The 57671-nt window shown below is 61.4% G+C and carries 49 protein-coding genes (1 of these 49 running past the window's edge); 26 read left to right on the forward strand and 23 right to left on the reverse strand.

The window, feature by feature from the left end; translation table 11 throughout:
- Positions 1 to 27: 27 nt before the first annotated feature.
- Entirely contained in the window at positions 28 to 669 is a 642-nt protein-coding gene (gene trhA, locus QQK16_RS12575) for a PAQR family membrane homeostasis protein TrhA (protein ID WP_284196815.1), read from the reverse strand.
- A 490-nt stretch (positions 670 to 1159) separates the two neighbouring features.
- Entirely contained in the window at positions 1160 to 2980 is a 1821-nt protein-coding gene (locus QQK16_RS12580) for a M61 family metallopeptidase (RefSeq protein WP_284196816.1), read from the reverse strand.
- A gap of 167 nt (positions 2981 to 3147) precedes the next feature.
- Here QQK16_RS12580 and QQK16_RS12585 point away from each other — a divergent pair, with 167 nt between their 5' ends.
- The 5 genes from QQK16_RS12585 (at position 3148) to QQK16_RS12605 (ending at position 9191) form a co-directional block, all read left to right on the forward strand.
- Positions 3148 to 4404: an MFS transporter gene (locus QQK16_RS12585; RefSeq protein WP_308447017.1), complete on the forward strand. Its 1257-nt coding sequence runs from the start codon at positions 3148 to 3150 to the stop codon at positions 4402 to 4404.
- On the forward strand, positions 4401 to 5021 hold the full coding sequence (locus QQK16_RS12590) for a helix-turn-helix transcriptional regulator (protein ID WP_284196817.1): 621 nt from the start codon (positions 4401 to 4403) through the stop codon (positions 5019 to 5021). Before QQK16_RS12585 ends, QQK16_RS12590 begins: the two co-directional genes overlap by 4 nt.
- Positions 5022 to 5031: 10 nt before the next feature.
- Positions 5032 to 5424, forward strand: a complete 393-nt coding sequence (locus tag QQK16_RS12595; RefSeq protein WP_284196818.1) for a hypothetical protein — start codon at positions 5032 to 5034, stop codon at positions 5422 to 5424.
- A gap of 141 nt (positions 5425 to 5565) precedes the next feature.
- The gene (locus QQK16_RS12600; protein WP_284196819.1) at positions 5566 to 7848 is read left to right on the forward strand and encodes a TonB-dependent receptor; all 2283 of its coding nucleotides are present in this window, start codon (positions 5566 to 5568) and stop codon (positions 7846 to 7848) included.
- Positions 7849 to 7859: 11 nt separating this feature from the next.
- The gene (locus tag QQK16_RS12605; protein ID WP_284196820.1) at positions 7860 to 9191 is read left to right on the forward strand and encodes a PepSY-associated TM helix domain-containing protein; all 1332 of its coding nucleotides are present in this window, start codon (positions 7860 to 7862) and stop codon (positions 9189 to 9191) included.
- Between the two features lie 49 nt (positions 9192 to 9240).
- Here the strand turns inward: QQK16_RS12605 and QQK16_RS12610 are convergent, their stop codons facing one another.
- Together QQK16_RS12610 and QQK16_RS12615 are read right to left on the reverse strand one after the other, a co-directional pair.
- The gene (locus QQK16_RS12610; RefSeq protein WP_284196821.1) at positions 9241 to 9717 is read right to left on the reverse strand and encodes an Lrp/AsnC family transcriptional regulator; all 477 of its coding nucleotides are present in this window, start codon (positions 9715 to 9717) and stop codon (positions 9241 to 9243) included.
- Positions 9718 to 10202: 485 nt separating this feature from the next.
- The gene (locus QQK16_RS12615) at positions 10203 to 11027 is read right to left on the reverse strand and encodes an outer envelope protein (RefSeq protein ID WP_284196822.1); all 825 of its coding nucleotides are present in this window, start codon (positions 11025 to 11027) and stop codon (positions 10203 to 10205) included.
- 201 nt (positions 11028 to 11228) lie between these two features.
- On the opposite strand from QQK16_RS12615, the gene aroA reads away from it, so the two are divergent.
- Positions 11229 to 12539, forward strand: a complete 1311-nt coding sequence (aroA, locus tag QQK16_RS12620; RefSeq protein WP_284196823.1) for a 3-phosphoshikimate 1-carboxyvinyltransferase — start codon at positions 11229 to 11231, stop codon at positions 12537 to 12539.
- 184 nt (positions 12540 to 12723) lie between these two features.
- Complete coding sequence (argS, locus tag QQK16_RS12625) at positions 12724 to 14439, forward strand: arginine--tRNA ligase (RefSeq protein ID WP_284196824.1); 1716 nt, start codon at positions 12724 to 12726, stop codon at positions 14437 to 14439.
- Positions 14440 to 14606: 167 nt separating this feature from the next.
- Here argS and motD read toward each other — a convergent pair whose 3' ends face one another.
- The 5 genes from motD to QQK16_RS12650 all read right to left on the reverse strand — a co-directional run bounded on the left by motD (position 14607) and on the right by QQK16_RS12650 (position 18480).
- On the reverse strand, positions 14607 to 15395 hold the full coding sequence (gene motD, locus QQK16_RS12630; RefSeq protein ID WP_284196825.1) for a flagellar motor protein MotD: 789 nt from the start codon (positions 15393 to 15395) through the stop codon (positions 14607 to 14609).
- Positions 15396 to 15484: 89 nt separating this feature from the next.
- Positions 15485 to 16432 (reverse strand): S49 family peptidase, encoded by a 948-nt coding sequence (locus QQK16_RS12635; RefSeq protein ID WP_284196826.1) that lies wholly within the window; start codon positions 16430 to 16432, stop codon positions 15485 to 15487.
- A 71-nt stretch (positions 16433 to 16503) separates the two neighbouring features.
- Positions 16504 to 16887, reverse strand: a complete 384-nt coding sequence (locus tag QQK16_RS12640) for a Rieske (2Fe-2S) protein (protein ID WP_284196827.1) — start codon at positions 16885 to 16887, stop codon at positions 16504 to 16506.
- The gene (locus QQK16_RS12645; protein WP_308447018.1) at positions 16880 to 17536 is read right to left on the reverse strand and encodes an HAD-IA family hydrolase; all 657 of its coding nucleotides are present in this window, start codon (positions 17534 to 17536) and stop codon (positions 16880 to 16882) included. The genes QQK16_RS12640 and QQK16_RS12645 overlap by 8 nt, the downstream gene beginning before the upstream one ends.
- On the reverse strand, positions 17536 to 18480 hold the full coding sequence (locus QQK16_RS12650) for an RluA family pseudouridine synthase (RefSeq protein WP_284196829.1): 945 nt from the start codon (positions 18478 to 18480) through the stop codon (positions 17536 to 17538). Before QQK16_RS12650 ends, QQK16_RS12645 begins: the two co-directional genes overlap by 1 nt.
- Positions 18481 to 19045: 565 nt before the next feature.
- Between QQK16_RS12650 and QQK16_RS12655 the strand changes: the two genes are divergently transcribed.
- Complete coding sequence (locus QQK16_RS12655) at positions 19046 to 22210, forward strand: ribonuclease E/G (protein WP_284196830.1); 3165 nt, start codon at positions 19046 to 19048, stop codon at positions 22208 to 22210.
- Positions 22211 to 22411: 201 nt separating this feature from the next.
- Here the strand turns inward: QQK16_RS12655 and QQK16_RS12660 are convergent, their stop codons facing one another.
- Positions 22412 to 23008, reverse strand: a complete 597-nt coding sequence (locus QQK16_RS12660; protein WP_284196831.1) for a YegJ family protein — start codon at positions 23006 to 23008, stop codon at positions 22412 to 22414.
- Positions 23009 to 23021: 13 nt separating this feature from the next.
- On the reverse strand, positions 23022 to 23858 hold the full coding sequence (locus tag QQK16_RS12665; RefSeq protein WP_284196832.1) for a transporter substrate-binding domain-containing protein: 837 nt from the start codon (positions 23856 to 23858) through the stop codon (positions 23022 to 23024).
- 729 nt (positions 23859 to 24587) lie between these two features.
- Between QQK16_RS12665 and QQK16_RS12670 the strand changes: the two genes are divergently transcribed.
- On the forward strand, positions 24588 to 25520 hold the full coding sequence (locus QQK16_RS12670) for a dienelactone hydrolase family protein (RefSeq protein ID WP_284196833.1): 933 nt from the start codon (positions 24588 to 24590) through the stop codon (positions 25518 to 25520).
- A gap of 357 nt (positions 25521 to 25877) precedes the next feature.
- On the opposite strand, the gene QQK16_RS12675 is transcribed toward QQK16_RS12670, so the two are convergent.
- Together QQK16_RS12675 and QQK16_RS12680 are read right to left on the reverse strand one after the other, a co-directional pair.
- Positions 25878 to 26432, reverse strand: a complete 555-nt coding sequence (locus QQK16_RS12675; RefSeq protein ID WP_284196834.1) for a C40 family peptidase — start codon at positions 26430 to 26432, stop codon at positions 25878 to 25880.
- On the reverse strand, positions 26429 to 27172 hold the full coding sequence (locus tag QQK16_RS12680) for an alpha/beta hydrolase (RefSeq protein ID WP_284196835.1): 744 nt from the start codon (positions 27170 to 27172) through the stop codon (positions 26429 to 26431). The genes QQK16_RS12675 and QQK16_RS12680 overlap by 4 nt, the downstream gene beginning before the upstream one ends.
- A 251-nt stretch (positions 27173 to 27423) precedes the next feature.
- Between QQK16_RS12680 and QQK16_RS12685 the strand changes: the two genes are divergently transcribed.
- From QQK16_RS12685 to QQK16_RS12710, 6 genes are all read left to right on the forward strand, one after another.
- Positions 27424 to 28050, forward strand: coding sequence for a TetR/AcrR family transcriptional regulator (locus QQK16_RS12685; RefSeq protein ID WP_284196836.1), 627 nt, complete (start codon positions 27424 to 27426; stop codon positions 28048 to 28050).
- Positions 28051 to 28125: 75 nt separating this feature from the next.
- A complete protein-coding gene (locus QQK16_RS12690; protein ID WP_284196837.1) occupies positions 28126 to 29187 on the forward strand; it encodes an HlyD family secretion protein in 1062 nt (353 codons plus the stop codon).
- 17 nt (positions 29188 to 29204) lie between these two features.
- Positions 29205 to 29951 carry a metallophosphoesterase family protein gene (locus QQK16_RS12695; RefSeq protein ID WP_284196838.1) on the forward strand — a complete coding sequence of 249 codons (747 nt, stop codon included), beginning with the start codon at positions 29205 to 29207 and terminating at the stop codon, positions 29949 to 29951.
- 9 nt (positions 29952 to 29960) lie between these two features.
- A complete protein-coding gene (locus tag QQK16_RS12700; protein ID WP_284196839.1) occupies positions 29961 to 30593 on the forward strand; it encodes a LysE family translocator in 633 nt (210 codons plus the stop codon).
- A 38-nt stretch (positions 30594 to 30631) separates the two neighbouring features.
- Positions 30632 to 32221 (forward strand): DHA2 family efflux MFS transporter permease subunit, encoded by a 1590-nt coding sequence (locus QQK16_RS12705; protein ID WP_284196840.1) that lies wholly within the window; start codon positions 30632 to 30634, stop codon positions 32219 to 32221.
- A gap of 49 nt (positions 32222 to 32270) precedes the next feature.
- A complete protein-coding gene (locus tag QQK16_RS12710) occupies positions 32271 to 33251 on the forward strand; it encodes an L-threonylcarbamoyladenylate synthase (RefSeq protein WP_284196841.1) in 981 nt (326 codons plus the stop codon).
- Between the two features lie 43 nt (positions 33252 to 33294).
- Here QQK16_RS12710 and QQK16_RS12715 read toward each other — a convergent pair whose 3' ends face one another.
- A complete protein-coding gene (locus QQK16_RS12715; RefSeq protein WP_284196842.1) occupies positions 33295 to 34197 on the reverse strand; it encodes a LysR family transcriptional regulator in 903 nt (300 codons plus the stop codon).
- 87 nt (positions 34198 to 34284) lie between these two features.
- Between QQK16_RS12715 and QQK16_RS12720 the strand changes: the two genes are divergently transcribed.
- The 6 genes from QQK16_RS12720 to QQK16_RS12745 all read left to right on the forward strand — a co-directional run bounded on the left by QQK16_RS12720 (position 34285) and on the right by QQK16_RS12745 (position 39567).
- Positions 34285 to 35217 carry a DMT family transporter gene (locus QQK16_RS12720; RefSeq protein WP_284196843.1) on the forward strand — a complete coding sequence of 311 codons (933 nt, stop codon included), beginning with the start codon at positions 34285 to 34287 and terminating at the stop codon, positions 35215 to 35217.
- Between the two features lie 51 nt (positions 35218 to 35268).
- Complete coding sequence (gene hpnD / locus QQK16_RS12725) at positions 35269 to 36105, forward strand: presqualene diphosphate synthase HpnD (protein WP_284196844.1); 837 nt, start codon at positions 35269 to 35271, stop codon at positions 36103 to 36105.
- Positions 36106 to 36213: 108 nt separating this feature from the next.
- Positions 36214 to 37011, forward strand: a complete 798-nt coding sequence (locus QQK16_RS12730) for a GNAT family N-acetyltransferase (RefSeq protein WP_284196845.1) — start codon at positions 36214 to 36216, stop codon at positions 37009 to 37011.
- On the forward strand, positions 37011 to 37460 hold the full coding sequence (locus QQK16_RS12735; RefSeq protein ID WP_284196846.1) for a hypothetical protein: 450 nt from the start codon (positions 37011 to 37013) through the stop codon (positions 37458 to 37460). Before QQK16_RS12730 ends, QQK16_RS12735 begins: the two co-directional genes overlap by 1 nt.
- Positions 37447 to 38763, forward strand: coding sequence for a hydroxysqualene dehydroxylase HpnE (gene hpnE, locus QQK16_RS12740; RefSeq protein WP_284196847.1), 1317 nt, complete (start codon positions 37447 to 37449; stop codon positions 38761 to 38763). The genes QQK16_RS12735 and hpnE overlap by 14 nt, the downstream gene beginning before the upstream one ends.
- A gap of 81 nt (positions 38764 to 38844) precedes the next feature.
- A complete protein-coding gene (locus QQK16_RS12745) occupies positions 38845 to 39567 on the forward strand; it encodes a substrate-binding periplasmic protein (RefSeq protein ID WP_284196848.1) in 723 nt (240 codons plus the stop codon).
- A 77-nt stretch (positions 39568 to 39644) separates the two neighbouring features.
- On the opposite strand, the gene QQK16_RS12750 is transcribed toward QQK16_RS12745, so the two are convergent.
- From QQK16_RS12750 to cmk, 9 genes are all read right to left on the reverse strand, one after another.
- Positions 39645 to 40259, reverse strand: a complete 615-nt coding sequence (locus tag QQK16_RS12750) for a PH domain-containing protein (RefSeq protein WP_284196849.1) — start codon at positions 40257 to 40259, stop codon at positions 39645 to 39647.
- Between the two features lie 72 nt (positions 40260 to 40331).
- Positions 40332 to 41270, reverse strand: a complete 939-nt coding sequence (rfaE1, locus tag QQK16_RS12755) for a D-glycero-beta-D-manno-heptose-7-phosphate kinase (protein WP_284196850.1) — start codon at positions 41268 to 41270, stop codon at positions 40332 to 40334.
- A gap of 10 nt (positions 41271 to 41280) precedes the next feature.
- A complete protein-coding gene (locus QQK16_RS12760; protein ID WP_284196851.1) occupies positions 41281 to 42594 on the reverse strand; it encodes a UDP-glucose dehydrogenase family protein in 1314 nt (437 codons plus the stop codon).
- A gap of 35 nt (positions 42595 to 42629) precedes the next feature.
- Positions 42630 to 43331, reverse strand: coding sequence for an orotidine-5'-phosphate decarboxylase (gene pyrF, locus QQK16_RS12765; protein ID WP_284196852.1), 702 nt, complete (start codon positions 43329 to 43331; stop codon positions 42630 to 42632).
- A 32-nt stretch (positions 43332 to 43363) separates the two neighbouring features.
- Positions 43364 to 44527 carry a lipopolysaccharide assembly protein LapB gene (lapB, locus tag QQK16_RS12770; RefSeq protein WP_284196853.1) on the reverse strand — a complete coding sequence of 388 codons (1164 nt, stop codon included), beginning with the start codon at positions 44525 to 44527 and terminating at the stop codon, positions 43364 to 43366.
- Between the two features lie 26 nt (positions 44528 to 44553).
- Positions 44554 to 44919: a LapA family protein gene (locus tag QQK16_RS12775; protein ID WP_284196854.1), complete on the reverse strand. Its 366-nt coding sequence runs from the start codon at positions 44917 to 44919 to the stop codon at positions 44554 to 44556.
- 289 nt (positions 44920 to 45208) lie between these two features.
- Positions 45209 to 45496, reverse strand: a complete 288-nt coding sequence (locus tag QQK16_RS12780) for an integration host factor subunit beta (protein ID WP_284196855.1) — start codon at positions 45494 to 45496, stop codon at positions 45209 to 45211.
- Positions 45497 to 45520: 24 nt separating this feature from the next.
- Positions 45521 to 47221: a 30S ribosomal protein S1 gene (gene rpsA / locus QQK16_RS12785; protein WP_284196856.1), complete on the reverse strand. Its 1701-nt coding sequence runs from the start codon at positions 47219 to 47221 to the stop codon at positions 45521 to 45523.
- Positions 47222 to 47333: 112 nt separating this feature from the next.
- The gene (gene cmk / locus QQK16_RS12790) at positions 47334 to 48017 is read right to left on the reverse strand and encodes a (d)CMP kinase (protein WP_284196857.1); all 684 of its coding nucleotides are present in this window, start codon (positions 48015 to 48017) and stop codon (positions 47334 to 47336) included.
- A gap of 431 nt (positions 48018 to 48448) precedes the next feature.
- Here cmk and QQK16_RS12795 point away from each other — a divergent pair, with 431 nt between their 5' ends.
- The 5 genes in view from QQK16_RS12795 to QQK16_RS12815 are tightly spaced (at most 49 nt apart) and all read left to right on the forward strand, a layout consistent with a single transcriptional unit that may run on beyond the window.
- On the forward strand, positions 48449 to 49360 hold the full coding sequence (locus QQK16_RS12795; RefSeq protein WP_284196858.1) for an NAD-dependent epimerase/dehydratase family protein: 912 nt from the start codon (positions 48449 to 48451) through the stop codon (positions 49358 to 49360).
- 7 nt (positions 49361 to 49367) lie between these two features.
- A complete protein-coding gene (locus QQK16_RS12800; RefSeq protein WP_284196859.1) occupies positions 49368 to 52124 on the forward strand; it encodes a bifunctional glycoside hydrolase 114/ polysaccharide deacetylase family protein in 2757 nt (918 codons plus the stop codon).
- Positions 52125 to 52160: 36 nt separating this feature from the next.
- Complete coding sequence (locus tag QQK16_RS12805) at positions 52161 to 56009, forward strand: tetratricopeptide repeat protein (RefSeq protein WP_284196860.1); 3849 nt, start codon at positions 52161 to 52163, stop codon at positions 56007 to 56009.
- A 49-nt stretch (positions 56010 to 56058) separates the two neighbouring features.
- Positions 56059 to 56592 (forward strand): penicillin-binding protein activator LpoB, encoded by a 534-nt coding sequence (locus QQK16_RS12810; RefSeq protein ID WP_284196861.1) that lies wholly within the window; start codon positions 56059 to 56061, stop codon positions 56590 to 56592.
- Between the two features lie 3 nt (positions 56593 to 56595).
- Positions 56596 to 57671, forward strand: the 5' portion of a protein-coding gene (locus QQK16_RS12815) for a PelD GGDEF domain-containing protein (protein WP_284196862.1). It continues 334 nt past the right edge of the window; only the first 1076 of its 1410 coding nucleotides appear in the window; the start codon lies at positions 56596 to 56598; the stop codon falls past the right edge of the window.

The raw sequence follows: 57671 nt of genomic DNA on the forward strand, positions 1-57671 counted from the left end.
CTGGGGTGAAAAGATCGAGAAGAAGCTCTAACGGGTGGCAACGGACATGACCGCCAGCACATGGCATGTGCTACCGGTCATGACAAACAGATGCCAGATGAAATGCCCGAAACGCACATGGGCATCCAGGGCGAAAAACAACACGCCCACCGTATAGGCCACCCCACCCGCTACCAGCCAGGCAAGGCTATCGGGCGTCAAATGCGCCGCTAGCGACCAGGCTGCGACCAACACCAGCCAGCCCATCAGCAGGTACAGGCCGGTGGAATACAGTGGTCGCCTCAGCAAGCCCATGGCCCGCAGTACCAAGCCGCCTACCGCCAACAACCAGACTCCGCCAAATAGCAGCCAGCCCCAAAGCCCTACTCCAGCCCCAAGGGCAAACGGGGTATAGCTGCCTGCCATGAACAAGGGGATGGCACCGTGATCAAGCTGCAGCAAGCGCTCGCGCCAACGGCACTCCGACACAGCGTGGTAGAGCATGGAGGTGAGATAGACCAGCACCATGGTGACCGAAAAAATGACGGTGCCAACAACCAGTGCGCCATTGCCCTGGCGCAGGCTGGCCACGATCAGCATGGGTGCAGCAACCATCGCAGCGATCAGGCCGATACCATGGCTCAGGCTGTTGGCAATCTCTTCTGGCTGGGTCTGCGTACGATGCGACATGTTCCTGGCGTGCTCGCTTGCCTTTGGCAAAACAATGTCTGCCTGGGCAGCAGCTATGGGTAAGTAAGCGAAACCGGGCGTTGACGCTCATCCTGCGGTTTCATCACGCATCCTAGCTGGCGTATATGACCGTTTTTGTGATGGTCACGCGCAATATGCTGCCCTGCAGAGCCCGGAGGGAGAAAGGCAACCTGTGCCGACGCAGCACCGCAACCGGGTGTGCAACGACGCTATGAAAAGACCTTGGACAGCCTCTCAGCGCCTGAGATGAACTCAAGCATCTGAAAAGATGCAGCTAATTCAAAGTGATGACCCACGCACCCTACAACGTGGACTGCCGTCGCCGAGCGAGGGCGGAGGATGTGGTGTAAACAGCTAAAAGTGCTGTACCGGCTGCCTAGACGCATAGCGCCAGGGTTACCCTGGCGCCTGCACAGCCCGACATCAACTATCAATGACTTAGCTTCATGCTTGAGGCAGACAGCTGACCTCAGGCACCCAGCCAAGCGCGCCGCTCAGCCTGCTTAGCCTTGTCCTCGCCGCTCGCCTTCAAGCCCACGGTCGTAGCTGGTGCACTATCAAGCTTGAGCTTGAACTTGAGCAGCTCGTCGCGGCGGAATGCCAGTACCTCCAGCTTGTCGCCCGGCTTGGCCGTAGCCAGCACAGCGTCCAGATTGGCCTGGTTGGCCTTGAGCCCGTCTATCGCCACCAGCACATCATTGGCCGACAAACCGGCATTCATGGCCGGGCCATCGGTAAACAGATGGGTCAACTTCACTAGGCCGGCATCGGTGCCGGTACGCGCACCCAGCCACACGCCGGTTGGCTTGGCCTTGTCCAGCCAGCCCCCCTTGTCGCCGGCACCCACCTGGGCACGCGCCTGCCATAGCACCCCCACCTGGGCCAGCGCCGTCTCCAGCGGCAACTCCTCGGTGCTGCGCAGCAACAGGTCGAACAGCGGCTTGAGCTTGAGGCCCGTCACTTCCTCCGCCACGGCCTCCCAGCCCTCTTCTGGCACACCAACCGGCTTGCCCTGATAGAAATCGCGGCCATAGCGTTGCCACAGGGCCAGCATCACATCGTCCAGCGATTGCTTGCCTGCAGTTTCCTTGCGGATATGAAGATCGAGGCACATGCCTGCCAGCGCGCCCTTGGTGTAGTAGCTCACCATGCTGTTGGGGGCGTTCTCATCGGGGCGATAGTATTTGATCCAGGTATCGAAGCTGGAATCCTCCAGCGTCTGCACCTGCCGGCCAGGTGAGCGCAACACGCCTGTGATGGTGTGGGAAAGCAGCTCGAGATAGCTATCCACCTCGATCAGGCCAGTACGCACCAGTGTCAGGTCGTCGTAATAGCTGGTCAGCCCCTCGAACGCCCACAGCAGGCGGGAATATGCCTCACCATCAGCCGGGTAAGGTGCGTAGGCCGCAGGCTTGATGCGCTTGACGTTCCAGGTATGGAAATACTCATGGCTAATCAAGCCCAGATACTGACGGTAGCTGCTCTTCATGCCGGTTTCACCCGGTTGCGGCAGGCTGTCGCGGCTGCACATCAGCGCCGTAGAGGCACGGTGCTCCAGGCCACCATAGCCGTCCCCCGAGACAAAGCTCATGAACACATAGCGATCAAAGGGCGCCGGCTCGCCAAACAGCTTGATCTGGTACTCGCAGATGGCCTTGACGTCGCGCGCCAAGCGCTTGGAATCGATCTTGGGCAAACGGCCCGACAGCACGAAATCATGCGGCACTCCACAGGCTTTGAACTGGATAAGGGTGAAGTCACCCAGCTCAACCGGGTGATCGATCAGCTCGTCGTAATTGGCCGCCGTATAGCTGCCAAAGGCAAAGGGCTTGGCCTTGAGGGGCTTGAGCGAGGTGGCCACCCGCCATTCACGGTAGTCCTTGCCTGCTGGCGCCACCAGGTCCACGACCACGGGTGCATCAAGCTGGCCCTCCACCCCGAGGCACAGGCTGGTGCCATTGAAAAAGGCACGGGTCTGGTCCAGGTAGGCGGTACGCACCGACAGGTCAAAGCCGTACACCGTGTAACGCACCGTCAACGGTGCACGGGTAGGGGCTACCTGCCAGCTGCGCTTGTCCAGCTTGGCCATGGGCAGGGAGCCGTGTTCATCAAACGCCTCGATACTGACAATATTCTTGGCAAATTCGCGCACCAGATAGGAGCCCGGTATCCAGACCGGTAATCCCAGCCGCTGACCAGCAGGCTCTGGTTTGTCTATGGTGAGCGTGATTTCAAACAGATGGGCTTCGGGCGAGACGGGTACGATACGGTAGTGAATAGCGGGCTTCATGGCGGCCTGTTTTTGACTGCGGGGGAAAGGCCGGAAGTTTACGCCCTTGTTCGGCAAAGCAAAATCGGCAGATGACAGCATGATGACGATACAACGCCGGTACGCGCTGCAAGTCCAGCCACCCCGGTTAATTTGTAAATATTTTTATTTACTTAATAGCATGTACGTTGCACACTGAAGCCCTGCCCCATCCCACCATCGCCATGAAACACACCCTGCTGATCACCGCGGCCTGCCTGCTGGCCCTGCTTTCCACCATAGGCGCCGCCCTGCCCTACCCCATCCTGCCACCCTTGTTCGCGGCAGGCAGTGTCAATGAGTTCAATCACTTCATGGGGCTGCCGCCCAAGCTGCTGTTCAGCCTGGCGCTGGCCATCAACCCGCTGGGGCTGCTGATCGGTTCCACCTTGCTGGGCCCCCTGTCCGACCGCTATGGACGCCGCCCCGTACTGATCACCACCGCCCTGGGCGCCGCCTTGGGCCACGCCCTCACGGCAGTGGCATTGGTGCTGGAGTCTTATCCACTGTTCATGCTGGCACGCTTTGCCACCGGCCTGCTGGAAGGCAATGGCTCCGTCGCCCGGGCCCTGCTGGCCGACAAGCTGGAGGGTGACCTGCGGGTGCGCGCCTTCTCCTGGTTGAACGGCGCCTTCTACCTGGGCTGGCTGGCCGGGCCATTGCTGGCTGCCGCGACCCTGGGCTGGGGCGTGACAGCTCCCTTCTGGGTGGCCGCCATCGCACTGCTGCTCACCGCGCTGCTGGTAGCGCTGGCCCTGCCGCATGAATCCGCCAGCAAGGCCACCACCTCGTGGTGGCAGGTGGCTCGCCATCAGCATGCACTCAATCTGTTGCGCCACGCCGAGCTACGCACCCTGTTTGCCATACAGCTGGCCTATACCTGCGGCGTCACTGCTTTCTACGAGTTCTATCCGCTCTGGCTGGTGGAGTTCGCCGGCTACGACGCCCGCGGCATAGCCTGGGCCACTGCGGCGCTATGCGGGCTGATGACGGCTACTTCCCTGCTGGCCGGCCGCCCCAGCAGCGCACCGCCGCTGCAACGTGCCAGCCTCTATGCCTATGGCACTGCCGCCACAGTCGCCTTTGTCGCCCTGGCCGATGTCCGTTTCGGCCTGGCTGCCATCGTGCTGTTTGCCATCCCCAACGCCTATTACAACGCCATCGTGCCCGCCTGGTGTGCCGACCGCTTTGGCCACCATGGCCAGGGAGCCGTCATGGGTCTGCTGGCCACCACCTTCTGCCTGGCCAATATACTCATGGCCATGGCCGGTGCTGTGCTGACGCTGATCGATACCCGATTGATCCTGTTGCTGGGTGCCGCCTCCACCACCTGGGCAGCTTGGCGTATCACCCACTGGCGTTTAGCATCCTCGCCAGATGCCGCAGTCCAGACCGTGCAGCCATGAATACCGCCGATCAAATCCTCTTCCTGCTCAAGACCCGGGGTCCGCAAACTGCTCAGCAACTGGCGGCCATGCTCGATCTCACCTCCATGGGTGCCCGCCGCCACCTGGAAGGCTGGCAGGAGAAAGGCCTGCTCAGCAGCGAGGACCGCGCCGACAAGGTAGGCCGGCCAGCCCGCTACTGGCTGCTGACCGAGACCGGCCACGCCCGCTTCCCGGACCGCCACGCCGACCTGACCTTACAACTGCTGGAGCAGGTGCGCAGCCTGTTCGGCGAGGCCGGGCTGGACAAGCTGATCAGCGCCCGCGAAACCAGTAGCGAAGCCCTTTACCGTGAGCGACTGGCCAATAGCCCAACGCTGGACGACAAGGTAGCCCACCTGGCCCAGGCCCGTGACGAGGAAGGCTATATGGCCGAAGTCCAGCCTGCGGCCGATGGCAGCCTGCTGCTGATAGAGAACCATTGCCCCATCTGCGCTGCGGCACGCGTATGCCAGGGCTTCTGCCGCTCCGAGCTGGAGGTATTCCAGCGGGTGCTGGGGCCAGATTGCACGGTGGAGCGCGCCGAACACGCCCTGGCGGGTGCCCGCCGCTGTGTCTACCTGATCAAACCTGTGTGAGTATCTGCCCATGCCCATTGCGCGCTTTATTTCATCCGATGGGCCTTACCTTGAGGCCTTGATCGAAGTGGATGGGCAGGTGCTGTGCGTCATGGACGACTTCAGCCCTGAGACAGGGGATCTGCCCCCAGTTGGCACACCTGTCGCACTCTGTTTCGATAGCTACGTCAGCGATGACGAGGACTGGGACGACGTCTTTACTGGCAATCCAGATCAGCGCCAAGGCTTGGTGCGCTTGGATGGGTGGCGATATCGTGCCTACGGCAGGATCGTTGCCATTCAACCTGTATTGGTGGATTGCGGCCTTCTTGTAGTCGACGAAGTCATCCACACCCACGATCCCCAAGTCATCGGCGCCTACGTCGCCTTCACCATACAGCGCCTGACAGCACGCCCAGGCTAAGAGCCTGTTCAAAGTCTTTTCGCCGCGTCGTTCGCACGGTGAAAAGACTTTGAACAGGCTCTATGCCGCCGCGACAACATGTCGCAGGCCATGCCACCCCAAGTTCCCTAGAATCCGGCCGATTCGAACAGGGAGCGCAGCATGCAGTACACACCACTGGCCGCAGCCTTGCTGGCAGCCGTATCTGCCCAGGCCTTTGCAGATCATCGCGACAAGGAAGCGCCGGTCAAAGAGCTGGGCACCATCACGGTATCTGGCCAGCGGGTCAGCTCCCTGCCACGCCATATCCCCACCACCGTGGAGGGCATCAGCGGCAAGCAGGTGGAGGAAACCATCAACGCCACCGACAGCGAAGACGCGCTCAAATACCTGCCCAGCCTGAATGTGCGCAAGCGCTTTATCGGTGACTACGATCATGCCGTGCTCGCCAGCCGTGCCTCCGGCACCGGCAACAGCGCCCGCTCGCTGGTCTACGCCGACGGCATCCTGCTCTCCAACCTGTTGGGCAACGGCGCCAGCTTTACCCCACGCTGGGGCCTGGTAACGCCCGAAGAGATCGCACGGGTAGATGTGCTTTACGGCCCATTCTCTGCCGCTTATTCCGGCAACGCCGTCGGCGCGGTGGTCGATTACGCTACCCGCATGCCCAGGCAGTTCGAAGCCCATGTCAAACTAAGTGGATTTCGCCAGGGCTACCAGCAGTACGGCACCGATGATCACTACAGTGGCAATCAGGCCAGCGCCTCGCTGGGCAACCGCAACGGCAACTGGTCCTGGTGGTTCAACGTCAACCAGCTCGATAGCGATGGCCAGCCCATTGCCTTCGTCAATAAACTGGCCAGCAGTGGCACGGCCATCAGCAACGGCGTTGCCGTGACCGGCGCCATAGCCGACAAGAATCCGAAGAACCAGGACTGGTGGATACTGGGTGCAAGCAATCAGGTACACACCGTGCAGCGCCACGCCAAGGCCAAGCTGGCCTACGATTTCACGCCCGGCCTGCGGGCCAGCTACACCCTGGGCTGGTGGCAGAACCATGCCGAGCGCCACTCGGACAGCTATCTGCGCGATACGCAGGGCAGGCCCGTCTATAGCGGTAATATCGTCCTCGGCGGTCGGCAGTACAGCCTGCAGGCCACCGACTTTGGCACCAGCCGTGGCGCGCTTACCCATCTGATGCATGGCCTGTCGCTCAAGCAGCATGGTCAAGGACAGTTCGACTGGGAAATCGCCGGCAGCCTCTACGACTACCATCGCGATCAGGTACGCAGCCCCACCACGCCTTTGCCCCTTGCGCTGACGGGGGGCAATGGCCAGCTTACCGACATGGCCGGTACAGGCTGGCGTACGCTGTCGCTCAAAGGCATATGGCACCCCGGTGGCCCACAGGGCGAGCATCAGATCGATCTAGGCGTGCAAGCCGACACCTATCAATTGCGTACACGGGTGGGTGGCACCCGCCATTGGCAACACGGCGGTGCTGAAACAACCCTTTCCGCCTTCAGCGGCAATACCCGCCTGCAAAGCCTGTACCTGCAGGATACCTGGCGCTTTGCTCCAGACTGGCGCACCACCCTGGGTGGCCGCTTCGAACGCTGGCAGGCCTGGGGTGGCGAAATTGCCAATGCCACCAGCCGGCTCCGCTTTGCCGAGCGCAGCGAACAGCACTTCTCGCCCAAGGCCGCGCTCGCCTACCGGGCCAATGCGGATTGGCAGCTCAAGGCCTCGCTGGGCCGTTCGGTGCGCATGCCCACGGTGGCCGAGCTCTACCAGGGCACCATCTCAGCCGGTGTCATTGTCAACAACGACCCCAAGCTCAAACCCGAACGCGCCTGGACCAGCGAATTGACGGCAGAGCGGCGGCTGGATGGGGGTAGCCTGCGCAGCACCCTGTTCCTTGAAGACAGCCGCGACGCGCTGTACTCGCAGACCGATGTCACCGTCACACCCAACGTCACCAATATCCAGAATGTGGATGCCATACGTACCACGGGCCTGGAAATGGCCTTGCAATTGCAGGATGTGGGCTTGCATGGCCTGGATCTCAGCAGCAGCCTGACCTACGCCCATTCCATCATCACCCGCAATGCACGCTTCCCCGCCAGCGTGGGCCGCTGGCAGCCCCGGGTGCCACAATGGCGGGCCAACCTGCTGGCCAGCTATCATCTGAGTGCCGCACTCAGCACCAGCGTGGGCCTGCGCTACAGCGGCAAGCAATACGGTACGCTGGATAATTCCGACCCAAATGGCGACACCTATACCGGCGTCAGCCGCTTTCTGGTGGCCGACATCCGGGCTCGTTACCGCTTCAGCAAGCAATGGTCCGCTGCCGTAGGCGTAGACAACCTCAACAACACCCGCTACTGGGCCTTCCACCCCTATACCCAGCGCACGGTTTTTGCCGAACTGCGTTTCGATAACTGAGCGAACCCCACTTGCCCTCCCACGCCTTGCCCACTCTGCCGTCGTTGCAAGCCCGCCGCCGCAGCCTGCTCTGGCGCATCCATTTCTGGGCTGCGCTGATCGCCTCGCCATTTGCCTTGCTGGCTGCGCTGACAGGCTTGCTATACGTATTCACGCCACAAATCGAATCACAGCTTTACAGCCCACTGCGGGAGGTACAGGCCAGCGGCAGCCGGCAAAGCCTGGACAGCTTGATAGACCGTGCCACCCGGCACGCCCCCTCCGGCATGGTGCTCCATAGCGTACGCCCGCCCTTCTTGCCGACCGACAGCGCACAAATGGTGTTCAGCGCAGATCCGGGCCTGGCTGGCGAGCACGCACGGCATGGGCATGCGGCAACGGCGGATCGGGGTCGACTCATCATTTTTGTAGACCCCTACACTGCTCAGATACTGGGCAGTCTGTGGGAGGACGAGCAGTTCAGCTCATGGGCGCAAAGCCTGCACGCCAGCCTGCTGCAAGGTGATGGCTGGCGCTGGTTGATCGAACTGGCTGCCAGCTGGCTCATGATCATGCTGCTGACAGGCATTTACCTAGCATGGCCCGATAGCTTGCCATCGCTACTGCCGCGCAAGGGATTGCAGGGACGGCGCTGGTGGCGCCAATGGCATGCCTTGCTGGGTCTTGTGCTCAGCCTGATCAGTCTGGTGATACTCACCACCGGGCTCACCTGGAGCAAGTATGCAGGCGAGCAGATACGCAGCCTACGCGATATGACGGGCCAAGCGCCGCCCAGAGCGCCCAAGCAGTTGCAATCGCAGGCGCCCGATGGTGCGACACCCCTAGGCTGGCAAGCCATCTGGGATCACAGCCGGCAACAGGCACCACAGATCGCCATGCAGCTCACACCACCCAAGCAGGCTCTAGGTGTCTGGCGCGCCAACAGCATCAACACGGCAGAGCCGCTCAAGCGCTTTGAGCTGCTGTTGGATCGATATACCGGCCAAGGTCTGTATTACGCAGGCTGGGAACAGCAAACCGCATTCAGCAAGGCAGCGGCTATCGGCATACCATTTCACCGGGGCGATTTCGGTTGGTGGAACCAGGGCTTGCTGCTGTTGTTTGGCCTGGGCGTCGTGTTTTCCCTTGTCTCCGGCTGGGTGATGTACTTCCAGCGTCGCCGTCACGGCGCCAGCGTGCTGCCCAGGCTGCTGCCCGGCAGTTGGCGAGCCTTGCCCATAGCTGCCTGGCCCTTGCTACCCATCCTGATGCTGGGCATGCCCGTACTGGCAGCGTCATCATGTGTCATTGCGCTAATGGAAGGCTGGCTGCATTACCGTGAGCGCGCTGCTATCCGTCAATAAGAGCCTGTTCACGATCTTTTCGCCGGGGTGAAAAATCGTGAACAGGCTCTTAAACCTGCACGGACGACACTTGCTTCATGCAGCGCAACACAAACATCGAGCGGCTATGGCGTATGCCTGAGATGCGGTAAAGCTTCTCGCGCAGAAAGCGCTCATAGCCAGCCGTGCCGTCGACCGCCACCTTGACCAGGTAGTCGTATTCGCCCGAGACCAGGTAGGCCTCCAGCACTTCGGGCAGCAGCGCCAGCTCCTCGCCGAAGCGGGCCAGTGCATCATCCTCGTGCCTGTCCAGCGTCACTTCCAGTAGTACCGTATCGGCCAAACCCATCTTCTGCTGATCTATCAAGGCCACATAGCCCTGAATATAACCCTCGTTTTCCAGTTGCCGGGTACGGTTCCAGCACGCCGTGGTAGACAGGCCTACCTGTTCCGCCAGCTCGGCATTGCTGAGCCTGGCATTGCGCTGTAGCGCACGCAGTATCTTGCGGTCCTGGGCGTCCAGAGGCCGATGTTTGGCAGCCGTCATCTTGATTAAGAATCCTGTTCTATATTTGTGAAAATTTCAGGAATATTCATCAGAATAATACTGGCAATCACACAAAGATAGAAAGCCTATTCACCACCGGCCTAGGTATATTTTCCCTCACGCTTTCGTGTCTGGGCGGTGATGTTGGCCACAAGCCAGGCAGAATAACCGCGCCACCACAATACGGCGGCCGGTACGCAATGCCGCGCTCCACAGGGTGCGGACAGGGGGCAAGCGGGGTGCGACTGGCACCTTCAATGCGTCCACCTGGCACGAGGCGAACCCTGTAAAAACCTGCTGTCGTTGAAAAACCGAACGGCAGCGGATTGCCGAGGGTGATTCAAACAGGAGAGAGCCTGCTGGTTCAGGCTACGCTGACGTCCAGCGCCAGGTTTGCCCTGGCGCCTGCTCATTCCGCCACCATCCATGACATGAGTTCATTGCAGGCACTACCAGCCTGCTTAGGTGACGGCAACCACACCGTCCTAGAAATGAAACTCCAGCAGCAGTTGCGGCACCTTGGCCTCCGTACCATTCCCAGGCCGGTTGCCGAACTTGTTGCGCCAGTACTGGTAGCCCACACCTGTCCAGAGCTGGTTCTTTTTGCCATATAGTTTGCTGACATCCGCCAGCAGCGCAGACTCCAGCAATGTTTCCGGCTCGGTCTGCACGTCAAAGCCATCCTTGCCCTTCTCGCCTATATAGTTGGCAAAGCCCTTGAACTTGAGCGGCACGCTGGTATTGATGGGGAAACTCCAGGCTGTGCTGACGCCCCAGGTCGAATCGAAATTCACTCGGCGTCCTACTATGCCGTTGTTATTGCGCTCCTTCATGAAGAGCAGCGACACATCCCAAAAGCCCGGCACATCGAAACGCAGCTTGGGGCCGGTCACAAACAGCTTTTTGCGTGGCGCAAACCGGGTGTCCTTGGTATTGAGGTCTATCCCAGTCATCCAGCCGACATCGCGTACCGGGCCAAACTTCACCGGCTGCCCACGTATGGCCGAGAAACTCAAGGTATTGCGATAGGCCAGATACGCCTCACGTGCGCCGCCGCCATTGCGGGCGGGATCGTCGGCGTCGGAGAACAGCAGGTCCAGGTTCACGAAATTATCGCCATAGGCAAAGCCACCCACATACTGAAGCTGCACGATGCGCTTGCTTATATCCTTGGGGTTGCCGGGCTCGGCATAATCGGTACCGTAGCGCATGCCGACAAAGGGATCGGACCAGCTGGCCGCCGCCACCGTCCCACAAACCAGGGCCAGCCAGCTCACCCTTGCCGCGCTGCTCAGATAGATGTGTCGCATGGCCTGCTCCTGTGTCTAGGCTTGAATACCCACTATAGGTGACGCTGGAAAAGCTACCGCACGGCAGCACCGCCCTCCTCTCCACGCCCATCCCTTATGGCCAAGGCAACTCACTGCCGCGAACGTCAGCTTTCCAGCACAGCCCACCCCGGCTACACTCGGCAGTCCCTTCTGCACCGCAACATTTTTATTCGGCCGCCCATGGAACATCTCGATCTCGCCCCCAGCACTGCCACCGCCGGTACGGTACGCCTGCCAGGCTCCAAGAGCATTTCCAACCGCACCCTCTTGCTGGCTGCGCTCAGCGAGGGCAGCACCGAGGTGCGCGGCCTGCTCGACTCGGACGATACCCGCCGCATGCTGGAGGCACTGACCAGCCTGGGCGTGCACTGGACGCAAACCGGCGAGCGTGCCTATCGGGTGGAAGGCGTGGGGGGCAAGTTTCCCAACCACCAAGCCGATCTGTTCCTGGGCAATGCCGGCACGGCCTTCCGTCCGCTGACTGCTGCGCTGGCGCTGATGCAGGGCCACTACCAGCTGAGCGGCGTGCCGCGCATGCACGAGCGCCCCATAGGCGATCTGGTAGACGCGCTGCGCGAGCTGGGCGCGCAAATCGACTACCTGGGTACGGAAGGCTACCCGCCGCTGGCCATCAAGCCCTGGCAGAATCAGCACAATGAGCGCCCTGGCCTGCGTACCCGCGTGCGCGGGGATGTGTCCAGCCAGTTCCTCACAGCCCTGCTGATGGCCCTGCCATTGAGCGGCGAAGATGCCTTGATCGAAGTCACCGGCGAACTGATTTCCAAGCCTTATATCGAGATCACCCTCAACCTGATGCGCCGCTTTGGCCTGCATGTGGAACGCCGTGGCTGGAGCGAATTCCACCTGCCTGCCGGACAGTCCTACCACTCGCCCGGCTTGATCCATGTCGAGGGTGACGCCAGCTCTGCCTCCTACTTTCTGGCAGCTGGCGCCCTCGGTGGTGGCCCGGTGCGGGTGGAAGGCGTAGGGGCGGACTCTATCCAGGGTGACGTCAAGTTTGCCGATACCCTGGCACAGATGGGCGCGCTGATTGCGCTGGGCGAGGACTGGATAGAATCCAGCGGCCCAGTCGCCGCCCGTGGCGGCAAGCTGCGCGCCATCGACGCCGATCTCAACCATATCCCCGATGCGGCCATGACCATTGCCGTGCTGGCATTGTTTGCCGATGGCACCACCACCATACGCAATGTCGCCAGCTGGCGCGTGAAGGAAACCGATCGGCTCAGCGCCATGGCGACCGAACTGCGCAAGGTGGGCGCCACGGTGGAAGAAGGCGCCGATTACCTGCGCATCACCCCACCGGCCGTGCTCACACCCCATGCCGTCATTGATACCTACGACGACCACCGCATGGCCATGTGCTTCTCGCTGGTGGCCGTGGGCGGCACACCCATACGCATCAACGACCCGCGCTGCGTGGGCAAGACCTTCCCCGAATACTTCGACGTGCTCGCTACCGTATCCCGATGATTTGGTCGGCCTACCGCCAGCCGGTACAATAGCGCCCAATGCAGGCTGCCTATCCTCTCTCCTCCGGGAGAGGGCTGTGTGAGGGGATGCCGCCTGCCACCCAGACTGTTTCCCTATTTTCCCAGGTCGCGCCGCCTGCCCTCTCCCGGCAGGCTTGGTCGCCGGCCTGGATGGCACAACTGATATGTCTCTGCTTCCCCTACTGAATCAACGCTTTGCTGCTGCCCTTGCGGCGGTAGGCGCACCCGACGCCCAGGCATTGGTGCAATTGGCTGGCCGCCCCGAGTTTGGCGACTACCAGATGAATGGCGTGATGGGTGCCGCCAAGGCACTCAAGCTCAATCCGCGGGAGCTGGCCCAGAAGGTCATAGACAGTGTGGATCTGGCCGGTATCGCCGCCAGCCTCGAGATAGCAGGGCCTGGCTTCATCAATATCAAGCTCGATGACGGCTTCCTGGCCCAGCGGATCGAAACCGCCCTGACCGACCCCAAGCTGGGCGTCGATGCCCTGCCTCGCCAACGGGTGATGGTGGAGTACTCTTCGGTCAACCTGGCCAAGGAGATGCATATTGGTCACCTGCGTGGCGGCATCATTGGCGACGCGCTTGCCCGCATCAATGGTTTCGTCGGCCAGGATGTGATACGGCAAAACCATGTGGGCGACTGGGGCACCCAGTTCGGCATGCTGGTGGCCTTTATGGTGGAATCGCGCAAGGCGGGCGAGGCGGAATACGCGCTCAAGGATCTCGATACGTTCTACAAGGCATCCAAGAAGCGCTTTGACGAAGACCCTGCTTTTGCTGATCTGGCCCGTGACTATGTGGTCAAGCTGCAAGGTGGCGATGCCGAAGTGCTGGCGCTGTGGCGGCAGTTCGTGGAGCTGTCGCTGGCACACTGCAACGATATCTACCAAAAGCTGGGCCTGCTGCTCAACGATGGCGATGTCCGTGGTGAAAGCTTCTACAACAATGACCTGCCGGTGCTGGTGGACGAACTGCGGCAGCAGGGCCTGCTGACTGAAGACCAGGGCGCCCAGGTGGTGTTCCTGGACGAGTTCAAGAACAAGGAAGGCGATCCGGCGGCCTATATCGTGCAGAAGCAAGGTGGCGGCTACCTTTACGCCACCACCGACCTGGGCGCCATCCGTTTCCGTGCCCGCGAGCTCAAGCTCGATCGCTGCCTTTATGTGGTGGACGCACGCCAGGCCCTGCATTTCCAGCAGTTGTTCACAGTGGCGCGCAAGGCCGGCTTCGCGCCTGCCAGCCTGCAACTGGAACACGTGGCTCACGGCACCATCATGGGCGCCGACGGCAAGCCATTGAAGACTCGCGCAGGCGAGAACATCAAGCTGGTAGACCTGCTGGACGAAGCCATAGAGCGCGCCTACCAACTGGTCAGCGACAAGAATCCCGAGCTTGAAGAGTCAACCCGCCGCGATATCGCCAAAGCGGTTGGCATTGGTGCACTCAAGTATGCTGATCTGTCGAAGAACCGTACCACCGACTACATCTTCGACTGGGACACCATGCTCTCATTCGAGGGCAACTCAGCGCCATACCTGCAGTATGCCTATACACGCGTCCGTAGCATCTTCCGTAAAGCAAGTGATATTGATGCCAATACAGCAGTGCACTTAACCAATCCGGTAGAACATGCACTGGCGCTTGAACTGGCGCGCTTTGCAGACGTCGTACATCAGGTAGCCCGCGACAGCCAGCCGCATTTCCTCTGCGCCTACCTGTACAACGTGGCCACCGCCTTCTCGCGCTTCTTCGAGGCCTGCCCGGTGATACAGGACGGCCAGACCAATGCCTCCCGCCTCAAGATCTGCGACCTGACCGCCAAGGTGCTGGCACAAGGCCTGGGCTTGCTGGGCATTGCCGTGCTGGAGGCCATGTAAGGCGCACCTGGCCGTACCTGATAGCGCAATACCCGCGCACAACAAAAGAACCGCCGGCTATGGCGGTTTTTTTGCGTGATGCTGGGAAGCCTATCGGGATGCCAGCCACCTCAGCATCCCGACGAGCGATTCGGTATTGAGGTGTAAGCAACGCCCCGCAGGCCCCATCATGCGGTAGGCGCACTCTGCAGCGTTGCCGGCTGTTCGCTGGTGTCGGTCAGTATCTGTATGGTCACCCGCCGATTGCGCGAGCGTCCGGCAGCGTTCTCATTGGGTTCCACGGGGCGGTTCTCGCCAAAGCCCAGCGCCACCAGCCGCGATGCTGCGACGCCACTGGCCTCGAACAGGCGCACCACCGTTCCGGCGCGTGCTGCGGACAGCTCCCAGTTGGAGGGAAACTGCGGCGAGGCAATGGGGACGTTATCGGTATGGCCTTCGATCTGGATCAGGTTCTTGCCCTGTGCCAGCTTCTGCGCAATGGTTCGTAGCGAACCACTGGCCGTGGTCTCCAGCGTGGCCGAGCCCACAGGAAACAGCAGGTTGGCGTTCACATCGATGGCTACCCCGCGCTTGTTCTCGCTGATGCGTATCTGGCCGTCATCAATCATGGGGGCCAGCGCCTCCTTCAGCTCGGACTGAATTTCCTTCATGGCCGCCGCCTTCTCGGCCTGCTCCTGCAGCAGTTTCTGTGCCTCGCGCCGTTCCTTGAATGGCAGGGCGATCACATTCTGGTTGTTGCCATTGGGATCGCTTTTCAGCAGCGCATTGCTGGAGGTATCAGGCTTGCTAAAGGCCACGGTCAGCGAATCGGACAATACCTTGTACTTGCCCTCGTTGACCTGCGAGATGGCGTACATCACCACAAAGAAGGCAAACAACAGGGTAATGAAGTCGGCGTACGACACCAGCCAGCGCTCGTGGTTGTCGTGGTCCTCGTGCTTACGCTTGCGCGCCATTGTTTTCATCCCTGGAGACAGCAACGGCCCGAACTACCGGGCCGTGCCTTGAACCGATCAACCGTACACCGGATAGATATCGGCCAGTCTTACTTTAGCTTGAGTTCCATAAAGCTGCCCAGCTGGGCGCCAGCAGAAGCGCCGATGGAACGGGCAAAGCGTTGTGCCCAATCCTCGCGCGGGGTGAAGTCGACAATCTCCTCGGCCTTGACCACGTCACGCGCCACGCTCTCGGCATTGCCGTAACCATCGGCCAGGCCAAGGGCCACGCTCTTCTCGCCACTCCACACCAGGCCGGAGAACATGTCAGGCGTCTCTTTCAGGCGCTTGCCACGGCCGGTACGCACCACGTCGATGAACTGCTGGTGGATTTCGCCCAGCATCTGCTTGGCGTATTCGGTTTGCGTAGCCGATTGCGGCGAGAAGGGATCCAGGAAACCCTTGTTATCACCCGCCGTCAGCAGCCGACGCTCCACACCCAGCTTCTCCATGGCACCGGTAAAGCCAAAGCCATCCATCAGCACGCCGATCGAGCCCACCAAGCTAGCCTTGTCGACATAGATCTTGTCGCCGGCCACCGCCACATAGTAACCACCCGAGGCGCAGATATCGTCCACCACCACATACAGCGGTGTATTGGGGTGCAGCTTGCGCTGGCGCTTGATCTCATCGTTGATCTGCCCTGCCTGCACCGGGCTGCCGCCGGGGCTGTTGATACGCAGTATCACGCCCTTGGTATTCTTGTCCTTGAAGGCATTGCGCAAGCCCTCGTTGATGGTGTCAGCGTTGGCGCCCTCGCCCGCGGCGATCACGCCGGTCAGGTCAACCAGCGCGGTATGCGGGCCGGTAGTGGTGCCTTCAGGGGCTTCGCCATGGCGCCAGGTCACGATGATGGCCAGCACCAGGAACAACCAGGCAAAGCCGGCAAACTTGAAGAAGATGCTCCAGTTACGGCTCTTGCGCTGTTCCTTCAGCGTCGTCATGACCAGGCGCTCCAGCACCTGACGTTCCCAGTTCGGGTTTTCTTGCTCGCTCATAATTTCCTCTGTTACCAATCACACCAGACAGCGCTTGCCATCCGGCCAGTCAATTATCTTGGGATAGCGGCTCAGCGCCAGCCATCCTGTTCAGTTCGGGCATCCGGCAGAAAGAATACCTCGCCGCCCTCCTCCACTAGCACCAGCTTGGTCAGCCGCGCGCCCTTGCATGGCCCCCCCAGGCATAGCCCGGTATCAGGCCTATAGTATGCGCCGTGGGTAGCGCAGATCAAATACGAACGGCTCAGGTCAAAGAAGTCGCCTTCATTGAAATCCAGCTCTACCGGTATGTGGGCGCAGGCGTTCAGGTAGCCCTGCACCTTGCCATGCCAGCGCACCACGAACCCCGGTGCCGGCACGCCGGCCCACTCGGCCTGAAAGCGCTTACCCAAGCCACTGTCGGGCAGCTCTTCGCTGGCGCAGATACGCCACTTGCGCCCAGCATAATCAGCCATGCTCACGCAACCACCCATCGAGTTCAGCAAAGGTATCGAACAGGCCCAGCGGCTGCAACGCAGCCAGATCAGCCTTGGGGTGCGCACCATAGGCCACGCCCAGTGCAGGCGTGCCGGCGTTCAGCGCCATCTGCAGGTCGTGCGTGGTGTCACCTATCATCACGCTGCGCTGGGGTGCGACACCCAGTAATTCAGTGATCTCCTCCAGCATCTGCGGATGCGGCTTGGAATGGCACTCGTCGGCACAGCGGGTGGTCTCGAAAAACGCCCCCATACCGGTCTGTTCCAATACCCGATCAAGGCCACGGCGCGATTTACCGGTGGCCACGGCCATCTGGTAGCCCGCCGAGCGGTAGTGAGCCAAGGCCTCGGCCACGCCATCAAACAAGGCAATCTCGCCGTCGCGGGCCAGGTAGTGGGTCTTGTAGGCATCCACGATCTGCGCCACCTGGGCTGCCGTGGCGTCGGGGGCCAGGAAGCGCATGGCTTCATTCAGGCCATATCCAATCACGTAGCTGGCTTGCTGCCGGCTGGGTACGGCCAGGCCGACATCGGCAAACGCCAGTTGGATGGAACGGGTAATCAGTGCGGTGGAATCGGCCAGGGTGCCGTCCCAATCGAATATCAGGAGATCAAAGCGGTCGGCCATCAAAGCGATTCCAGGCTGTTCATATAGGTTTGCAGTTCCAAGGGCAGCGGAGCCTCCAGCTTGAGCGGCTCGCCACTGATGGGATGGTTCAGCGTCAACCGCCAGGCATGCAGGAACATGCGCTTGAGCCCTTGCCGTGGCAGTGCCTTGTTCAGTGCAAAATCGCCGTACTTGTCATCGCCCAGGATAGGAAAGCCAGATTGCGCACAGTGCACCCGTATCTGATGGGTACGGCCGGTTTTCAGTTCGCACTCCAGCAAGGTGGCATCGGCAAAGGCGGCCTTGCGGTTGAATACCGTGTGGGAGTCCTGGCCGTCAGGGGTCACGTTCACCCGGCGCTCGCCGTCTGCCGTGACATATTTCTGCAGCTTGAAACGCACATGCCGCCTTGCGTCGGGGAACACCCCCTTCACCAGTGCCAGATAGCGTTTGTCCATACCGCGGTCATTACGCAACATCTCGTGCATGGCCACCAGCGCAGCCCGCTTCTTGGCCACCAGCAATATGCCGGAGGTCTCGCGGTCCAGCCTGTGAACCAGCTCCAGGAACTTGGCCTGGGGCCGCAAGGCACGCAATTGCTCGATCACCCCGAAGCTCACGCCGCTGCCGCCATGCACCGCCACGCCGGCCGGCTTGTCTATCACCAGCAGCGCCTCGTCTTCATACAGTATGGGCAGTGCCGGCCCACGGGCCGCAGCTGCCTGGCTAGGCTTGGCGCTGGGTTCCGCCAGGCGGATGGGCGGTATGCGTATCTGGTCGCCTTCCACCGTGCGATAGGTGACGTCGGCCCGCCCCTTGTTCACCCGCACCTCTCCCGAGCGCACGATCCGGTAGATCAGCGACTTCGGCGCACCCTTAAGGTGCTTCATCAAATAGTTATCCAAACGTTGGCCGGCTTCTTCGCTGCCGACCACGAGGTACGAAACTTTGCTAGGGGTGTCCATCTGACATATACTCTGGCGGTCTTGCCATCCGCTTAGGCCGGCCTTGCCGGAACCACCGGCGGCAGACCGTCTGTTCTACCGCACCGGGCCAAAATGGCCGCTGCGGTCTTCAAAGGAACGGATTATCTCACGCGCGACCGGCTCGCGCGGCCTTTCCCGCTCTTTCCCCTACGTCTTTTTCTCTCTTGCCGTGCCGGCTACCCGCCAGGCACCACGTGCGCAAGGCAGACGTGAGCGCTTAGGTGCGCCAAACCAGGGAAACTCGGACAAGGCCAATGCCGGTGCGGTTAACGTCGTTCACCGCAAAGCAACGACGGCACAAAGTGACAAAACGCACGACCGGACATCAGCAGGCTGATGCCCCCATAAACCAGGGCTATCAGTCGGCAATACTAGGACACACCCGTGCGCGGCAACGACCTCTCGGCCGCGACGATAGTATGGAACCTTGGGGACCTACGCCTTGCTAAACCATTTGCAACGCCTCTCTGCCTGAGTCTTCCCTCGACGGCCAACCGCCGTCGGTGTGTTCGCCCCTGCCTGTCCGGCGGCGGGAGAACGAAACATGAAACGCATGCTGTTCAATGCGACACAAGCTGAAGAGCTTCGTGTCGCCATCGTCGACGGCCAGAAGCTGATTGATCTGGATATCGAAACCGTCGGCAAGGAACAACGCAAAAGCAATATCTACAAGGCCGTCATCACCCGCATCGAGCCCTCGCTCGAAGCCTGCTTTGTCGATTACGGCACCGACCGCCACGGTTTCCTCCCCTTCAAGGAAGTTGCCCGCTCCTATTTCAAGGAAGGCGCCGACGGCCGTTCGCGCATCCAGGACGCGCTCAAAGAAGGCATGGAGCTGATCGTCCAGGTTGAAAAGGACGAACGCGGCAACAAGGGCGCTGCCCTCACCACCTTTATCTCGTTGGCCGGCCGCTATCTGGTGCTGATGCCCAACAATCCTCGCGGCGGTGGCGTATCGCGCCGTATCGAGGGCGAAGAGCGCCAGGAACTGCGCGCCACCATGGACCAGCTCGACGTGCCCAGCGGCATGTCCATCATCGCCCGTACTGCCGGCATAGGCCGTACCGCCGAAGAGCTGCAGTGGGACTTGAACTACCTGCTAAAGCTGTGGAAAGCCATCGATTCGGCCGCCACCCCCAGCTTCGAGCTGCAGGCCGCCGATCCAGAGCGCCCTGGCAAGACCATTACCAAGTACGTCCCCACCCCCACTTCGCCCGAGGGCAAGCACCTCAAGCGCGACAATCCCGCTCCCTTCCTGATCTATGAAGAAGGCAGCCTGGTGATCCGCGCCATTCGCGACTACTACCAGCCTGACATCGGCGAAATCCTGATCGACACCGAATTCGTGTTCAATCAGGCACAGCAGTTCATGAGCCATGTGATGCCTGGCTTCGTGAACCGCGTGAAGATGTACAAGGACGACGTTCCGCTGTTCTCGCGCTTCCAGATCGAACACCAGATCGAAACCGCGTTCTCGCGCGAAGTGGCCCTGCCCTCCGGCGGCGCCATCGTGATCGACCATACCGAAGCCCTGGTATCGGTGGATGTGAACTCGGCCCGCGCCACCAAGGGTGGCGATATCGAAGAGACCGCCACCCGCACCAACCTGGAGGCTGCCGACGAAATCGCCCGCCAGCTGCGACTGCGTGACCTGGGCGGCCTGATCGTGGTCGACTTCATCGACATGGAAAAGGCCGGCAACCAGCGCGAGGTGGAAAACCGCTTGCGCGATGCCCTGCGCCATGACCGTGCCCGCGTGCAGACCGGCAAGATCTCGCGCTTCGGCCTGATGGAACTGAGCCGGCAGCGCCTGCAGCCCAGCCTGGGCGAAACCGCCCACCAGCCCTGTCCGCGTTGCCATGGCACCGGCTTTATCCGTGGTATCGAATCCTCGGCCCTGCACATCCTGCGCATCATTCAGGAAGAGGCCATGAAGGAGAACACCGGCGCCATCCACGCCCAGGTGCCTGTCGATGTCGCCACCTTCCTGCTGAACGAAAAGCGCGCCGACATCTTCTCCATCGAGTCGCGCCTCAAGGTTGGCGTGGTGTTGATCCCCAACATCCACCTCGAAACCCCCAACTACACCGTTACCCGTCTGCGCCACGACGACCTCAACCATATCGAGGAAGTCCTGCCGTCGTACAAGATGATGGAATCGCCTGCCGAGGAAGAACACAGCCACGGCAAGGGCAAGAACGACGAGCCCGCCAAGCCGCGCCAGGAAGCCGCCGTCAAGGCCATCACTCCGTCGCAGCCAGCCCCTATTGCTGTCGAGAAGCCCGCACCGGTCGAGGCCAAGCCGTCTTTCTTCGAACGCATAGTCCGTTTCTTCAAGGGCCCCGAAGTCGAAGAAGTGAAGCAGCCCGTACCCGCCAACAAGGGCGGCCGTGACCGTGGCAACCGCCGTGGCGAAGGCCGCCGTGGCGAGCGCAGCGAGCAGCAACGCAGCGAGCAGCCGCGCAACAACGACGGTCGTCGTGGCAACAACAGCGAAGAACGTCGTGGCGGCAGCAAGCCCCGTATCGAGGAAGACGAACAGCCACGCCAGCCGCGTCGCGAACGTGGCGAGCGCAATGAAGGCCGCAACCAGGGCGAAGGCCGTGGCGAACGCGAAAACCGCAACGAACGGCCACAAGGCGAAGGCCGCGAGCAACGCGAGCCGCGCCAGCCGCGCGAACAGCGCGAACAGCGCGAACAGCGCGAACCGCGTGAAGGCAGCGAAGCCCGTGCAGAGCGCGAGCCACGCGAAGCCCGCGAACCGCGTCAGCCACGCGAACCCCGCCAGCCACGCGAGCAGCGTGAGCCGCGTGAAACGAATGAGGCCCGCGCCGAGCGCGAACCGCGTCAACCACGCCCGCAAGCCGAACCCAAACCACAACAGGCCGAGGGCGAGGAGCCAAGCCAGCAGGAATTGCTGCCGGTAGACGGCCAGCAACCTGAAGGCGCTGAAGGTAGCGAAGGCCGTGGCCGTCGTCGTCGTGGCCGTCGTGGTGGCCGTGGCGAACGCGGTGGTGATAGCAACCAGAACCAGGGCGAAGGCAGCGAGAACGGCAGCGATGAAGCAGCAGACACGGTAGCCGCAGAAACCAGCCAGAACGAAGTGGCTGTACCTGTAGTCACCCAAGAGGCCGCACCCGCACCGGTTGAAGCCGCACCTGCCGCAGCAACCACCGCCGCACCTGCACAAGGCGCCTGGTGGGAAAGCAAGGGCGATGCCGCTACCCAGCCTGCCGAAGCCAAGGCCACCCCTGCACCGGCAGTAGCCGTCGCAGAGGCCGCAGCAGTGGAAGCAGCGCCAGCAGTTGCCGCCGTGGAAGCAGCACCGGCAGTGGCCGCCGTGGAAGCAGCACCGGCAGTGACCACCCCCGCCGCCGAAGTTGCAGCAGCAGCCGTAGCGCCAGTGGCAGAGCCCGCAGCAGTGGAAGCCATAGCGGCACCCGCCCCTGCCGTTGAAGCGGTCGTCGAAGCCGCTGTGGTTGAAGCGCCCAAGCCTGTTGCCCCCCAGCTGCCGGAAATCGGCCGACCCGAGGACGTCGGCCTGGTGCAGGTAGCCACCAAGGCCTTCGAGCCCCTGCCGGAACTGCCGCAGATTGCAGCGCCAACACGCCGCCGCCGTAGCGAAGTGAAGCCGACGCAGTCCACCGCACCGGTGCAGGAAGAACTGGTCATGGTCGAAACCAAGGCCGTGGAAACCAAGCCCGAGTAAGGCTGTTTCCCTGCATGCAGTAGCAACAACAAGGGCGCCAATGGCGCCCTTGTTGTTTTGCGTCACGATAAAACCAACCGACCTAGGTCAAGCAGCCTGCGCCACCCAGGTCCGGAACTGCAGCACCGTCACGCAGCAGCCGACAGGGCATCAGGCGTATCGGCGCCCGGCACTGCCAGCTAACGACTCAAGTACAGCCAATCAGTCGTTGCACTCAAAGCCGTAGTCGTCCTTATAGCGCTTGACCTGATCGGCCGGCATGGACTTGAAAATGACACAGACGGTGTAACTGCCCACCTGCTTGCCGTCCTTCACATAGCCCCAATCACTGATCTGCGCCCGGCTGAAAGAGTAAGACTTACCCGCCTCTACCGACTCCACGACTTCGGGATCGTTGGCGACGACACCGACAAAGCCTGTCTTTTCCCTTTTGAATGGTGTCACCCAGATATGCTCGGCACCATTCTCGTCTTCAAACCGGACTTTCAATTTATAACCCAATGTACCACTGGGCTTGCTCTCCGCCACCTGCAGGAAGGTATCCAGCGTCGCCTGGGCTTTAGCTATGGCGGCATTCATCGCCTTATCCTGATCATTGACGTAGACCACCTGGTCGCCGATCTTTTCATCGCCCGCCAGGCAAAAGCCAGCCGCCAGCACGCATACTGCAGCAAACAATGCAGATTTCATTTCGTTCTCTCTGATTCGTTCATTGAATATCCCGCCTGGATCCGGCATATCATGCTCCATCACCAGGGCAAGCAAAACAAAGGCGCTATTCAGCGCCTTTGTTTTCAATCATGCAGCAAGCCTAGTCCACCCAGACGTCAAAGCTGAAGTACTTATCGTTGACTTTTTTCCACTGGCCATTCTGTCGTATGGTCACTATAGCCTTGTCAAACATCACACGCAGCGCCTCATCCTGTTTACGCACTGCAATGCCGGGCCCTATACCAAAATACTTGATATTGTTTTTGTCGTTGATGGCCGGACCAGCAAAGGCCCAATCCTCGTTGCCGGTCTTACCCAGAAAGTCCGTGGCGGCAATCAGTGCATCCATGGCAGCGGCATCGAGTTTGTCCATCGCCATGTCTTCCATCAACATGGCATGGGTCTTGTAACGGGTAACTTTGGCACCCTTTGCCGCCAGTTCGCCCAAGACGTAACGCTCTTCGGCTGAGTTGATGGCCACACCCAGGCGCTTCCCTTTCAGGTCTGCGGGCAGTTTCTTGATCTTGCTGTCCGCTCGGACCAAGATGCGCGACGGCACCTGATAGTAGGTCTTGGTGAATGCAGCAAACTGCTTTCTCTCATCGGTGATATACATCGAAGAGACGATCGCATCGTATTTATCCTTGTTCAGATTTACCAGAAAGGCATTCCAGTCCGCCTCTTCCACGAACTCGCACTTCACCTGCATTGCCGTGCAGAGTTCATTGGCAATATCTACGTCAAACCCTGTCAGCACACCTTCCGGTGTTTTGAAGGTAAAAGGCTTGAATGACGGCTCTACGCCAATACGGACGGTTTTCCATTCCTTGGCCGGCGGTACGGTTTCGCTGGCTTTCCCTGCATCGGCTGCCGTATTGCTGGCATAGGCAAAACTCGAGGCTGCGAGGGCGATGACGAAAAATGAGCGTAAGTTCATTCTGACTCCAGTACAGTTGCATAGACACTAGGGTGCTTCCAGTAACCTCGGTTTTAAGGCGAGGCCCGGCGCCACCGAAGCATATCGACACCGCGTAAGCTGAATAGTTGGCGCGATATCCCCTAGTCAGCGCCGCTTTGTAGCGAGCTTCGGCGCCTCCAAACGTATTCGCACGCAGGCCAACTCTTTGCCAGTAGGTTGCGCGAGACATCCGGAAGCACCCACCAAGCTACGCTTCCTCCCGCGCGTTACGCCACGGCGACACCATGCGATCGGCAAGGAGGTTTTCTAGCGAGGATGGCACAAAAGCCCATGGTCAAGTCCAGACCAACCGATAAGAACCCGACCATCTGCGAGCTTGCGATAGTTTCATACTCTGCGCCCTCTCGTCCAGCCAGGGCAATTCAGCGCCGCTAACAAAACCTTTCTTGCGTTGTTGTGCGAGCTTGCCGTACGCACGTACTGTCCGCTGCGCGCACCTGCTGCTGCGCGCGCCAGCGCACGCAAGCCTAGCCAGAACCGCTACGCTGGGGTTTGCTAGCCGCACTTAGCAAAATATTAGTACTCTCTTAATTACATCTTCGGATCACGCAGACCTGCCTAGTGTGACGATGCGCTCACGCCAGCCACCTTGTGGCCCATGCACTTGGGACAAACGTAGCTCATACCTGCGTCGCCCACCGTGCTGACCACCGTGTGGCCAAGATCAACACACCAAGAGACATCGCCATGTTCAAACCCTGTATCACCGCACTGCTCTGCGCCGCCACCTTGCCTGCATTGGCCTGGAACAGCAACTTCAGCAACGTAAGCTTCGAGAATGCCGCAGGCCTCACCATTCCAGCCAAGCTGTTCGTGCCCGCAGGCTGGGTCGCAGGCGGCAATCAGCGCTACCCCGCAGTCGTCATGCTGCATGGCTGCTCGGGGGTCTATAGCTACAGCCTGCCCAATGCCAACAACAGCAATGTCCAGACCCTGTATCGCGAGTGGGCAGACCGCTTAGTGGCGCAGAACATGGTGGTGCTAGTCGTTGACAGCTTCAGCCCGCGCAAGCCTGCAGGCCAGAATCAGAGCGAATGCAACAACGGTGCTGGCGTTGGTATCTCGGAAGTCACCGATCGGCCGCTGGACGTCTACGCCGCCCGCAGCTATCTCGATAGCCGCAGCGACTTGGTTTCCGCAGGCCGCATGGCATTGCTGGGTTGGTCACACGGCGGCAGCACCGTCATGACCACGCTGGCCGACACCGAGCCGGATGGCACCACCAGCAAGCCTACAGCACAGCGTGGCTTCCGTGGTGGCGTAGCCTTCTATCCCGGCTGCGGCCTGAACAGTGCCTATAACGGCATCACCAACAGCAAATGGCGGCCCTATGCAGGTGTGCACATCCTGGCAGCCAGCGCCGACAAGCTCTACTACGACGCCAGCAAAGCCACCCAGGCACTCAAATATCCCTGCACCACCCGCCAGGATCGTGCTGCCCAGCTGGGAGCCAGCAGCCTTACTGGTAACGAAGTGCAGATGACTGTCTACCAGGGTGCTGCCCATAGCTTTGATGGCTCTGATGATGCCTGCGTCAACATTGCCAGCACACCGGATGCCTGCGCCAAAGAACAGGCCGATACCGCAGCGCTGAACCGCTTGCAGCAATACCTGAACTGAGAGCCTGTCATGGAATCAAGTCATCAATAGGTACCATTGACCGAGCAGGCGCCAGGGTAACCCTGGCGCTGAACGGCAGCGCAGCCTGAACCGGCGGGCTCTCCCCTGATTGAATCCACACCCCCCGCCCGCGCCGCCGCGCGGGAGCCTCGCTAACGCTCGTCATCATTGTGAATAGGCGCCAGCGCCTGCTATGGAATCAAGTCATCAATAGGTACCATTGACCGAGCAGGCGCCAGGGTAACCCTGGCGCTGAACGGCAGCGCAGCCTGAACCGGCGGGCTCTCCCCTGATTGAATCCCCCCCCCCCCGCCGCGCGGGAGCCTCGCTGACGCTCGTCATCTAGAAGGCCACGACTCACCCGGCCAGCAAGGAGCGCGCGGCCTCATAGCGGGTGGCAAAGTACTTGGTCTTCATGCTCTCTATCCGCACCCTACCTTTGGTGCTGGGTGCGTGGATGAACTTGTCATCGCCGATATAGATGCCCACATGCGAAAAGGAGCGGTTCATGGTGTTGAAGAACACCAGATCACCGGCCTGCAACTCCTCCCGCTTGATGGGCCGTCCCTTGCGAGCGATATCGGCTGCGCTGCCGTGCACTTCCATGCCCACTGCATTACGGAAGATAAAACTTACCATGCCCGAGCAATCCAGCCCCGCTTCCGGGTTCTTGCCGCCAAACACATAGCCCACATCAATCAGCCCCAGGGCATACATCACAATCTCACGCCCTGCCGCGCTCACCTCAATATGGCTGGGCGCCACTACCGGGCGAGCCGCTGGCGGCTTGCTGGCAACCTTGCCGGCGGGCTCGCCGACGGGCTTGTCCGGCGCACTGGCACATGCGGCCAGCAACAAAGGCAGCAAGACTACCCCCAGCAGCCGCCGACGCGGGTCAGCTATTATCTTCATGGTAGCTCCTCCAACCATGCGGCCAGAGCCGCTGCAGCCAATTGCCAGCCGGCATCCAGCATCAGCATATGACCCAGGCCTTGCAACATATGGGCACGCACACCCAAGGCCCGGGCTGCGCTATAGATCAGATGGCAGGGCATCAGCTTGTCATCATGACTACCCAGCACCAGCGCTGGCGGCATGCCGCGCGGCTGGCGCTGGTCAAACTGGGGTAGATTCATGTCTATCAGGGCGCGATCCGATTCATGCTGGAAACGCGCTGCGTAAGTCTGCAACTCTGCCTCCACAATGTGGGCCGAGAACAATAGCTCCCGCAGCTTGTCGAGCCGGGGCGGTACGCCCCCGTTCTGCAACAGATTCAGCTCCCACAGCAGCAGGGGATGCTGCCAAAACAAATGCAGTGCCGACCCCATCAAGCCCTCGGGTGGCACCGTGGCAAGCAGGGCCAGTCCCGGCAACACCTGCTCCCGCGCCACCATCTGGGCCAGGTAGCCACCCATGGAATGCCCCACCAGCACCGGCCTGCGCCCGGTCTGCATCTCGATCAACCTGATGGCTTGGGCCACATCCTCGGCGTACTCATGCACCGATGTGGCAGCCAGCCCGCCGCGCCCCTCACTCAAGCCATGGCCACGCAGGCTGACGGCAAAGCTGTGATAGCCGCGTTGGGCAAAATAAGCCAAGTAATGCATCTGCCAGCACCAGGCGGCAGCATAGGCGCCATGGATAAACAGCAAGGGCGGTCGCCCACTTGCCAGCAGCGCCTTTGATTCTATTATTTCCAGCTTTATATCAGCCACTTGGACACTGTTCTTATGAAATTCCCTGAGCATTGCCGGCCACCTTACGCCAATCCCCTGCCGCTTACAACCAAGCCCTCAGTTATTGACTTTTCGTTCAGCAATGAATAAATTACTCAAAAGTCACTAACTCACCTCCCAGCTTGGCAGATCGCCCCGTAAAGGCCTCACCCGCCCAGGAGCCCCATATGAACACCCCGCTACCACGCTGGCAGCGCCGCAAGGATGCCCGTCCGGCCGAGATCATCCAGGCCGCCCTGACCCTGTTCTCCGACAAGGGTTTTGCCGCCACCCGGCTGGATGATGTCGCCAAGCTGGCGGGCGTCACCAAGGGCACGGTCTATCTGTACTTCGAGAACAAGGAAGAGCTGTTCAAGGCGGTAGTACGCGAAACCGTCGTCCCCGCGCTGGAGTTTGCCGAGACGCTGGTAGAGGAGCATCAGGGCGCCTGGTCCGACCTGTTGTGGCAGCTGCTGTCCAGTTGGGCGGAGCGGATGGAGCACGCCACCTCCTCCGGCATCTCCCGGCTGATGATTGCCGAGGCCACCAATTTCCCCGAGCTGGCCCGTTTCTATGTGGATGAAGTCGTGGTGCGTAGCCGCCGGCTGTTTGCCGACGTGATCAGCCGCGGCATACAGAGCGGCGAGTTCCGTGAAGTCGATCCCATGATGGCCGCCCGGGCGGTCACCGCCCCGTTGGTGATGATCAAGGTCTGGAAGCAGAGTTTCTCGCTGTGCGATACCGAACCGGTCGACCTAAAAGCCTTTGCCCGCTTCCATTTTGATCTACTGGTACAGGGCCTGCGACACCGATAGCCCTCAGCATCCCGGCTGACACACCCACACTTCCCAGACGCCAGCCCAAGCTGGTGCGAGCCTCAAGAGCCACCCATGAACGACACCGCAAACCCATCTCAGAAGCAGACCAAGGCCAGGCTAGTGCTGGCACTCGCCATCGCCGCCATCGCAGGCTGGGTGGTCTACCACTGGTGGCATGGCCGCACGTATGTCGAAACCGACAACGCTCAGGTAGAGGGCCATATCGTGCCCATCGCCGCACGCCTGTCCGGCTATGTCCAGGCGGTGAAGGTGGCCGATAACCAGCCCGTCAGCGCCAGCAGCGTGTTGATCAAGATAGATGACCGCGACTACGGCGCCCGGCTGGCACAGGCCGAGGCCGACCTGAAGATCGCGATGGCTGCCGCCGGCAGCAAGGGCAGTACCGGTCAGGCCGAGGCCCAGATAGGCTATGCCCTGGCCAGCGCGGCCGCAGCGCAATCGACCATTGCCCTGGCAGCGGCGAATGCCGAGCGGGCGCACAATGATCTGGAACGGACCCGCTCATTGGCTGCCAAGGGCATGGCATCCAGCGCCCAGCTTGATGCTGCCCTGGCAGCCCAACGCTCGGCCGAGTCGCAGCTCAGGACCGCACGCGATACGGCCAGCGCGGCCAGCCAGCAGGTAGGCGTGGCCGGCGCCGGCCTGAAATCTGCCCAGGCCAAGGTCGATTCGGTTCGGGCTCAGCGTGATCTGGCTGCCATCCAGTTCAAGGATACCGAGGTGCGGGCCCCCATCACCGGTGTGGTCAGCAAGAAGTCGGTCGAAGTCGGCCAATTGGTACAAGCAGGCCAAACGCTGATGTATGTGGTACCACTCAGCGATATCTGGGTTACGGCCAATCTCAAGGAAACCGAAGTTGGCAATGTGCGGGCCGGCCAGGCCGTCACCGTCGAGGTGGACGCCTACCCCGGCAAGGCTTTTAGCGGCAAGGTAGAGTCCTTCAGCTCGGCCACCGGCGCCAAGTTTTCGCTGTTGCCGCCGGATAACGCCAGCGGCAACTTCACCAAGGTGGTGCAGCGGGTGCCCGTCAAGATCAGGCTGGCCGCGTTCGACCACAATGCAACCCCATTGCGCCCCGGCATGAGCGTCATGGCCAGCATACGCATACGCTGACGCCAGGCAGAAACACCATGCGCCTCGCCCTGATCTCCGACATCCACGGCAATCTCCCCGCCCTGCAAGCGGTGCTGGCCGATATTGCCCGACGTGGCATCACGCAGATCGCCAATCTGGGCGATAGCTTGAGCGGGCCGCTTTGGCCTGAAGAAACTGCGGTATTGCTGCGGCAGCAAAGCTGGCCGCAGCTGGCAGGCAATCATGAGCGGCAATTGTTGACCCAGCACCTGTCCCGCATGGCCGCCAGTGATCGCCATGCCCGCCAACAGATCAGCCCTGCCACCTTGCAGTGGCTGGCCAGCCTGCCGCCCACCCACCGGATGGGCGAGGTGCTGCTCTGCCATGGCACCCCTACCAGCGACCTGGCCTATTGCATGGAAACCGTAACCCCCACAGGCTGCCACATGGCCACGCCCACCGAGCTGGATGCACGCCTGGGCCAGGAGACAGCGCGCCTGATCGCCTGCGGCCACACCCATCTCCCCCGTACACTGTGTGCCCCCGATGGCAGGCGGGTGGTCAACCCTGGCAGTGTCGGCCTGCCGGCCTATGATGACGATAACCCACACTTTCATCTGGTAGAGAACGGCAGCCCCGATGCCCGCTACGCGATCGTCGAACGCCTGGCGCACGGCTGGCAGGTCGATCTGCTTGCACTGCCATATGACTTTGAATCCGCCGCCGCACAAGCAGCCCGCAATGGCCGGCCTGACTGGGCACACGCCCTGCGCACCGGCTACGCCCTCGTATCTCTTACCTGAGACTAATCCATGTTCGGCACCCACGACCTCTGGCTGTTCATCCTGTCCGGCCTGATGCTCAATATCGCGCCGGGCCCGGATTCCCTCTACATCGCCAGCCGCGCCGCCGGCCAGGGCTTCAGGGCCGGTTCCGCCGCCGCGCTGGGCATAGGCCTGGGTACCTTTGTCCATATCTTCGCCGCGGCCTTGGGTCTGTCGGCCATCCTGGCGACCTCGGCCACGGCCTTCACCGTCGTCAAGCTGATCGGCGCCGCCTACCTGATCTGGGTCGGCATCAGCATGCTGCGCAGCAAGGCCACCACGCCGGGTGAACTGTCCAAGCTGCAGGCCGCGCCCCTGTCCACCATATTCTGGCAAGGCTTCTGGACCAACGTACTGAACCCCAAGGTAGCCCTGTTCTTTCTGGCCTTCGTACCCCAGTTCATTGATGCCGCCGCACCCAGCAAGGCACTGGCCTTCATCTTCCTGGGGGCGATATTCAACTTCAACGGCATGCTCTGGTGCCACACCCTGGCCTATACCGCCGCCAAGGTCAGCAGCCTGATCCAGCCTGGCACGGGTATTACCCAGTGGCTTAACCGCAGCATGGGGGTCTTGTTCCTGTTCCTCGGCATCAAGCTCGCCTTCTCCCGGCAAACCTGATTCATCTACTCGCCAGCCGCCCCAGCCAAGGTCACAGCATGAAGCCTTTCTTCCCCAGCCTGCTACGCAGCAACCATCCAGATGCCATCCATCGCAACCGCTTCATCATCGCGATCACGGTAACGCTGGCCTGCGTGCTGGAGCTGCTGGACACCAGCATCGTCAATGTTGCTGTACCCCATATGATGGGCACCCTGGGTGCCACGCTCGATGAAATCACCTGGGTCTCGATAGGCTATGTGGTCGCCAACGTCATCATCCTGCCCATCTCGGGTTTTCTGGCCAACCAGATAGGCCGCCGCAACTACTTGGCACTGTCCATCATCATCTTCACCGTCGCCTCCTGGGCCTGCGGCAATGCCACCTCACTGGGCGAGCTGGTGTTCTGGCGCATCGTCCAGGGCCTGGGCGGCGGCGGTCTGATCGCTACGGCACAGGCCACGCTGTACGAAGTCTTTCCGGCCGAGGAGATGGCAACGGCCATGGCCATCTTCGGCATAGGCATCATGTTCGGCCCCTCGCTAGGCCCGACCGTAGGTGGCTGGATTACCGACACCTGGTCCTGGCCCTGGATCTTCTATATCAACCTGCCCCTCGGTGCCATCGCCCTCTTCCTGGTGCTGGCCTTCGTGCCGGACTCCGCCCATCGCCGGCAGATCAGCAGCGTGGACTACCTGGGCCTGCTACTGTTGGCCGTCGGCATAGGCAGCCTGCAGTTGATGCTGGAGCGCGGTGAAAAGCTGGAGTGGTTTGAATCCACCGAGATACTCGCCTACGCGGTCACCAGCTTCGTCTCGCTGTTCGCCTTCGTCATCCGCCAGCTGGAGATTGCCCATCCCATCGTCAACCTGCGCATCATGAAGGACCTGCAGTTCTCGGCCGGCCTGCTGTTCACCTTCTTTTTGGGTGCAGCCTTGTTTTCCACCGTATTTCTGTTCCCGGTCTATGCCCAGACACTGATCGGTTTCGACGCCTTCCAGACCGGCATGATCATCCTGCCCTCCGCCCTGGCGGCCGCTTTTGCCATGCCCATCGCCGCCAAGCTGATCTCCCGTGGTGTGCCGGCCCATGCGCTGATCATCGCGGGAGCCGCCCTGTTCATGTACGCCATGTGGGGTCACCACCTGTTCACCACCGAGTCGGGCGCGGCCGATTTCTTCTGGCCTTTGCTGCTACGTGGCTTTGGCCTGGGTCTGGTGTTCATGCCGCTCAACAACCTCAGCCTGGCCCGTATCCTGCCTACCGAAATCCCCAACGCAACCGGCCTCTACAACCTGGTACGACAGCTGGGGGGCAGCGTAGGCATTGCGCTGTCGGCCACCCTGCTGGTCAAGTTCGAAGACATCAAACGCTCGGCGCTGGTCGAACACCTGACCCATGACAACGCCGCCATGGCCGAAAGGCTGGAGGCCTATACCCGGCTGTTCCAGCAAAAGGGTGATGCCATCGCCAGCGCCACCCAAAAGGCCTACGCCCTGATCAATCTGCAGGTCAACCAGCAGGCCATGCTGCTGGCTTTCAGCGAGCTGTTCCTGTGGTTTGGCGCCATCATCATCCTGCTGCTGCCGCTCTTGTTCTGGATGCGCACGCCACCGCGCATGGCGCAGGCCACCGATGTGGCGCACTAACCCAGTGACAACACCGGGCGTAAACCTGAAACCGCGATAAAATAGCCCCATGCGCCCTATCTCCACCGACCTCGACCAGGCCCTGGCACTGCTGCAAGCAGGCGAGCTGGTCGGCATTCCCACCGAAACCGTCTATGGCCTGGCAGCCGATGCCAGCCGCCCCGACGCGGTAGCCAAGATCTTCGCCATGAAAGGCCGGCCGGCTGACCATCCGGTCATTGTCCATATCGCTGGCCGCCAGCAGCTGGACGACTGGGCGCAGGATATCCCCGATGCCGCCTGGAAACTGGCCGATGCCTTCTGGCCGGGCTCGCTGACCTTGATATTGCGGCGCAAGCCCCATGTACCCGACGCCGTCACTGGCGGGCAGGATACGGTCGGCCTGCGTGCCCCCGCCCACCCGCTCACCCATGCCCTGCTGGAGCGCTTCGGCGGTGGGCTGGCCGCCCCGTCTGCCAACCAGTTCGGCCATGTCAGCCCTACGACAGCCGAACATGTTTACACCGAGTTCGGCGATGCGCTGGGCCTTATCCTTGATGGTGGCCCCTGCACAGTAGGCGTGGAATCCACCATCGTCGGCCTGACGGATGCCCAACCCACCCTGCTGCGCCCGGGTGGCATCCCGGCCGAAGCCATTGAAGCCGTATTGGGCGTCAAACTGATACACCACGAGAAACCGACCACCGCCAAGCTGCGGGTATCGGGCCTGCTCGATTCCCACTACGCCCCCCGCACCCCTTTGCTGGTGGGCCCCTTGGCGGCCCTTGAGGCCGAGGCCTACCAGCGCTTTGAAGCAGGCCAGCGGGTAGCCCTGCTGCACCATTCGCAGATGCTACAGGCGGTCTGCGGCGCTGAATGCCATGCCATGCCGCTGAACGCCGAAGCCTATGCCCGCGCACTCTATGCCACTCTGCGAGAGCATGATGGCGGCCGCTTCGACGTCTTGCTGCTGGAACAGCCCCCGCAGACAGCGGCCTGGCTGGCCGTGAATGACCGCGTCAAGCGGGCGGCCAGCGGCTGGCTAGCCTGAGTCAGGGCAATCTCGTTCGTCTTGGCTCAATATCTGTCTGGCGCTACCGCGCTATGCCGCTCAATGCCTCGGCCAGCGCCCTGACCATGGTGGGCAGGGTCTCCCATTGGCGCAGGCAGAGCTTCAGCTCCCGCTCTGCCCAGTCATCGCTCAATGCGACCAAGGCCAAGCCCATGGCATCCCGGTAGCCCTGGCCGGTGGCTTCCGGCACGACGGCTACACCAGCCCCACCCGCCACCAGCCTGGCGATGGCGGCAAAGCTTGGCGCCCTGGCCCGCATGTGCAGATCCAGGCCCGACAGCCTGGCCAGCTTTTCCACAAAACCCTGCATGGAACTGCCATCCGGCAAGCCCACCAGGTCATGGCTGGCCAGTTCACGAAAACTGATATTGGCCCTGTTGGCCAATGGATGCCTGGGCGACGCCAGCACGGCCAGCCGGTACCGGCCTATAGGCAAGGCCAACAGGCCGGGGGGCTCGTAGTCGCCATCAATTACGCCGAGGTCTGCCTCGCCCGCCGCCACCGCAGCAATCACTTCGCGGCTGGGGCGCTCCACCAGCGTCACATCAACATAGCCATGCTCTGCCAGGAAACGCCCCAGGGCGCCCGGCAGTATCGTGCTGTTGGCGGTGGTATTAGCGTAGAGCCGCAAGGCCACGCGCTGCTCACCGCTCAAGCCATCCATCGCCAGCTGGGCATCCTGTGCCGAACGCAGCAATCGGCGGGCATGTTCCAGCAGCACCTCGCCGGCCGGCGTCAACCTCACCCCGCTAGCGTGCCGCACAAATAGGCTCAGGCCCAGCCTGTGCTCAAGCTGCCTTAACCGGGCACTGGCTGCCGACAACGCCAGCGGCAGACTGGCCGCCCCCTTGGAGAGCGACCCCGCCGCAGCCACGGCAGCAAACAAGCGCAAGTCGTTCAGATCAAAGCGCAGAGGTTTCGTCATTGGCGAAGGCCCATGGTGTAAAAACGCATTCTCGCGCTTGCTGCTGCGGTTCACAATGGGCCGCATCAACCCGTTCCTGGAGCAGCCATGATACAGCGCGCCCTGTCAGCCTTCGCCATATCAGAACACCGGCACTGGTGGCAGGACGGCCGTACCCTGGCCTTGCTGTCTGCCGCAGGTTTCTCGCTCAAGGCCATTTTCGTCAAACTGGCCTACGCCGCCGGGCCGGTCGACGCCGTCAGCCTGCTGGCGCTACGCATGGGCCTGGCCTTGCCGGCCTTTCTCTGGCTTGCTTATTCCGCCCAAGGCGACACCCTGGGTAAACGCGACTGGCTGGGTCTGGCCGGCCTGGGCCTGGTGGGCTATTACCTCTCCAGCCTGTTTGATTTCCTGGGCCTGCAAACCATCTCGGCAGGACTGGAAAGGCTCATCCTGTTCACCTACCCCAGCCTGGTGCTGCTGATGGAAGCGGCCTGGCATCGCCGCCCCATCAGCGGACGCATCTGGGCCGCCATGGGCTTATGCTACCTCGGGCTGCTGGCGGCCTTCTGGCACGACCTGGTCCACACGACCGCCAGCACTGCCGTACTGATAGGCGGTGGCTGGGTTTTCCTGTCTGCCATCACCTTTTCGCTCTATTACCTGGGCACCGGCCGCTATGTAAAACGCATCGGCTCCACCCGGCTGGCCGGTTACTCCGGCGCCATGGCATGCGGCTTTGTTCTGGGGCACTTCCTGCTGGCCCGTCCGCTGGATGCCCTGGCCGGCCTGCCCCAAGGCGTCTGGGGCTGGGCGCTGGCCATGGCGCTAGTCTCCACCGTACTCCCCATCTGGCTGGCTGCCCGTGCCGTGGAACGGCTGGGCGCCAGCCGGGCAGCCGCCATGGGCACAGTAGGGCCTGTGCTGACCATCGCCTTCGGCTGGCTGATACTGGGAGAGCCCTTTTCGCTGTTGCAGGTAGTGGGCCTCTGCCTGGTACTGGCCGGAATTACCTGGATAAGCAAGGCAAAAGCCGCGTAACTCGCTACAATCCGGGCGTTCCTGGCCATCAGCCAGCGTGAGACCGATCAAGTGACGCCCGACCAATATTGCGAAGACAAAGCCGCCCAGAGTGGCTCCAGTTTCTACTACAGCTTCCGCTTCCTGCCGCTGGAAACCCGCCGCGCCATTACGGCGCTGTACGCCTTCTGCCGCGAGGTGGACGATGTGGTGGATGAAACCCATGACGAGAACGTGGCCCGCACGACGCTCAACTGGTGGCGCAGCGAAGTGGCCAACCTGTATGCCAACAACCCGCAGCACCCGGTGACACGGGCCCTGCAGCCGCATGTTGCTCGCCTGCAACTGCCACAACAGCAATTGCTACAGATCATAGACGGCATGGAGATGGACCTGACCCAGGCCCGCTACAACAGCTTTGCCGACCTGCAGCAGTACTGCTACCTGGTAGCCTCGGTGGTCGGTCTGTTATCCGCCCGCATTTTTGGCGTCAGTGATGACAAGACCTATGTCTACGCCGAAAAACTGGGCCTGGCCTTCCAGCTCACCAATATCATCCGCGATGTGGGCGAGGATGCCCGCCGTGGCCGTATCTACCTGCCGGTCGAAGAACTGCAGCGCTTCAACGTACCGGCCGCTGACCTACTCAGCTACCGCGAATCCGACAACTTCAAGCAATTGATGGATTTCCAGATTCAGCGTGCGCAGACCTATTACGACGAAGCCCTGGCCGCCCTGCCAGCACCAGACCGCAAGAAGCAACGTGCCGGCCTCGTGATGGCGGCCATTTATCGCGCCACGCTGGAAGAAATCGTGCTCGACGGCCCTGCCAAGGTACTCAATCAGCGGCTCAGCCTCACGCCCATACGCAAGCTCTGGCTGGCCTGGAAAACCTGGTGGTTTGCGTGAGCGGCAGCCACCCCGGCCTGGCGCCTGTGCGGTACCCCTACACCGCGTCGCAGTCCGGCAGACTTGCTGCCTTGCCGGCTAACGAACAAGGCGCGGGGTGAGTAGACATTGAACGGGCGCTTACAACTCACCCAGGCGGCGGCACTGCTGCCGCACCTGCCCGACAGCGCCATGGCGGTATTTGCGCGTTACATTGTGGAGCGCGATCCCGGCTCCACCGCCATGCTGGCCGATGACGGCAGCGCCTGGGTCCTGGGTGGCCCTTGGGCCGGCCGGCCTGAAGCCCCCTCGTATTGGGCCTACGCCCAGGACCAGGCCGCCCTGGATGCCGCCCTGCACTGGCTGGAACAGCACGCGCCTGTTGCCGATGTCGCCCTGTGCAATCAGCCCGCCGACGAACTGGCCATAGCCAGCGGCTGGCAAATCGGCTGGGACACTCACCTGTGCCTGGACGGTCCCGGTCCCGGCCCCGGTCCCGCAGCCAGCCCTATCCCCATAGTCAACTTCGAACAGGCATGCCAGCAGGGCACGCCCATGCACCCGGAACTGGCTGCCCAAGGCTATGCCGACTATCCTGCACTGATACGTGACTTCGGCAGGCTGGATCGATTTTTTGGTGCCATCCATGAAGGCCAACTGGTTGCCATGGCCGAATGCAATCTTGCCGCTGGCAGCCATATCAGCATCCAGGCCGTCAGCACGGCCTCCACACTGCGTAACCGGGGCCTGGGCAAGGCCGTTGTTGGCCATGCGGCCAACTGGATACATACCCAGGGCAAGCAGGCCCACTATCTGGCCAGCACCGACAATCACGCATCCATTGCACTTGCGCGTGCTTGCGGGTTCAATCAGGCCATGACGCTACCCTATCTGTATCGCCCAACCCAGACACCCAGCCCAAGCTGATGGACAAACTGCCCTTCTCGCCCTGGTATCTGTTGTTTGCCGCGCTGGTCATCATCGCCATCCTGGTCGCAGGCTGGGTGGAGATGCGCCATGCAGACCGCAAGGCAATACGTCGGCGCAAGATGCGGCAAGCGCTGGAAACCTTCCGTATCGCGCGCAATTACCAGCGCACCGATGGCACGCCCGAACTGTTTCTCTACAGTGCCGATAACTCCAAGCGCCTGCTGGAACTGAACAACCAGATCGCCAAATACGGCCAGGGTTCGGCCAGCTGGCTGTATTTCATGCCCGAGCGGCGCCTGTTCTTCATCCTGGAGCTAGTGGCCATCGAGCCCGAGGGCGATCTCCACTTCATCCAGACCATACACCCCATCAAACCAGATCGTGCCCGCCAGGTTCTGGCACGCTATCCCGAGCTGTATCGCGACATATTCCGTGAAGAAATCTGACCCCATTGCCATCATCGGCGGCGGCTACGCCGGCATGGCGGCCGCCATGGAACTGGCTGCCCATGGCCAGCCGCTTGAAGTATTCGAGGCAGGCCCAGTGCTAGGTGGCCGCGCCCGCCGGGTAGAGATAGACGGTGTGGCACTGGATAACGGCCAGCACATGGCCATAGGCGCCTATGCCGAGCTATTGCGCCTGATGCAACTGGCCGGGATGTCGGAAGCCGAGGGTTTCGTCCGCACGCCCCTGGAGCTGGATGTACAGCAGGGTAGCCAGCGGGTATTCCGCCTGGCCTGCCCACGGCTACCCGCACCACTGCATACCCTGGCCGGCCTGCTATGGGCCGACGGACTTAGCTGGGGCGAGCGCATCAGCGCCATACGCGCCATGGCCGGTGCGCAGTTGCGTGGCTTCCAGCTGGCTCAGGACACCACGGTCGCAAGCTGGCTGGCCGACCATGGGCAGTCCGCCCACCTGGTACGTTGCCTGTGGGAGCCGCTTACCCTGGCCGCCCTCAACACCCCTATCGCCACCGCCAGTGCTCAGGTGCTGCTCAACGTGCTGCGCGACAGCCTGGCCGGCAAGCGCGCAGCCAGTGACTTCCTGCTGCCCGCGACCGACCTCTCGGCACTCTTTCCCGAGGCAGCAGGGCGCTATCTGGCTGAGCGCAATTGCACCGTACATACCGGCACCATGATCAGGCAGGTGAGGCGCAGCGCCCAGGGCTGGCAGCTGGATCGCAGCGATAGGTGCTACAGCCAGTTGATATTGGCGCTGCCCCCACATAGGCTGGCCATGCTGGCAGAACACCTGCCCGCCCTCGCACCTGCCTCCGCCCTGCTGGACGCATGGACCTGGCAACCGATCTACACCGTATACCTACGCTACCCGGCAGGTACTCGGCTGCCCAAGGCCATGCAAGGCATGGTGGGTAGCAGCACCCAATGGCTGTTCGACCGAGGCCGCCTGTGCGGCCAGGATGGCCTCCTGGCGGCCGTCATCAGTGCCGAAGGCCCGCACGAAGCCTGGTCGCAGGCGCAGCTGGCCGCTATCGTGACGACGGAAATCGCACAGGCCCACCCCCAGCTACCTGCACCGTTGTGGCATAGGGTGATCGCAGAGAAACGCGCCACCTTTGGCTGCGTAGCCGGGCTAAAGCGGCCGGGCAATGCCACGGCCGACCCTGCGCTGTGGCTGGCCGGCGACTATACGGCAGGCGATTACCCCGCCACCCTGGAGGGCGCAGTGCGTAGCGGCGTGGCGGCCGCCCACGCCTGCCTGGCAGCGCAGCCGCCCATCGGATAAGCCCCTACGGCAGGCGGGACGATCCACCACAACCGGCAGTCCGACATATAGTGGTATCACCATCACCCGCAAGAGGCTGCCATGTCTCGGCTGCTCACGCTTTGCCTGGTAGCTTTGTCGCTGCCCGCCTGCTTGGCCGACAGCCTGCCGCTCAAGCTATTCACCGAGGATTTGCCGCCTTACAACTTCCCCCTGCCTGACGGCAGGGTGGGCGGCAGTTCGACGGAGAAGGTCGAAATCCTGCTGACGCGTAGCAATCTGGCCTACAAGATAGAACTGACCCCTTGGGCTCGCGCTTTTGAATCCGCTCGAAGCCAGCCCGGCCATTGTGTCTACTCCACCGCCCGCACTCCTGAGCGCGAAGCCAGCTTTGTCTGGATAGGCCCACTAGCGCACAATGATTGGATGCTGTTCGGCCGTACCGACAAACCACAGGCGCCCCGCAGCCTGGAAAGCGCCATAGGCGCCCGCATAGGCGGCTATCACGGCTCCGCCAGTGCGCTGTATATGATCAAGCAGGGCTACAACGTGGTGATGTCGGCCAACCACGATATCTCCATCAAGAATCTGATGGCGGGCCGACTGGACTACTGGCTGGCCAGCGGAGAAAGCGGCAATGCCCTGATCGCACGCCAGAATCTCACCGGCAAGATAAAGCCCATGATTCCGGTACGCAGTTTTGAGCTGTACCTCGCCTGCCATCCGGGCACCGATGCTGCCGTGTTGCATAAGCTGCAGCAGGGCTTTCAGTTGCTCCAGAGCGATGGCACCCTGGCAGCCATCAATCGCAAATACAGCGACTAGCCTCGCAACCAAGAAAAAACCGCCACATTGTGGCGGTCTGTCGACACCCTGGCGTAGTCGCCAGCGACCCAACGGGCTCAGTTCTTGATATAGCGCTCGAACACAAAGCCGAAGTCCTTGACCACATACTTTTGCTGGGCCGCACTGAGCCAGGAGAACGCCGCCTGATTCAGTTCCTTGAAGGCCTCCACCACCGGCGTACCACCGCTCTGGCCGCGTCCCAGCGTCACCGATGCCAGCTCCAGGCTGGACTTGGCATAAGCCAGGGCAATCTCGTTCTCGTGCATCAGTTCCGCAATACGCAGCAGCGCCTTGTACAGGTCCTTCACCTCTTCAATATGCTTTTTGTGCACATCGATGGAGAAGGCCTTGTTGCCCAGCTGGAATTTCACCTCCACGTCCATGTCTATGGTGCCGGCGGTTTCCAGCAGCACCTCTGACACCGGATAGGAACTATAGCTGTAGCGATGCAGCATGCGCTTCTTGCTCATGGCGCTGGAGCCATCGAGGTGTATCAGCGCCTTGTTGGTAAAGCAGTACTCGTCCACCTTGGATTTGATCAGGAAGAAGATCTTTTCCTGATCCTCGTGCATTACGTAGTCATCGGCATCGACCTTGTCGTAATCCTCCGGCTTGATCACTGCACCGATATCGCTCAATCCCAATGCATCTGCCGCCAACTTGCCAAACATGGTTGCTCCTTCCCTTGTGGTTAAGCACCGGGCCATGTACACCCTCCCGGTTGCCCAAAAAAATGCAACGGCTCAACGCTCGAACAATTCCTCGGCCGTGGCTACCGCCGTGCCCAGCTTGCCCACTACGATGCCGGCCGCCAGGTTGGACCACTGCATGGCCCGTGGCAGGCTCTCACCCGCCGCCAGCATGGCCGCCAGGGTAGCGATCACCGTATCGCCCGCACCCGATACATCGAACACTTCCTGCGCCAGCGTCTGCTCATGGGTCACACCAGCAGGCTCGAACAGGCTCATGCCTTCTTCCGAGCGCGTCACCAGCAAGGCGTCCAGCCGCAACTGGGTGCGCAATTGCTGTGCCTTCTCCACCAACTCCGCCTCGCTCCCCCAGCGTCCGGTCACCTCGCGCAGTTCGCTACGATTCGGCGTCAGCAAGGTCGCACCGGCGTAGCGGCTGTAGTCGTCGCCCTTCGGGTCAACCAACACCGGCTTGCCGGCAGCCCTGGCGGCTTCGATCATGGTCGCTACATGGGTCAGCCCGCCCTTGCCGTAGTCTGACAGTATCACCACATCATGCTGTGCCAGTACAGCCCGGAAGTCATCCAGCTTGGCGGCCAATATCTCGTGACTGGGGCTGTACTCAAAGTCCAGCCGTATCAGTTGTTGCTGCCTGGCCACCACACGCAGCTTCACCGTGGTGGTGATGCTGGCATCACGATGCAGGCTGGTAGCCACACCATGCTCATTCAGCAGCCTTTGTAGCGCGCTGCCGGCCTCGTCATCCCCTACGACCGACAGCAGGGTGGCTTGCCCACCGATAGCCGCAATATTGCGCGCCACGTTGGCGGCACCACCGGCACGCTCCTCGATGCGGCTGATCTTGGCCACCGGCACCGGTGCCTCGGGCGATATGCGCTCCACGTCGCCGAACCAGTAGCGGTCCAGCATCACATCCCCCACCACCAGCACGCGCGATGCCGCCAGCGCGCGCCTCAAGTCTTCATGCTTCATTCAAGGCCTTTCAACGCCCTATTGCGTCGTAGACAAATCCCAGCTCACGCAGGTAAGCCGGGTCATAGAGATTACGCCCGTCGATGATCAGCGGCCGCTTCAGCGTACGCTTTATGGCATCAAAATCCGGGCTGCGAAATTCCTTCCATTCGGTAGCGATCAGGAGTGCATCTGCTCCCTCCAGCGCCGCCATGGGGCTAGCTGCATAGTGTATGCGCTCGCCCAGGAGTTTGCGCGCCGCCTTGCTGGCCGTGGGATCATAAGCCGACACCCGCGCCCCTCTATCCAACAGCCCGTCTATCACCGTCAGGCTGGGCGCCTCACGCATATCGTCGGTATCCGGCTTGAACGCCAGCCCCCACAAGGCGATGCAGCGGCCACGCAGGCTGGCCCCCAGGCGCTGCACCAGCTTGATCACCAGCTTGTGCTTTTGCGCATCATTGGCCGCCTCCACGGCCTCCAGTACACGCAGCTGCACACCATGGGCCTCCGCCGTACGCCGCAGCGCTCGCACATCCTTGGGAAAGCATGATCCGCCATAGCCTACGCCCGGGTAAAGGAACTGATAGCCTATGCGTGGATCGGCCCCTATGCCCCGCCGTACCTGCTCGATATCGGCCTGCAGGGCTTCCGCCAGATTGGCCATCTCGTTCATGAAGGAAATGCGCGTCGCCAGCATGGCATTGGCAGCATACTTGGTCAGCTCGGCCGAGCGCACGTCCATCAGCACCAGCCGCTCGTGGCTGCGCTGAAAAGGCTGGTAGAGCGCCCTCAACCACTGGGTGGCGCGCTCATCATCGCTGCCCACCACGATACGGTCAGGCCGCATGAAATCCTCTACAGCCGCTCCCTCCTTCAGGAACTCCGGGTTGGACACCACGGCATAGGGCAGTTGCACGCCCCGCCCCGCCAATTCTTCTGCAATCGCCTCGCCCACCTTGTCGGCCGTCCCTACCGGCACAGTGGATTTGTCCACGATGATCTTGTAGTCCGCCATGCGCCGACCTATCTGGCGCGCAGCGGCCACCACATGCTGCAGGTCTGCCGCACCGTTTTCACCCGGTGGCGTACCCACCGCAATCATCTGCAAGGTGGCATAAGCCACGGCCTCATCCACATCGGTGGTGAAGCGTAGCCGCCCGGCCTGTTGATTGCGGCTGACCAGCGCCTCCAAGCCCGGCTCATGTATGGGCATGATGCCGGCCCGCAGATCCGCCACCTTGCTGGCATCCACATCCAGACACAGCACCTCGTTACCCACTTCAGCCAGACAAGCCCCGGTCACCAAGCCCACATAACCCGTACCGACTATGGTCAGCTTCATGCGTTTGCGCTCCGCTAATGCGGGGCCCATGCCCCTCAGATAGCGGCGAGACTAGCGTGTATGGATTGCAGTGTTGCGACAGGGTCGGCGCTTTGGGTAATCGGTCGGCCTATCACCAGATAGTCGGCACCGGCCTCCAAGGCTGCCTCGGGTGTCATTACCCGACTCTGGTCCCCGGCAGCACTGCCCAAAGGGCGGATACCGGGCGTCACCAGCTTGAAATCGCTACCGCATAACTTCTTCAACACAAAAGCTTCCTGGGCAGAGCAGACCACCCCGTCCAGGTCACATTCCAGCGCCAGGCGCGCCAGCAGGGGCACCTGCACGGCGGGTTCGGGCATACCCATCTCCGCCAGGTCCGCACCATCCATGCTGGTCAGCACCGTCACCGCAATCAGCAACGGGCGATTAGGCTCGCCATCGAGCGCATCACGGGCGGCCAGCATCATCTTGCGGCCGCCCGAGGCATGCACGTTCACCATCCAGACGCCCAGCCTGGCAGCCACCTTGACGGCCTGGGCGACGGTATTGGGGATATCGTGGAATTTCAGGTCCAGGAAAACCTCATAGCCGCGGCCCACCAGCTGTTCCACCAGCGCAGGGCCGGCTGCGGTGAACAGCTCCTTGCCCACCTTGAGCCGGCAGAGCGCAGGATTCACCTTGTCGGCAAAGGCCAGCGCGGCAGCGGCATCATGGAAATCCAGGGCAACAATGATCTTGGGATCGTGAACGGTCATGGCGGGTTCTCAATGGTAAAGGGATGGCACGATCAGGAACGGGTCTGGCCACGGGCCGGCAGGAAGCGCTCCCAGTCATTGCAGGCAGGGCAGCGCCAGAAATACTGGCGCGCCTTGAAGCCGCAGGAGGCACAGTGGTACATGCTAAGCCCACGCGTCGACTCCTGGGTCAGCCGCAGCATGGTATCGAGTTCGGCCTGCCGCTCTGGTGGCGCAGCCTTGGCCTGGGCCTCCAACAGCTTGAGCAAACCCGTCATATTGGGATTGCGCCGCAATTCCTCGCGCAGCCATTCATAGGCGGCCGGCTCCGATTCCTGGGCGGCAATGCGCTCCACGACCACATCAAGCATATCCAGCTCGGGATAGGTAGAGAGAAAGCCCTTGAGCAAGGCCGTGCCCTCTTCAGGCTTGGCCAGCTTGTCATAGGCATCCAGCAACTTGCGTGCGGCAAAGGGCAGGAAGCGATGATCCTGCGACTCTATCTTGAGCCAGGCGTCGATGGCAGCTTCATACTGCCCCTCGTTAGCTGCCAGCTCGCCCAACAACAGATTGGCCCGCACACACTTGCGATGCTCGGCAAGGGCCTGCTGCAGAAACTGCCTGGCCTCCTGCGGCTGTGACCGTGTCATGGCCGCCGTGGCCAGCTCGCAATAGAACTCGGCGATTTCGTGCTGGTAGGTGTGGCTGGTATCGCGCAACTGTTGCGCGGTCTCAATCGCCTTGTGCCACTCTTTCTCCTGCTGATAAATATCCAGCAGGTGGCGCCGGGCCGCACGGGCAAACTCGGTGTCATCGAGCTTGCCAAACAGCTCCTCTGCCCGGTCGAACAGACCAGCCTTCATGAAATCCAGCGCCAGCTCAAAGGTGGCAGACTGCTTTTCGAAGAGCTTGAGTTCAGGCCGAGCCAGCAGCTTCTGGTGCATCCGTATGGCGCGCTCGATTTCACCTTTCTTGCGAAACAGATGGCCCAGGGCAAACTGCAGCTCTATGGTCTCGCTATGGTTACGTGCCAGATCAACAAACACATCGACGGCCTTGTCGGTGCGCTCGTTCAGCAAATGATTGAGGCCCTCGAAGTATTGCCGGGGTAGCAATTTTGAGTCGGACAGAATATGCCGTATGTCAACGCGTGCAGCCAGCCAGCCCAGGCCGAAACACAACGGGAAAAGAATCAGCCACCAGGCTTCGAATTCCACAGGTAATTCCTTTGTTATTGTTTTGCTCAGATCACTGCATCCAGCGGCACCGACGGCTCTACCCGGTCTACCGGCTCCGTCACTGCGGATACACCGCTCTCTTTGTGCTGCTTGAGCTGCTGTAGTTCACGCTTGAGCCGCGCCACCTGCAGCAACATGGCCAGCACACCTGCCAAGGCACCCAGCACAAAGGCGCCAAACAGCACCAGCGCCAGCGGCGCTTGCCACTGCATGTCCAGCAGGCCATGCAGGGTCACCATGGCCATATTCTTGATGGCAAAGGCAAACAGGAACAAAAACAGGGCAATCTTGATGAACCAGGCGAGATAGCGCACGGGCAGCTCCATGGAATAGACCCTCATTTTAGCCGAGGTCGCCAGGGAATCGGGCATGCCATCTGTTTTACTTGGTTCGGCGCCTGTTATGGGCTCGCGCTATGGCTGGTTGGCGACGCTGGCACAAACACCAGCAAGACCCTGGCGCAGAACGCTAGCAGAGCCAGAATCAGCGGGCTCCACCTGCTTGCCCCGCCTCGAAGGCGCGTGCATACACTTCCGCTTTTCAATGGCGTCAGCGCCTGGCCAGCTCTCTGCCAGGCTTGGGCCTGCACAAAAGAAAAACGCGACGTCTTGCGACGTCGCGTTTTCTTACTGGATGCAAGTCCGATGGAACAACCAGGCTTTATGCCTCCTGGCCGTCCACTCGCTCGCGCAGCTCTTTACCGGCCTTGAAATGGGGCACGTACTTCTCCGGCACCGCGACTTTCGTCCCGGATTTCGGATTGCGCCCCACACGTGGCGGCCGGTAGTTCAGGTCAAAGCTGCCGAACCCCCGAATTTCGATACGTTGACCACTGGCCAGACTGCTGGCCATGGCATCAAGTATCGTCTTCACGGCCAGTTCGGCGTCCTTCGCCACGAGCTGCGGGTAACGCTCCGCCAGCTTGGCGATCAGCTCGGACTTGGTCATGGGGCTACCGGACGACATCGCCGATTACTCTTGGTTGCCCGAGAGCTTGGCCTTCAGCAGTGCACCCAGGCTGGTCGTGCCAGCATTGCCAGCCGATTCACCGGCCAGCTTGGTCATGGCGCTGGAGTCATCCGACTGATCCTTGGCCTTGATCGACAGGTTGATCGAGCGGTTCTTACGATCGACGTTGATGATCATGGCTTCGACTTCGTCGCCTTCCTTCAGCACGGTACCGATGTTCTCAACGCGGTCGCGCGAGACTTCGGTTGCACGCAGGTAGCCTTCAACTTCTTCGGACAGGGCAACAACGGCACCCTTGGCGTCCAGCGACTTGACGATACCCTTGACGATAGCGCCCTTGTCGTTGGTCGACACGAAGTTGTTGAACGGATCGCCTTCCATTTGCTTGATGCCCATGGAGATGCGCTCGCGCTCGACGTCGATGGACAGCACGATGGCTTCCACTTCGTCGCCCTTCTTGTAGTTGCGAACAGCTTCTTCGCCTGGCAGGTTCCAGGACAGGTCGGACAGGTGAACCAGGCCATCGATGCCGCCTGGCAGACCAATGAACACACCGAAGTCGGTAATCGACTTGATGGCGCCCTTGATCTTGTCGCCCTTCTTGTAGGAAGCCTGGAAATCGTCCCAGGGGTTGGCCATGCACTGCTTCATGCCCAGGCTGATACGACGACGGTCTTCGTCGATCTCCAGAATCATCACTTCGACTTCATCGCCCAGTTGGACGACCTTGGTCGGGTGGATGTTCTTGTTGGTCCAGTCCATTTCGGACACGTGGACCAGACCTTCGATACCTTGTTCGATTTCAACGAAGGCGCCGTAGTCGGTGATGTTGGTAACCTTACCGAACAGGCGGGTGCTCTGCGGGTAGCGACGAGCCAGGCCCACCCACGGATCTTCGCCGAGCTGCTTGAGGCCCAGGGAAACGCGGTTCTTCTCTTGGTCGAACTTGAGCACCTTGGCGGTAACTTCGTCACCGACGGTGAGCACTTCGCTCGGGTGCTTGACACGGCGCCAGGCCAGATCGGTGATGTGCAGCAGGCCATCGATACCGCCCAGGTCCACGAACGCACCGTAGTCGGTGATGTTCTTGACGATACCCTTGACGGTAGCGCCTTCGGACAGGGTGGACAGCAGCTTTTCGCGCTCTTCGCCCATGGTCTCTTCCAGCACGGCACGGCGCGACACAACCACGTTGTTGCGCTTGCGGTCCAGCTTGATAACCTTGAACTCGATGTCCTTGCCTTCGAAAGGCGTGGTGTCCTTGATCGGACGGATGTCGACCAGCGAACCCGGCAGGAAGGCGCGGATGCCGTTGATCATGACGGTCAGACCGCCCTTGACCTTGCCCGAGATCAGACCGGTCTTGATGACGCCTTGCTCCAGCGCTTCTTCCAGGTCTATCCAGGCGGCCAGGCGCTTGGCCTTGTCGCGCGACAGCTTGGTCTCGCCGAAACCGTTTTCAACGCTGTCGATGGCAACTTGCACGAAGTCGCCAACCTTGACGTCAACCACGCCTTGGTCGTTCTTGAATTCATTGATGTCGATCAGCGACTCGGACTTCAGGCCGGCGTTGACGATCACCACCTTGTCTTCGACGGCAACCACTTCAGCAGTGATTACTTCGCCGGTGCGCATCTCTTGGCGCGCCAGGCTTTCCTCGAAGAGGGCGGCAAAACTTTCCATGGAAGAAACTTCGGTAGTCATTTCAGATTTATCCAGATAGCCCACGTGTGCTGCCTGTGGGGTCAAGTTGTGAAACGCCGGACTTGCCTTGCGCAAGTTCCGGCACCTTTGCTGCCGCAGCGACCTGGTATCGCTACGACAGTTTGCCCGTGTATTCGGGCGAAACCGCCTGCCACCAATCAAGCACAGCCTTGACGGCCTGCTCTATGGATAATTGCGTCGTATCCAGCAAATGCGCATCAGGCAATTGCTGCAACGGCGCTACGCTGCGGGCGCGATCGCGCGCATCCCGCTGCTCTATGTCCTGCAAAATCCGCAAGATGTTAACCGATTCCCCTTTTGCAATCAACTGCTTATAGCGTCGACTGGCGCGCTCTTCCGCACTGGCGGTCAAAAACACCTTCAATGAGGCCTCGGGAAACACCGCTGAACCCATATCCCGTCCGTCGGCTACCAAGCCTGGCGCACGGGCAAAGTCACGTTGCCGCTGCAGCAAGGCCGCCCGTACCGAGGGCAATACCGCCACCTTGGAGGCCGCCTCACCCACGGCCTCGGCGCGTATCAACTCCGTGGCATCCTCGCCATCCAGCAAGATCATGCCCTCCAGAAAACTCACATCCAGTGCCGCAGCGACCGCGGTTACTTGCTGGGCATCATCCAGTTGCAGGCCTCGCTGCAATACCGCCAGGGCGGTGAGCCTATACAGCGCACCACTGTCCAGGTAGTGCCAACCCAATGCCGCCGCCACGCGCGCGGCAACCGTACCCTTGCCCGAAGCAGATGGGCCATCGATGGCAATGACAGGGATAGGGTGCATGTCGGGTCTTTCGGATTGATTGGAATACGTTGCTGGACGCGCGCCACTTGGCGCGGTGGCGGATTTTCTATGTGCAGGCCCGGCTTGTCGAGCCTATAGAGCCTGTTCACGATTTTTTAACCTGGGGCGAAAAATCGCGAACAGGCTCCTACTGCGGCACCTCAGTCACATAGGGTAAAAATATATTCGCCATGGCATCCCGCTTTCACCACTGACTTATCCACAAGCACCTATTCTTGTTATGACAGGCAAGAAACCAAGGGCTACCACGGCCTATCGGCGGGCTAATATTCCAATGTCATGAAACCAGCAGCATCAATGCTATGCGGGCATATCAGCAGGTTCGAATAGTCTTGTTGTGCGCAGCAGGCAAGCCTGTTCCAATGCGTGCCTGAATCAACATTGCATACTAGGGCAAGAAGGGTTGGGGCATGAGCAAGATACTGGTCACTGGCGGCGCAGGCTTCATCGGCTCACATACGGTTGAGAACCTGCTCTTGCGGGGCCATGCAGTACGCGTACTGGACGATCTCAGTACCGGCCGGCCCGACAACCTGCCAGACCACCCCCAGCTGGAACTTCAGATAGGCGATATCCGCAACCCCCAGGCAGTCAAGCATGCCATGCAGGGCGTTGATCGCGTCCTGCATCTGGCAGCGCAAGTCTCGGTACAAGCTTCGGTGGATGCACCGCCTACCTCGGCCGAACGCAACCTCACTGGCTTCATCAATGTGCTGGATGCCGCACGCCAGGCTGGCGTCCAACGCTTTGTCTATGCTTCCTCGGCGGCTGTCTATGGTCAACCCATCACGCTACCGCTCAGCGAGCACTCGGCGGTCCACCCCGCCTCGCCCTATGGCCTCGAAAAACTGGTCAATGATCAGTATGCCAAGCTCTACGCCGAACTCTACGGCATGTCCTGCCTGGGCTTGCGCTACTTCAATGTGTTTGGCCCGCGCCAGGACCCGCGCTCGCCTTACGCTGGCGTGCTGTCCAAGTTCAAGGAGCGGATCGAGCAGCAAGCCACCCTGCTGGTCTTTGGCGATGGCGAGCAAACCCGCGACTTCATCTATGTCGGCGATGTAGCCGAGGCCAACCGGCGTGCCCTGTTCGCCGATCAGACCGGGGTATTGAATGTGGCCACAGGCCAAAGCCGAACCCTCAACCAGGTCATCGCCAGCTTCGGGCAGGTCGTCGGTAAGCAGCTCGATGTCAGCCATCAGCCCGCACGTACAGGCGACATTGTTCACTCTGCCGCGCTCAACAGCGCCTTGCTGGCTGCACTCGGGCATTTTGATTTCGTTACCCTGGAACAAGGCCTGGCCAAGCTACTGGCCGGCTAAGCGACCTATGCTGCAGAAAATCTGCCGTACCCTGATCGCTGCGCTGATGGCCTGCCTGGCCACCGCTAGCAGCAAGCCTGCTGTCGCTTTCTTCTATGGCGCTCAGCCCCCCTTGAATGAGCTGCGCGCCTTCGACTGGGTGGTGCTCGAGCCTGACCACTTCACGGCCGCGCCGGCAGCCAGCGCCGAAACCGACTGGTTCGCCTATGTCAGCGTCGGCGAAGTGGAGGCGCGCCGCAGCTATGCTGGCAAGATACCCGCTGCCTGGCTCCCCAGCAGCAACCCCGCTTGGGGTGGCAAGATCATTGACCAGAGCCAGCCCGAGTGGCCTGCCTTTTTTGTCGAGCAGATCATCACCCCCTTGTGGCAGCGGGGTTGGCGGCACTTCTTTCTCGACACCCTGGATTCCTGGCAACTGCTGGCCAGCACCCCGGCGGAGCAGGCTGCCCAGCAGGCCGGCCTGATACGTACGCTCAAGGCACTGAAAACCAGGTATCCGGAAGCCAAGCTGCTGTTCAATCGCGGTTTCGAGGTTCTGCCGGAAGTACACGGGCTTGCAGCCGGTGTGGCATTTGAATCGCTGGAAGCCCGCTGGCAGCCAAGCAACCGCCAATACAGCCAGGTGCCGGAATCCGACCGCGCCTGGTTGCTGCAACAGATCAAGCCCATACAGGAGCAATGGAAGCTGCCCGTCATTGCCATCGACTACGTACCTGCAGGCGATAGGAAACAGGCCCGCGAAGTGGCTGCCCGCATCCGCGCACGCGGGCTTATTCCCTGGGTAGCCACGCCTGAACTCGACATACTGGGCGTGGGCCTGGTTGAAGTGCAGCCACGGCGTGTAATGGTGCTGTACGACAGCTCCCAGTACGGCAACCTGATGGAGTCCGACCATGTTCGTTTTCTCGCCACCCCGCTCAACTATCTGGGACTGGTGCCCGAATATGTGGATGTGCAGCAGCCCCTGCCCGGCATCGCCCTGGCAGGACGCTATGCTGGCATAGTCAGCTGGCTGAATGGCGACTTGCCCAGTCGTGCCAGTGATCTCAAGCGCCTGTTTGATCGCGCCCGCAACGAAGGCGTGCCGCTGGCCATCCTGTCGCGGTTTGGGTTTAACGACCCAGGCTGGATGGCGCAGCGTGGCATCAGCGTGCGAGATGGCAATGCCACGGAAGCCGTGCGTATCACCAAGCAGCACGCTGCTGTCGGCTTTGAGCACAAACCCTACCCCCAGCGCGACAACTTCGAGCCCATGAAGCTGAACGAGGGCGAGGCCTGGCTTAGCCTGGCAAGCGGCGAGCTACAGCAAGACCCGGTAGGCATCACGCCCTGGGGTGGCTATGCACTTGGTCCTTATGTCGTGGAATTGGCGCCGGGCGATGAAACCGACACCTATTGGGTGATACAGCCGCTGGAATTCCTGAAGGCAGCCTTGCAGCTGCCGGCCATGCCCATCGCTGATACCACCACCGAGAATGGCCGGCGGCTATGGCTGACCCATATTGATGGCGATGGCTTTCCCAGCCTGGCCGAGATACCGGGTTCGCCCACCGCAGCCGAAGTCATGCGGCGCGACTTCATTGAGCGCTATCGGGTGCCTCACACCGTGTCGGTCATCGAAGGCGAAACCTCCCCCAATGGACTGTGGAGCAACATGGCCAAGTCGCTGGAAACGACTTCGCGCGCCATTTTTGCGCTACCCCATGTGGAAGTCGCCAGCCATACCTATAGCCATCCCTTCTTCTGGCAGGCACTAACCGGCAAACGCAAGGTGGAAGGCAGCCTGTATGGTTTGAACCTGCAGCTGAAGAACTACAAATTCAGCGTGGACCGTGAGATTTCCGGCTCAGCCGCCTATATCAACAGCCGACTGGCGCCGGCAGGCAAGCAGGTCAAGGTATTGCTGTGGAGTGGTGACTGCGACCCTGATGGTGAGACCGTTGCCGCGACTTACAAGGCTGGCCTGCGCAATATGAATGCAGGCGATACCACCATCACACGTGCCCACCCGTCCTGGACCCGTATCTCGTCGCTAGGGCTGGATAAGGGTGGCGGTAATTTCCAGATTTTCGCGCCCAACCAGAACGAAAACATCTACACCAACGATTGGAAAGGGCCCTACTGGGGTTTCCGTCGGGTGATAGAAACCTTTGAATTGACTGACAAGCCCTATCGCTTCAAGCCCATCAATATTTACTATCACACCTACTCTGCCAGCCGTAAAGCCAGCATAGAAGCCCTGCACCAGGTCTATCGCTATGCCCTGAGCCAGGAAACCCTGCCGCTCTATGCATCGGCCTATATAGACCGCGTCATCGGCTTCAATCAGGTTGTGGTGGCCAAGACCGACAGCGGCTGGCGCGTACGCAACCAAGGGGCGCTGCGTACCGTACGGCTGCCCGAGAGCGCCGTACCCGATTTCGCCGCCAGCCAGGGCATCGCTGGCTGGCGCCAGCAGCCACAGGGCCGTTACCTGCACCTAAGCAGCCAGCATTCTGCAGATATCGTGGTAGCAGCCGAAACGGGCAAACGCCCCTATCTGATCGAAGCCAACGCCCACCTTACTGCCTGGCAGCCACGCGCCGATGGCGTGCGTTTCAAACTGGACGGCGGCGTGCCCCTGCAATGGAGCCTTGCCCATGACACGAACTGCACCCTGAGCCAGGCAGGACGCCCTATCAAGCCCCTGAGCCGCACTGCCGCTGGCACCCAATACAAACTGGCCGAACAGGTTGCCGATCTTGATCTTGCCTGCAGTCCCTAAGGTATTCCCCGCCAACAGTCTCATCCGGAGCGTGCTGTGAATAAAGCAGACACCCCGGCCGGGCTATTGGATGAGCGCAAGCAGCTGCCACGGCAGCGGCTGTTTCCGCCTTCCACCGTGCTTGCCCTGGCAGCCGGTGCCACCGCAGCACTGGCGCTGATCTTCCCCAAGGGACGAGAGCTATCCGAGATCGCGGCGCAAGCACGTACCGATGCCCTCTCCCTGCAATACCTGCGCAATCTGGTACGCGCCAGCCCTCGTGACATCGAGCTGCAGTTGGTCCTGGCTGAGCAAGAGATGGTGCTGGGCAACTTCAGTGTGGCGCGCAGCATAGCGGAGAGCCTTCGTGAGCGTCATGATGCGGAATGGCAGCAGCGCATTGACCTGTTGCTGCTCAAGGTAGCCCAGCGTGACCGTGCACTGGGACGACATACCGTCTCGCGCTACCGCGCGCTGGAACGCGAAATCCAGACACTGGTTATCCGCCTGATCGAGCACGGCCCAATAGATCGCCAGTTGCTGGAGGCACTTAAACCCGAACTGATGCGCCCACTCACCGGCGGGGGCTTGCTGTACAAATTGCAGCAACACCTTGCCCGGCAAAATCAGCTTCGTGCCGACGAACTCGAAGAGTTCGCCGCGCTCTCGCTCAGCCAGGGCAACTACCGCGCGGCCTCTGGCTTCCGCATGCTGGCGCTCAAGCGTAGCGGCTCTCAGACAGAACGTCGTCGCCTGTTCCTGGCGGCCGTGCGCGATCTGCAAAGCGGTGGGCTGTATGACCGTGCGGGCGAGCTACTGGCAGAACCGCCGACCAACCTGGGCGAGCAAGGCAGCTACTGGGCCGAACTGGCCAAAATCAGTCTGTCCGTTGGCAAGCCTGCGCTGGCAGAGCGCTATATGAAGCGTGCGCTAAAGATGGCCATGCAGGAATACCTGCAGCAGTACCGGGGTTCCCTAGCCGGGCTGGGCGAGCCCGCCTACCCGGGCAGCTTCATGCTGGTCGCCAATACCGCCGCAACCGAGCCCTTGTTTCCCCCACTTAATGGCAAGCCACCGGCCCTCCCCTTCGACGAAGACCTGTACCGGCTTGGCTATGATGTTTTTCTGGCCAATCGTAACGTCAATGATGCCTATTTGCTTGCCCAGGCAGCCGTCCGCGCCCGGCCCGAGGACATGGCTTGGCGCCGCCGGCTGGCGCAGGTGGCCCGCTGGGTCAGCCGGCCGGACGAAGCCCTGGAGCACTGGCTGGCTGCTGCCAGGCTGGGCGATGCCGCCGCCTGGGCGCAAGTGGAGGAATTGACCCCCCTGACCCAGGACGAAGATCTGCGTGTCGCCGCCCTGCAGGCCATGATCAAGGGCGGTCGCGGTACCGAGCTGAGGCTGGAGGAGCTGATCAACTCCTACGATGCCCAAGGTAAGCCGGAATCGGCCATTGCCTTTCTCGACCAGCTCTATCGTGAAAAGCGCGAGGCGCGTTACTTGCTCAGATTGGCCGACTTCCAGCAGCATATTGGCGACCGTACTGCCGAGGCCGCCACCCTGCAGCGGCTGGTAGCCGATCAAGGCATGACACCAGCGCTGGCCTTGCGTCTGGCCAAGACCCAGATTGCCCTGCGCCAGATGGAACAGGCGTTTGCCACCCTCCGCGATAGCGACAAGCAAGGCGCCAGCGATGCCTATTGGCAACTGTTTGCCGAATTGGCCAACCTGCTTCAGAAAGAAGACGACGCCCGCGCCGCTTACAAGCGACTTATCGCCGCAGAGAAACCCAGCCAACGCGATCTGGCTGCCTACTACTACCTCACCTGGCGGCAAGATCCAGCCGAAGCCGCACGAGCGGCGGAACTAGCTTGGCGGCACTACAACGATGCCCAGTTGTTCATGGCCCTGCTCAATCTGGAAGCTGCCGCGCTACGCTGGCAGACCCTGGCCCAGCGGTTAGATGCCATGACGCCGGCTCAGCGCCAGCTGTTCAGCCAGAACGCCCAGTTCTATGCCTTGTCGGCCCAGGCCAGACTGCAGAATGGCCAGCCCGAGAGTGCCTTGCTCAATAGCAAGATTGCCCTGAGCCTCGCCCCTGGCGACAATGACATACGTAGCGGCCTGATCTGGCTATTGCTGGACATGCGCCAGTACGACGAACTGCAGGGCTACGCCCATGCTTGGCGCAATGAGGCCATGCGAGGTGGCGCCATGGCGCAGGCGGTGGGGAGCGCCTTCCTGCAACTGGGCCAACCTAGGATTGCCCGCGCAATCTTCCGTGCAGAGCTGCAGCGCATGCGTCGCAACCGAACCGAACCCAGCCGCAACTGGTTGGAAACCTATGCCGATGCACAGGAGCAATCCGGCTATCCCCAACTTTCCCGCGCCATCCATCGCTACCTGTGGCAGCAACTGCTGCAAGAGGCGCGCAAGCACCCTAATCGCTTTGTCCAGGTGCCGCAGAACCTGATCGACGCCGCACGCCTGGCACTGAGCGAAACCACCGGCGATCGCCAGACGCCCTTTCTGCAACTGCTGCTGGCCGCCCCCAGTAACCAGCAGGGCGATACCCTGGCGCGTGCTGAAATTCTGGCCAGCTGGCTCAACAGCCGCGACCAGCCGCTGTCAGCACGTTACTTCCTGCTGCGCCGCAAGGCACAAAAGCTGGCCACACCCGATTACCTGCGTCTCAATACCGCGCTGGCCAACGAAGACACCGCCGAGCTCGCACGCCTACTGGGTCGCGGTGGCGTACCGGGCGGCGAAGGTGGTGCAGGTGCCGCCATGCCCATCTACGACCGCATCTACGGCGCCCGCATGCTGGATGATCACGGCCGTGAGCTGGGCTGGGCTGCCGAGGGCCTGCGTTACCGTGACCGCGACCCCATCCTGCACCAGTTGTTGACCGAGGCCTACTTCCCCGATGCCCATCAGGTGGCTGGCGGCATAGAAGCGAGCGAACGGGGTGTACTGCATACCGTGTCCTGGATAGGCAAGACGCAGTTGGCGCTCAACCGCCACCACAGCCTTTCCACCCTGAGCGAAGACCGTAAGCAGCAAGTGCAGGACGGTACGCTGATCAATATACCGCCACATGATCGCAGCGCTAGCCTGGGTTGGCGCTACCAAGGTGAAAAACTGGATCTCGCCATCGAAGGCGGACGGCGCTATGGCTTCGATACCTTCTATACCGGCAAGCTGGAGACCGGCTGGCAGGTCGATGGCCATCTGGGCCTTCGTGCCGGGGCGCACTATGGCCAAGCCACCAGTGATGCCGCAACCCTGATCGTGGCAGGCAAGCGTGATGGTGGCAGCTTGGGACTGGACTGGAAGATAGGCCGGCGCGAGTACCTGCGGCTGGATTACGGCGATTGGCGCTACCGCGCCCAGCGGGGCGAGTACTTCGGCTCCGGCAAGGTGCTGGAAGCCGAGCTGGGCCATCGCTTCAGGCTGGATGAGCCCGACATCAACCTACGGCTCACCGCCAGCCGTGGGCGCTACAAGGCAGACGGCGAAGTTCCCCTGCGCTATCTCTACCTGCTGCCAGGTGCGGTGACCGATTTCAGCGAGACCGGCGATCCTCGCCCCTATCTCGCCTCCTTCATGCCGCAATCCAACACCCAGTATGGCGTAGCCTTCGGCTACAACGAGACTGGCCGCGAGCCCTATCGGCAGGCGTGGGCGCCCCATGCCACCCTTGCCTTATCACACAACACGGTCTCGGGCAGCGGCTACGATGTGCGTATAGGCATGGGCGGCAGCCTGTTCGGTGCACTGCCGGGCGGGGTAGACAGGCTGCGGTTCGAGTTGGTGCAGGCCAGCGGCACCCGTAGCCAACCCAATGAGCAAACCCGCAGTGTGGTGGTCAGCTGGCAATACTGGTTCGACAAACTGCCACGCTGAGACAATAGATCAAGCGACCCAACGGCCTAGAAGCGATGAGGAAACAAACATGAAACGCACCGTACAAACCCTGCTCACCCTGGCAGCCACCGTATGGCTGGGTGCTTGCGCCACGCTGGACAGCAGTCGGGCACCGCAATGGCAGCCCGATGCCAAATGGGCGCTGTTGCCCATGGCCAACCACAGCGATACGCCCCAAGCCGGCTTGGCTGCCGAATCCATCGTGTTCGCCTTGATGCAGGCACAGGGCTTGCAGCAAGTGGCACGCTACCCGGCCGAACTTAATCCCGAAGCGCTGTTTGAAACCGCAGACCGCAAGAGCCAGACGGCCGCGCTGGATTGGGCCAAGCAGGCCGGCGTGCGTTACGCGGTGCAGGGTAGCGTGGAAGAATGGCGGTACAAGGTCGGTGTCGATGGCGAGCCCGCCGTCGGTGTGAGCCTCAACATCATCGATGTCACCAGCGGCAACGTGGTGTGGAGCGGCGTGGCCGGCAAGAGCGGCTGGAGCCGCTCCTCCATTGCCGTCACCGCCCAGAAGCTGATCGACGATCTGCTTGACGACGCCGACCTGCCTAGCCGCTGACCGATGCGCTTTGCCTATCACCTGCACTGGCTTCGTGCCGCCCTACTGGCGCGGCTGAAGCCGGCTGAACAGTCCGCCGTCTCCTGGGTTGCCCTCGAAACCATCGCGTTGACCGGGCTCATGCTGGCCTTGTCACGCTGGATAGACCCGGCCGACCCCCTGGCACAACAGGCCCAGTTTCCCTGGCCCTGGTTTGCCCCCCTGCTGCTCGCCTTGCGCTATGGCGTCACCGCCGGCCTAGGGTCCACCTGCATGATACTGGCCTGGTGGTGGCTGGGCGGGCAAGGCGATGCTGCGGCCTTTGGCCCTTTCCCCAAGCTGTACTTCCTGGGTGGCTTGATCGCCACCATGCTGGCGGGTGAATTTGCCGGTAACTGGAATATCCAACTGCGCCGGGTGCAGGAGACCAATGCCTACCTGTATGAACGGCTGCGCCGCGTTTCCAACCAGTACTACCTGATGCGGTTGTCACATGACCGGCTGGAACATGAGTTTCTGCTCAAGCCCACCACTATGCGCGATGCCCTTGCATCGCTCAAGACCCTGATCGACACCCGCCGCATGGGACAGCAAGCCGCCACCACCGGCTGGATTGCCGAGGCCGACGCCGAGAGCTTCCTGCGCTTGCTGGCCCAGTTCTGCGGTGTGGAAGAAGCCGGCCTTTATGCCCTGCCCAATGGCCGCAACGAGGCCATCGCTTATGTAGGCAGCCTGCCCGGCCCCGATGCCAAGCCAGTACGTCCAAACATGAACCAGGACGACCCCATGGTGGCGCATGCACTGGAAAACCATCTGCTGACGCACCTCTCCATGGATGGCATAGGCCGCCGCCAACCCAGCGAGTACCAACTTGTTGCACCGCTGCTGACTGCCGACGACCGCATCTTGGGGTTGATCACTGTCAAGCGCATCGGCTTCTTTGCCCTGCACGAAGAGACACTGGTGATGCTGGCAGCCCTGGTGGGCTATCTCGCCGACTCACTGGCCACACCCGAGAGCACGCGCAAGTTGCGCGAAGGCACCCCCGACTGCCCGGCCGAATTCGCCGAAGAACTGGGCCGTCTCTTGCACCTGGCCAA

This window comes from Chitinimonas prasina (assembly GCF_030160395.1).
GTDB classification, from domain to species: Bacteria; Pseudomonadota; Gammaproteobacteria; order Burkholderiales; family Chitinimonadaceae; genus Chitinimonas; species Chitinimonas prasina.

What these genes read in the sequence shown, in the direction of transcription:
- QQK16_RS12735 (WP_284196846.1), top strand. Translation starts at nt 37,011, where the DNA reads ATGGACAAACTGCCCTTCTCGCCCTGGTATCTGTTGTTTGCCGCGCTG.
- QQK16_RS12640 (WP_284196827.1), bottom strand. Translation starts at nt 16,887, where the DNA reads ATGGCTGATTATGCTGGGCGCAAGTGGCGTATCTGCGCCAGCGAAGAG.
- QQK16_RS12775 (WP_284196854.1), bottom strand. Translation starts at nt 44,919, where the DNA reads ATGCCCGATTCCCTGGCGACCTCGGCTAAAATGAGGGTCTATTCCATG.
- QQK16_RS12750 (WP_284196849.1), bottom strand. Translation starts at nt 40,259, where the DNA reads ATGTTTGGCAAGTTGGCGGCAGATGCATTGGGATTGAGCGATATCGGT.
- QQK16_RS12580 (WP_284196816.1), bottom strand. Translation starts at nt 2,980, where the DNA reads ATGAAGCCCGCTATTCACTACCGTATCGTACCCGTCTCGCCCGAAGCC.
- QQK16_RS12610 (WP_284196821.1), bottom strand. Translation starts at nt 9,717, where the DNA reads ATGACGGCTGCCAAACATCGGCCTCTGGACGCCCAGGACCGCAAGATA.
- QQK16_RS12715 (WP_284196842.1), bottom strand. Translation starts at nt 34,197, where the DNA reads ATGACGAAACCTCTGCGCTTTGATCTGAACGACTTGCGCTTGTTTGCT.
- QQK16_RS12800 (WP_284196859.1), top strand. Translation starts at nt 49,368, where the DNA reads ATGCTGCAGAAAATCTGCCGTACCCTGATCGCTGCGCTGATGGCCTGC.
- QQK16_RS12665 (WP_284196832.1), bottom strand. Translation starts at nt 23,858, where the DNA reads ATGAACTTACGCTCATTTTTCGTCATCGCCCTCGCAGCCTCGAGTTTT.
- argS (WP_284196824.1), top strand. Translation starts at nt 12,724, where the DNA reads ATGTCTCTGCTTCCCCTACTGAATCAACGCTTTGCTGCTGCCCTTGCG.
- QQK16_RS12685 (WP_284196836.1), top strand. Translation starts at nt 27,424, where the DNA reads ATGAACACCCCGCTACCACGCTGGCAGCGCCGCAAGGATGCCCGTCCG.
- QQK16_RS12615 (WP_284196822.1), bottom strand. Translation starts at nt 11,027, where the DNA reads ATGCGACACATCTATCTGAGCAGCGCGGCAAGGGTGAGCTGGCTGGCC.
- QQK16_RS12745 (WP_284196848.1), top strand. Translation starts at nt 38,845, where the DNA reads ATGTCTCGGCTGCTCACGCTTTGCCTGGTAGCTTTGTCGCTGCCCGCC.
- rfaE1 (WP_284196850.1), bottom strand. Translation starts at nt 41,270, where the DNA reads ATGAAGCATGAAGACTTGAGGCGCGCGCTGGCGGCATCGCGCGTGCTG.
- QQK16_RS12655 (WP_284196830.1), top strand. Translation starts at nt 19,046, where the DNA reads ATGAAACGCATGCTGTTCAATGCGACACAAGCTGAAGAGCTTCGTGTC.
- QQK16_RS12635 (WP_284196826.1), bottom strand. Translation starts at nt 16,432, where the DNA reads ATGAGCGAGCAAGAAAACCCGAACTGGGAACGTCAGGTGCTGGAGCGC.
- QQK16_RS12695 (WP_284196838.1), top strand. Translation starts at nt 29,205, where the DNA reads ATGCGCCTCGCCCTGATCTCCGACATCCACGGCAATCTCCCCGCCCTG.
- QQK16_RS12595 (WP_284196818.1), top strand. Translation starts at nt 5,032, where the DNA reads ATGCCCATTGCGCGCTTTATTTCATCCGATGGGCCTTACCTTGAGGCC.
- QQK16_RS12705 (WP_284196840.1), top strand. Translation starts at nt 30,632, where the DNA reads ATGAAGCCTTTCTTCCCCAGCCTGCTACGCAGCAACCATCCAGATGCC.
- aroA (WP_284196823.1), top strand. Translation starts at nt 11,229, where the DNA reads ATGGAACATCTCGATCTCGCCCCCAGCACTGCCACCGCCGGTACGGTA.
- rpsA (WP_284196856.1), bottom strand. Translation starts at nt 47,221, where the DNA reads ATGACTACCGAAGTTTCTTCCATGGAAAGTTTTGCCGCCCTCTTCGAG.
- motD (WP_284196825.1), bottom strand. Translation starts at nt 15,395, where the DNA reads ATGGCGCGCAAGCGTAAGCACGAGGACCACGACAACCACGAGCGCTGG.
- trhA (WP_284196815.1), bottom strand. Translation starts at nt 669, where the DNA reads ATGTCGCATCGTACGCAGACCCAGCCAGAAGAGATTGCCAACAGCCTG.
- QQK16_RS12780 (WP_284196855.1), bottom strand. Translation starts at nt 45,496, where the DNA reads ATGACCAAGTCCGAGCTGATCGCCAAGCTGGCGGAGCGTTACCCGCAG.
- QQK16_RS12590 (WP_284196817.1), top strand. Translation starts at nt 4,401, where the DNA reads ATGAATACCGCCGATCAAATCCTCTTCCTGCTCAAGACCCGGGGTCCG.
- QQK16_RS12795 (WP_284196858.1), top strand. Translation starts at nt 48,449, where the DNA reads ATGAGCAAGATACTGGTCACTGGCGGCGCAGGCTTCATCGGCTCACAT.
- QQK16_RS12650 (WP_284196829.1), bottom strand. Translation starts at nt 18,480, where the DNA reads ATGGACACCCCTAGCAAAGTTTCGTACCTCGTGGTCGGCAGCGAAGAA.
- QQK16_RS12645 (WP_308447018.1), bottom strand. Translation starts at nt 17,536, where the DNA reads ATGGCCGACCGCTTTGATCTCCTGATATTCGATTGGGACGGCACCCTG.
- QQK16_RS12760 (WP_284196851.1), bottom strand. Translation starts at nt 42,594, where the DNA reads ATGAAGCTGACCATAGTCGGTACGGGTTATGTGGGCTTGGTGACCGGG.
- QQK16_RS12690 (WP_284196837.1), top strand. Translation starts at nt 28,126, where the DNA reads ATGAACGACACCGCAAACCCATCTCAGAAGCAGACCAAGGCCAGGCTA.
- QQK16_RS12600 (WP_284196819.1), top strand. Translation starts at nt 5,566, where the DNA reads ATGCAGTACACACCACTGGCCGCAGCCTTGCTGGCAGCCGTATCTGCC.
- QQK16_RS12675 (WP_284196834.1), bottom strand. Translation starts at nt 26,432, where the DNA reads ATGAAGATAATAGCTGACCCGCGTCGGCGGCTGCTGGGGGTAGTCTTG.
- QQK16_RS12720 (WP_284196843.1), top strand. Translation starts at nt 34,285, where the DNA reads ATGATACAGCGCGCCCTGTCAGCCTTCGCCATATCAGAACACCGGCAC.
- QQK16_RS12710 (WP_284196841.1), top strand. Translation starts at nt 32,271, where the DNA reads ATGCGCCCTATCTCCACCGACCTCGACCAGGCCCTGGCACTGCTGCAA.
- QQK16_RS12700 (WP_284196839.1), top strand. Translation starts at nt 29,961, where the DNA reads ATGTTCGGCACCCACGACCTCTGGCTGTTCATCCTGTCCGGCCTGATG.
- pyrF (WP_284196852.1), bottom strand. Translation starts at nt 43,331, where the DNA reads ATGACCGTTCACGATCCCAAGATCATTGTTGCCCTGGATTTCCATGAT.
- QQK16_RS12670 (WP_284196833.1), top strand. Translation starts at nt 24,588, where the DNA reads ATGTTCAAACCCTGTATCACCGCACTGCTCTGCGCCGCCACCTTGCCT.
- QQK16_RS12810 (WP_284196861.1), top strand. Translation starts at nt 56,059, where the DNA reads ATGAAACGCACCGTACAAACCCTGCTCACCCTGGCAGCCACCGTATGG.
- cmk (WP_284196857.1), bottom strand. Translation starts at nt 48,017, where the DNA reads ATGCACCCTATCCCTGTCATTGCCATCGATGGCCCATCTGCTTCGGGC.